Source organism: Kriegella aquimaris (assembly GCF_900103215.1).
Classification (GTDB): domain Bacteria; phylum Bacteroidota; class Bacteroidia; order Flavobacteriales; family Flavobacteriaceae; genus Kriegella; species Kriegella aquimaris.
In genome coordinates this window covers 1-57,671 of sequence record NZ_FNGV01000010.1, presented here as the reverse complement: position 1 = coordinate 57,671, position 57,671 = coordinate 1, and the positions used below count along the sequence as shown (strand labels likewise).

Genomic DNA, 57,671 nt, shown 5'->3' with positions numbered 1-57,671 from the left:
GAAATGAGCGACCTGCTTCTGTTCTTGTGTAAATCTGCTGACGGGTAGGAAACCCTTGCAAAAACTCATTTTCATTTGAAGAGAGACTGGTTACCTCATTTTTATAAGCCGTAAATGTGGTTGACATATCAAGCGTAAACCAATCATCTAAAGCAGAAGTACGGTACGAAAGTGATATATCTACCCCTTTGTTAGACATCGATCCTATATTCACTGAAGGCTCCTCTACGTCACCCACAACTTGAGGGATAGCTACGGGAAACAACATGTCTTCAGTATCCTTTTTCCAAAAATCCACAGATAAATCTAACTTTCTAAACAAAGTTGCATCAAAAGCAATATTCGTAGAAGTAGTAGTTTCCCATTTAGCATTTGGGTTACCAAATGCCTTAGATTGATACCCTTGAGTAATAGTATTATCTGATCCACCAATAGCATAATACGACGATCCAGGATCAGACTCATACGTTGTATAACTGTTATAATTCCCAATTTGATCATTACCGGATTGCCCCCAACTTGCTCTAAATTTTAAATAACTAAGCCAATCTTCAGCACCACTTAAGAAATTTTCTTTTGATACTACCCAACCCAAAGATGCAGCTGGAAAAATTCCATATCTATCTTCGGCACCAAAACGAGATGACCCATCGCGTCTTACCGTAAGGTCTAAAATGTATTTCTTTGCATAGTCATAATTGAATCTAGAAAAATAAGAAAACAATGTAGAAGCAAATCCACTACCATTATTTAACTGGTTGCTAGCACCTGCGTCCAATACTAAAAAATTAATATCATTAGAAAGGTAATCCTGTCTGGAAGCAGAAATAGTTCTATATGCTATTCTTGAAGATTCCATACCAAAAAGAAAATCCACGCTATGGTCTGCTCCAAATGTATTTTTATAGTTAAATGTATTTGTCCAGTTCCAACGTGTTTGATTGGCACTACTTTCATTAAGAGTAGTGGATTTAGCGCCGGTTGCTTGTTCCCAAGCAGCAAAAGAAGGTGAGAAATTATTGAACAAATCAACATCATAACCTAGCAAAGTTTTGATTGTTATATTTTTAACGGGTTCAATCGCGGCATAAATATTTCCCGTAATATTGTATTTTTTATTACTATTCTTTTTGAGTCTATCCAAAAAACCTACAGGATTAGGGCCATCATTAATATTACCACCACCAACAACACTTCCTGCCCAGTTTCCAGCAACATCCCTAACAGGAATCAAGGGGCTAGCCAAATAGAGTTGATTAAATAAATTGTTATGTGAATTATTTCCACCCCAACCTTTAGTTTCTCCGTATGTGACTCCCAAACGCTGACCAATGTTCAACCATTCAAAAGGATTGGAATCAACGTTAGACCGGAAAGAAATTCTATTAAATGACGTATTCTTAAGTATACCATTTTCTTCCAGAAAGCCCGCCTGAAATGAATAGGAGGTTTTATCAGAGCCCCCCGTCAACGACAAGTCATAATTCTGGATTAAACCGTGCTGATATATTTCATCCAACCAATCGGTCCCTTGGGGGTTTGATCTGGTAATCGGATAATTTTGTTGATCGTAGCGAGAGGGATTAACATTGGCATTGCCAGAAACTCCACCATTGGGGAACAAATATTCACTGAGTACGGGTGTTGCACCGTTTCCAAAATGTGTATTGGTCTGTGGCAGCCCATCATTATCCAATTCCAACCATAACAACTCCCCTATCAATTGTGGATCTGTCATTATATCATATTTGGCATTGGAAAAACTCATACCCGATTTCATGTTTACATCTAATTGTACCGCCTGATTCTTTCTTCCTGTTTTAGTTGTAACCAGAATAACCCCATTAGCTCCCCTAGCCCCATAAATTGCCGTAGAAGATGCATCTTTTAAGATTTGTATGGATTCAATTTGCCCCGGCGGAGGCGCTTGCGCTCCTTGAACACCATCAACTACCCAAAGGGGACCGTTATTATTAATAGTGCCCATACCCCGTATGCGCACTTCGGCATCGCCACCAGGAGTAGACGCACTAATGGTAGTAACCCCGGAAGCACTCCCCTGAAGGGCCTTACTTACGTTAGATACCGGCTGTTGTTCGAGATAGTTCTCATCAACTGTGGCCACTGCACTGGTCAAAGTACCTTTACTTCGCGTACCATAACCGATTACCACAACTTCATCTAGTTGCTGCTGGTCGGTCAGTAGACTGACATTAACCGTAGTTCGGTTTCCTACTTTGATGTTTTGGGTGGCATACCCGAGATAAGAAATTATAAGTATATCCGTTGGGTATGCTTCGATACTGAAGTTTCCATCAAAATCGGTAGTTACACCGTTAGTCGTTCCCTGAACTACAATATTCGCCCCAGGAATAGGGCCTTGTTCGTCAGAAACGGTTCCTGTAATTACGGCTTGTGACCGGGCATAGCTCGAAAACAAGATAAAAATGGCAAGAAAAACTCCCATTTTTAAGAATTTTAAAAATTTCATTTTCATTGGTTATAAGTTAAGTGAGTTGTTATAGCTACTCTTATTTCGAAAAAACATAGAATCATTTTGAATGTATTTTAAAACGTACGGTAAGAGGCTACTTAAATCTCAATTAACCTACATCGTAAAACAAAAGAACTGGCATTATCAATAAATGGTTCAAATATGAAACTAGTTTCATATTTGAACCAAATGTAAAAAAAATATTTACATATCGGCATTATGTACCTATATTTTTTATAAAATTCTTTGAATCAATACCTTGAATTAAACAATATGGTATTTAGGTGGTCCCTGCATTTATTAAGAAGAACGCCGCAAATAAAGGGGGAAATGAAGATATAGCTACATTTTTAGATACCTACATCAATTGCCGTCTCGCTGCACGAGAAACCACATATATCGTAAAGGATGATATATAATCTTTGCGGATTTTGTTCCAGAAGTGAAACAAAGCCAGCGGAAGAGTGGCATTAAAAAACGAATTGCCATGACCTAGCTTTTAATATTGGTCACCGCAAAAAGATTTATTTTTGTGTGATATGATTTAAAGGGAAGAAGAAGTTTTCTATTGTGTCAAAAATCCCAATTTGGCCGAGATTTCCCTCGCATATTTGGCCACAATCTTTCCTTTGCGATCAAATTCGGAAGTTGGTAGCCTACCGTAGGGTGCCGTAATCCAAAGTGCCGCAACAGGATAACCGTATTCATTAAAAATAGGCGCCCCAACGCAATTTATCCCTTCTATATCTTCGCTATTATCAACCGCATACCCCTTTTTCTTAACTTCTCCCAGCACGTTCTTAAACTCCTTCTTTGAAACGATGGTATTCTCGGTAAACCGCGCCAATGTCTTTCCTTTCAATATTTCATAGGTTTCCTCTTCAGGAAGATTTGCCAAAATACATTTACCCCCGACCGAACTGTGCAAGAAAAACTGTGTGCCGGGTTCGACAAACAATTTTACCGGATAAGAAGACGGTACCTGTTCAAGAATAGTGCCCATTGACCCTAGAATCACCCCCAACATAACCGATTCCTTCAATTCATCACGAAGCGCACGCATTACATCGATGGACATTTCGACCAAACTCTGTTCATTCATAGATGAAATGCCCAAAGTCAACATTTTTCTGGAAAGTGTTATTTTCTTAGTGGTCTCATTTTTCTGTAAATAATTTTTGAATATCAAAGTACTTACAATGCGAAACGCACTAGATTTTGTAATCGATAGACTTTCTGTTATCTCGGCCAAGGTCAAACCCTTTGTTTTTGTAGCTAACAACTCAATAATGGACAACCCCCTTTCCAAATTGGGGACATTATATGTCGATTTTAAATCTTCCTTAGCTTTTTTCATACTTTTCAGTCTATCGGAAGCTAAAATAACACTATTTATGAAACCTAAATAGCCACAATGGCGCTACACTATATTTTAAACAATAAAATACGTGTATACATTTAGTTATGATTTTTACGCAATGCGACCTTCATGGGCAGGCCGATGACATGGGATATCAAAAATTAGACGCGAAAAAAAGCATCAAACAGATCAGTTTGTAGGGACTAAGTTCTTGTTTTATATTTTTTCTCGGTCAACTAAGTTCGATGTAGTAACTTTAGCCGCTAATCAAACCTTTAATTTATTATATGAAACGCTTCTCTTCGAACCACAGTTTACCAACATTGATGGCAGTCGCGCTATTGGGCCTATTTTTTAGTCAATGCAAGCCCGAGGCCAAAAAAACCGAACCGGAAAAAGCAATAGTCAAAACAAACGAAACCAACATACAAGTTCCTGATGGTTTTTCAGTTGAAATACTCGCCCAAGACTTGGGTAACTTGAGACATATGACGGTTTCAAGTAAAGGTGATATTTATGTGAATCGATCAAAACTAAAAGATGGAAAGGGAATTATCGCCCTAAAAGATATTGACAAAGATGGAAAAATTGGTGAAACCCAAGTTTTTGGCGATTTACCAGGTACTGGCATATTATTCCACAAAGGATATCTATACGCTTCTTCCAATTCTGGAATCTTTCGTTATAAATTAAATGATGAGGGACAAATTATCGATACCGAGAAGCCCGAAAAAATAGTAGACGGACTTGCAGATCATGGCCGGGATAATGCAAAATCTTTCGTAATGGACAACGATTCCAATATTTATGTCACCGTTGGTTCTTGGAATGACTCAGGCCGCGAAGATGGAACAGGAAAGGCCATAGTACCTTCTACTATTTTAGACTCTGCCGGAGGCATTTGGAAATACGACGCCGACAAGCTAAACCAAACCTTTTCTGACGGAGCCCGTTACGCTACAGGTATAAAGAATGCTGTTGCCACAGCCTGGAATTTTAAAACCAATTCGTTGTTTGCCGCGGTTCATGGCCGAGGAGGGTTCCACGATTTGTTTCCACAATATTACACGGCAAAGAATAGTGCAGAATTACCAGCCGAAACTTTGTACGAAGTACACGAGAACGATGATGCCGGCTGGCCACATGTCTATTATGACCACTTCAAGAAAGCAAAGATGCTTGCTCCTGAATTTGGCGGTGACGGTCAAAAAACCGGACGGGAAGATGCAATCGACCCCGTAATGGCATTTCCTGCGCATTTAGCCCCCAACGACCTATTATTCTATACGGGCAATATGTTTCCTGAAAAATATAAGAACGGTGCCTTTGTTGCTTTTCATGGCCAATCGCCAGAACTTAAAAAAGGGTATTTTGTAGCTTTTGTTCCTTTTAAAGGCGGAAAGCCTAGCGGCGATTGGGAAATTTTTGCCGACAATTTTGCCGGTATAGACCTAGCCAATCCGACCGGCCCCGTGCAACATCGTCCTTGTGGCTTGGCCCAAGGACCTGATGGAGCGCTCTATGTAAGTGATGATTTGGGCGGTTCTGTCTTTAAAATCACCCATTAAAGCAAAGCTGCGTTTTTAGGGCAGTCACAGAAACTATAAGAAATTAATGAGCCGAATAATTACACTATTCGGCTCATTAATTATAATGGGCAAAAAAGTACGGATTATGATTCATCAAGATTATGAGTTATATTAGAGATTCCCAACCTCTTTGGCCGGGGTAATTTCCAGCTAGTACATTTAAATATCCCTTTAATAAAAAAGTCGGACTTTTTTAATAAAACTGATTCACATGAATTACATAAGAAAACCACTATTGAAATCCTTTGTTTTGGTACTTTTTTGTTCCTCGTTTCTATGGGGTCAAAAAGCACAGACCTCTTTTCAATGGCCAGAAGGCAATACCATGGCCGTAAGTCTTACTTGGGACGATGGCCGGAGTAGTCAAGTAACTGTGGGAACCCCTATTTTAGATGCTTATGGTGTTAAAGCTACCTTTTATATAGTTCCCTCTCTGATAAAGGAAGAAATACCAGGTTGGAAAGCCGCAGTCGCTAACGGTCATGAAATTGGTAACCACTCGTTGATGCACCCCTGTTCGGGCAACTTTCTATGGGCGCGCGATACTGCACTTGAAGACTATACCTTGGAACAAATGCAATTGGAATTGGCCAAAGCCAACGATAGCATAAAAAAGATATTGGGCGTTACCCCTACCGAATTTGCCTACCCCTGTGGACAGACGTTTGTTGGCCGCGGGCCGAATACAGCGAGCTATGTACCCATTGTTCACAACCAATTTTCTTCGGGAAGAACCTGGCTAGACGAAGTACCCAATGACCCCGCCTTTTGTGATATGGCACAATTGACCGGTGTAGAGATGGACGGCAAGAACATCGACGAAATTTTAGAGCTTATTGAAAATGCGAGAGGTGATAATTTATGGCTTGTATTGGCCGGTCATGATATTGGGGATAAAAACCGACAGACTACGGAGGTAACTATGCTCAAAAAATTGTTGCCCTATCTTACCGATCCCGCCAATAAAATATGGACCGCGCCCGTTGGGGAAATTTCGGCCTATATAAAAACCCAACGGGGGCTGTGATATCCTAATCGGAATAATTGCAACAACTGGAATATTTCAGAGATAGTCTGGTCTTTCTTGAGACTAGCGATAAAATTAAAACTTAACGGCTGTAAAAACCAGCGAACCACTAATAATTCATACAAAATCAATATGCCATAACTGCATTTGGTGGTAGCGGCACTTTATTTTGTTTTCGCCAATTGACCAATTCTTCCAATAATTGTTTTGCGACTTCCGGCCTTTTAATTGCTAAATTGTGTGCCTCTATTGGATCGGACGCCAAATCGTATAATTCTAATTTTCCGTCCGCTAGAAACTGAATTAATTTATAATTGTTCTTCCGGATAACGGAACAAGTGCCATGGCTTATTTGACTTGCCAAATGCCAAAAAAGCGGTCTATTTTCTAAGAAACCATTATCTTTTTGATAGATGTCGCTCAGCGAATTTCCATCCAGCTCATCACTATAATCTTCTATACCGGCCAAATCAAGAAAGGTGGGAAAAAAATCGAGTCCGGATATGGCAACTTTACTTCTTCTGGGGTATATCTGACCCGGCCAATTCATCAAAGTAGGCACCCGAATACCGCCTTCATAGATATCACGTTTACTTCCGCGCAATAGGTTGTTGCTGCTTTGCCCGCCATTATACCCATTGTCAGAGGTGAAAATAATAACCGTATTTTCCCGAAGTCCGTTTACATTAAGAAAATCGAGCAGACGCTGTATGTTGTCGTCCAAAGATTCAATCATTGTAGCATAGCTGGCCATTGTTTCCCGGTTTTTCCCCAGACCTTGACCTGTTATGGCATCACCGGGTTTCTTTCTATATTTTTCCAATAGTGTTTTACTGCGGTCCTTAATGGGTTTATGTACCGTATAATAGTGTAGGTTGACAAAAAAAGGAGTCGTTTTGTGCCCATTCATAAATTCGATAGCCTCATCGGTTAATCTGTCGGTCAACCATTCATCATTGGGTTTTGCTTCTATAAAAGGATTGCTAAACGGAGCACGGTAGCCTCCGTTTTCACTTTTATAGCCACCATCTTCAAAGGCTGGATCCCCACGAAAAGTACCGCCTACATTTTTAACGAATCCTCTCCCCTCAGGATAAAAAGGCGTTACTTCATTTGACTTATGATTGGCCACCCAACTGAAATCGCCTGGGCTTGGCTGTGTTAATTTTGTCTTTAGGGGAAAATGCATTTTTAGTTCTTCTTGAGGATAAGGCCCGACGATATGCCATTTGCCCAGATGGATAGCAGAATAACCCACTTTTGCCAAGGGTTCGGCATATACGGCATGTTTTTTTTCTACCGTCCAACGGGAAAAAATATTCTCTTTATCGTCACCTTTCTCGAGTACTGGAACACCATATACTCCAGTACGGAAGGATTGCTTACCAGTCAGTAAGGCCGCCCGTGACGGTGAACATGTGGGATACATATATGAATTCTCAAAAACGAGACTTTCTTCTGCCAAAGCATCAAGTGCCGGGGTCTCGTAGTAGGTAGAACCATTAAAGCCTACATCGGCATACCCAAGGTCATCGGCCATAATAAAGATGATGTTCGGCTTTTTCGCTGCAATTCCATCGGTTTGACCATTTATGTTTTTGCAAGAAATCAAGGCAAGGAAAATTATGGTCAAAGCAGACCAATAACTAGTATCCATATTTTTCATTAAAATGTTCATCATATTAAAAAGGATATTTAAAATTAAGACAGGTCAAGTCAAATGAAATCCAATCAAAAATGAACTATCTAAACTTCAAACCTTTTAAGCTGTCATCGGTTTCCATCATTTTAGTTGCCCTTCCTGTATAGGAATTCTTCCTAAAATCTATGTTTTTTGATGCCTGAATGGTGACCACCGGACTGTCTGGGTGCAACTGGGGGAAAGTACCCGAATTGGTAATCGAATTGCCTTGAAACAGTAATCCATCAGTATTGGCAATTTCTAGAATATAGTTGTCGAACTGATTGAATTTGTTATTGGTGATTTCTATGGACTTGAACGCGATTTTATCGTTGCCCTCATCGGTATGAAAGCGAATAACACCACGATTCAACCCACCGTGGTTACAATCTTGAAAGACATTATTTCTAATCGTAAGATTGGAGCCGCTACCCGATTCAAACCAACTACTGCTTTCGACTGGCACCAAAATAGCTTCCATCTGCGTGTGGAAAAAGTTGTTTTCAACTAGCGTTTTTCTTGGAGTAGAAATGAGCAAACCCCTCGCCCTATTTCCGCTTATCGTACAATTTTGGACAGTTACCTCAGGATAAGCATCTAAGTTCTCGATCAGATCCCCAGATTGAATGTTGGGAGGTAAATTCTCGTTAAACGTGATTTTCTGGTATCGTCCGTTAATGAGCTGAATCAATTTTATAGAAAGATGGGCATACGGCTCAAAAGAATCGCTTAAGCGTACTACCCCGACCTTATCGTTAGGTCTTCCGATAACAAACATCTGCTGTTCAAAATGTCCAACATGAATACCAATGGTTTTGTTCCCTAAAATGTCCATCACCTTTTGATACGTACCATGCACATTCATGGCATCGTCCATTTGATTGGTAAGTGTGCAATTTTTCAGAACAACCTGTCCGCGACAACCGACAAAGTGAGTGGCATCGGCAGTAGTCGAAAGCATGCGCTTTCCCGAAGGTTTGACGTTAAAGCCATCAAGAATTAGGTTTTCACTGTTTTCTGCAATAATCGCCATACCATTGGCATGGTGAACGGTCACATTATTCGCATTAAAACCTATAACGCCCGTTACCCGAATCGCTGGAGAAACTCTGTTCAGACCCTTTTCTCCTTTACTCACCAAGATTGTGCCTACGGGCGGTACATTTTTTCCTTGGTTTTGAATTCGCACCACACCTGGTTCAATTTCCCTAGCATTCATTTTACCCTCACGCCCGGGTTGTATTTGACCTATCGTCTGATGATCGCCCTCATACTTATATTTAATTTTATCAATATTATGCTGAACTTTTACCCTTGCAGTCGTAGACACTCCGTAGTCATGCGCACGATAAGCTATTGCCCTCCTTTCAGGGTCGAATAGAATATTCTGTCCGATGGTATGCTCATAATACTCTTTTACAAAATAGAGTTCGCCGTTTCGAATTTCGTATGAGTCGACATCGCCATATTTCAAATCGATAGTTTTGTTTTTTGGATTGTTACCCACTACAAGTCCCTCACTGTGAAAAGGGATTTCCCAATCAATGGAAAAATTCTGCAAGGTAATGTTAGCCCCCCCTTCAATAATAAAAGGAATCATTCGTCCATGGAAAATAAAGGTAGATCCCTGCCCATCAATAACTATATTTTCAAAATCGAACAAAGGGAAAGCGGTTCTAGCCAAAACATCTTCATGGTTGGATATGTAACATAAATGCTCAAATCCCTTATCGGGATAAAAGTGATAGGTTCCTTTTTCAAATTTAATTTCCGACACGGGTTGTTCATCGGCCTTCAAAATACGTTCTAAAACTGCGGGAGTAGCATCGTCCGCTATATCAGTTTTAAAAATGACGCTCTCGCCTTCACATGCATAAGTACAAAGGCCTGAAAGGAAAAAAAAGAGAACCAATGCTATACCTAAATTCCGATGTATATATGACTTCATTATATCGATGTTAAAAGATCTTTCTGAATGATCTTATTTTTCAAAAACGAAATAAGTCTTTTGTGGCTATTAAAATGTATTCCATCGTTAAGTTTATGTATTTCTGCGTATATGGAGGTGTTTTTTCAATGATACTTCATCTTGAAGAATAACTTAGAGATAAAGTCTTCCTAGTGGCGATGATGAACCTAGTTGTTGTGTCAACAATGACACAAAATATGTAGTCTATTATATTGTAACCGACCTATTCATGGGGTCTTAAAAGAAAAACAATTGGTTGGCGCGAATTGTATTGTCCTTCTTCGGCTGCCCTACGATTTTATAATATTTATAAGATGTTTCCGGAAACTTCAAGGAGACTTCACGAAGTTTGTCCATATTTTTCTCATTCCCCAAGTTCGTCTTTTTCAATAATTTCCAATTTTCTTTATCGTCGGAGCCCCACACCGCTATATAATCAACAGGTGATTTTTTTTGATTTCCCCGAATGCCGCAACTCAAAACAATCTCCCGAACTTTTGGATTTGAGGTACTAAAGTCGGCAATGGCTATAAGTGGCTTAATGTTAAAGGATGCCCAAAATTTAGAATAATAATAGGTGTTGGCATTAATCTTAACATCATCATTCAATATTTTTGCAGCCTCGCCCGTATAGGAGCTTAAAATTCCAGGATGAACTACTTCCAGCGCATCAGGAACAATTCCTTTATCGTAAAAAACAAAGGATGAAACCTCACTCGGCAACCACCCTTCTTTATATACCATCGCTTTAACTGTTTTAGACCTTTTTCCTTCTAAATCCAAGGCAATGCCCGACTCATAAATTGCTGATTCTTCGTTAGGCTCGGTTTCGTCCAAGGTATATCGAATGCTCACTCCGTTCATTTTATGACCCAACGAAATACGGTCTCCTGAACTAATAATATTTTTTTCACCAATCAAAACGGGTGGTGTCAAGCTCAGTTTTTCTTCAGGATTTGGTATATATCCTTCATTTATCATCACGCTAGGCAATTCTTTAGCGAGCGTCGCAATATCGTCGTCGGTCATTTGGGTGTTCCACACAAACAACTCCTTTAAATTTTTAAAATCCTTTACGTAATTCAAAATGGAAATATCGACTGTCGTACCCGCCAAAGAAAGTGTTTGTAATTTGGCATTGCCGATAAGAGGAGCCAGGGCATCATTGGTTATTTCAGTAAAGTTCAACACTAAATGCTCTAAGTTTTTAAAATCACTTACCAATTGCAGGGCATTGTCATCAATAGGTAAATTAGCCAGATTTAAATACACCACCTGTTCCTTGATTTTAGTCAAATCGGTCAAAAACTCCGTTTTATAGGCACTTCTACCATAAATCGCAACCTCAATGGCCGGTGAACTCGGCGATTTTTGAACTACACTCCTATAGGGGCTATTCAGTTCTTCAATTAGTTTGCTCCCTGCAAAATCAAATGTATAAGCTTCTTTTTCAATATTGCTTTTGAGCCACTTTTTAAGCACCAATTGTTTTAAGCTATCCTCCTTTTTTAATAGGGCATACGATATTTCAGTATCGGCACCATGACCTATCCAACTTTCTATCAACTCAATTTCCTGTTCGGTCAGTTGGGTCTTACCATCTGGCGGCATGTGCTCTTCATCTTCCAAAGGCAGCGCAACGCGTTGCAGCAACAAACTTTCTTTAGGATCGTGAGCCAACCACACTTCGCCATTCTCACCTCCTTTTGCTATCGCTTCAATGCTTGTCAAGTCTAAATCTCCTTTGTGTTTTTGCGGATTGTGGCAACCGGTACACTTTGCCTCTAAAACAGGCTGAACGTAGGCGGTATAAATAGGCGTATTTTCGTCTATTTGCTTTTTGGTGGCGGCAGTTATCGGCTCCATTAAAAAATGGCTCCCGTGCGTCAATCCGGCACCAAAATGACCGCCGAAAATAACACCAACAAAACCGGTGTACAGTAAAATCTGGTACACCTTCTTAGATTGATACATCAAAACCAAAGCATACACAATAAAACTAATCGCTATACCAATCCATTTATGTAAGAACATAAGCTCTGACTCATACCCTTCCAGTGAGAGCAATAGCCCCATAATCGTTGTGAGTACTGTTGTAAGCGAGGTCAATAGCAACAAAAAGTAGTTTATTTTCTCAAAGGAGGCAGGGTCAATTTGTTTTCTGAACAGATTTAGCAATACCAGAAGCACAATAAAGGCTACCGGAAAATGTAACAGCAAAGGATGCATTCTTCCTAAGGGCTGTAACCAAAAAGGAATTTCCAAATAGGTTTCAAAAACCACTAAAAAGGCCAGGAAAATATGTAAAAAGAACAGTACGTTCAAAAAAATGGGAATCGGTCTTTTCATATTTTTATGCCAGAAGATCTTTTACTACATGGCCATGAACATCGGTCAATCGAAATCTTCGGCCCAAATGTTTATAGGTCAGCTTTTCATGATCCAGACCCATAAGGTGCATAATGGTCGCATGTAAATCGTGGATATGCACCGGGCTTTCAATAATATTATATCCTAATTCGTCGGTCTTACCATAGGAAACCCCCGCTTTTACACCTCCCCCAGCCACAAAAATACTGAAGCATCTCGGATGATGGTCTCTACCATAATTCTCTTTGGTCAACTTTCCTTGACAGTAATTTGTTCTGCCGAATTCCCCACTCCAAATAACCAAGGTTTCATCTAATAATCCCCTTTGTTTTAAATCGGTGATCAATGCGGCCGAAGCCATATCTACATCTTTTGCTTGACCCTTCATTTCGCCTACCAAATTTGAATGCTGATCCCAACCTTGATGGTATAATTGCACAAAACGAACGCCTGATTCCGACATTTTTCTAGCCAGTAGGCAATTGGCGGCATAAGTGCCTGGGACCATGCAATCTGGACCGTACATTTTTTTAATGTGGTCGGGTTCTTTAGAAACGTCAGTGATTTCAGGAACGGCAGTTTGCATACGAAATGCCATTTCATATTGCTTTATTTTCGCAGGAATCTCAGGGTCCCCGAACTCATCGTATCCCATTTGATTCAGGGAAGCCAAATGATCGAGCATGTTTCTGCGTGTTTTCCTATCCATGCCGTCAGGGTTGTTCAAATACAAAATCGGATCTTCACTGGCACTTAATTGTACCCCTTGGTGCGAACTATCTAAAAAGCCGTTCGACCATAGTTTCGAATATACGCCTTGCCCGTTACCTTTTCCCTTCGATAATAATACGCAATAGGCCGGAAGGTTTTTATTCTCACTACCCAGTCCATAACTGAACCAAGAACCTATACTGGGGCGGTTTCCTACCTGTGCCCCCGTTTGCATAAACGTTAATGCGGGATCGTGGTTGATGGCATCGGTATGCATACTTTTTATGACGCAAATATCATCGGTAATCTTGGCGATATTCGGAAATAGCTCACTTACCCAAGTTCCTGATTTACCATGTTGTTTAAATCCGAATTTTGAACCTACCAAGGGAAATGATTTTTGCCCGGCCGTCATACCCGTCAACTTTTGATCACCTCTTACCGAAGGGGGCAGGTCTTGCCCGAACATATCATTTAATTTGGGTTTATAGTCAAAACTTTCCAATTGGGAAGGAGCACCATTCTGAACCAATAAAATTATTCGCTTCGCTTTAGCTGCAAAATGCTTTAAACCTAAGGGCAACTGATCTTCGGCGACTTTTTTTCCAGATAATAAATCCGGCATCAATAATGACCCCAAGGCCACACCACCAACACCCAACGCCATTTTACCCAAAAAATGCCTGCGATTAGCGTTCAAATGATGTTCAAAAACTTCCTTCTCCATAAGTTTTGCGATTTAAGAACCTAGTTAACTTTTAACTATAGTTTCTTCCATGTTATATATCGTGTGAATAATTTGCATTAATGCGGCTACTTTTACGACATCTCTATCTTGAGCGGCCGGATACTCCCCGACATTGATAAATGCTGCTGCCTTTTCCGTTTCTAGCGAAAATGCGGATTCTTGTTCATCATAATAGCTCAGTAACATTTCCTTTTCTTCGGGCTTGATCGTTCTACATACTATGGTACCAAATGCTTTTTCAATTTTATCGGCAACCGTACTTTCTTCTTGTATTAACTTTTCTGAAAACACGCGTGCAGACTCCAAAATAGTCGGATCGTTGAGCGTTATCAGCGCTTGCAATGGGGTCATTGTAGACTGCCGTTGTACCTCGCACTGGTCGCGTGTAGCAGCATCAAAAGTCAGCTGTACCGGCGGCAAGGTTGTGCGTTTAATAAAAATATAGATGCCCCTTCGGTACAAATCTTTGCCATGATCTTGAACATAATTGGCCAAAACCCCTCTTCCTGAGCTGGCAGCTTCCCACAATCCGTCTGGTTGGTAGACTTTCACACTGCGTCCGCCAATTTCAGGATTTAACAATCCACTGGTAGCCAAGGCATGGTCACGTATCATTTCTGCATTAAAACGCAAACGCGACATTCTTGATAAATATTTGTTGTCTGGGTCCAAGGCCAGTTTATCTTCACTTACGACCGACGATTGCTTATACGTGGCCGACATGACAATTTTCTTGATCAATCGTTTCATGTCCCAGCCGTTCTCCATAAAATCTGCCGATAGCCAATTTAATAACCCTACATGAGTGGGCAAATCACCCTGCATTCCAAAATCGCCAGAAGATCTTACAACACCTGCCCCAAAAATCTCTTGCCACATTCGGTTGACAAACACCCGACTGGTCAAAGGGTTTTTCGCATCGAACAGCCACTTTGATAACCCTAAACGGTTGCGCTCATACGTATTGTCATCAAAAGCTAAAACCGATTCTGGTGTCTGGGCCATTACTTCTTCACCAACATCATCGTATACGCCCCGATTTAATAAGTGTGTGGTTCTAACATCAGGTTTTTCTTCGATTACCATGACATCTACATCCTCCAATTCCTTTTTATTAATGAAAGGAAGCTCGTTCTCGACAACCTCATCAGTAATTGTAATTAAGGGTGCCTCTGCCAATACTTCGCCCTTATTTTGCCTCGGTGGCATTCTATCAAAAAATGCAAAGGTGCTGAAATAGTCTTTTTGGGAAATGGGGTCATATTTATGATCATGGCATTTGGCACATTCCAAAGTCAATCCTAAAAAAGCTTTTCCGAAGGTATTGGTTCTATCGGTTACATTTTCGATTCTGAATTCCTCTTCAATAATACCCGCTTCTTGGTTTATTTTATGGTTTCTATTAAAACCTGTAGCCAAAATTGTCTCCAAGTTTTTCTGAGGTACCAAATCGCCTGCCAATTGATAGGTTACAAATTTTTCATAGCTGTAATTTTCATTGAACGCATGAATTACCCAATCACGCCAAGGCCACATCGTACGCAATTGATCATTTTGAAACCCGTGGGAATCGGCGTATCTCGCGACATCCAACCAATGGCTTGCCATCTTTTCACCATACTGCTCGCTGGCCAATAGTTCATCAACAATTTTCTCATAGGCATCGGCGGCGTCATCTCCTATAAATCTTTTTTGCATCTCAGGTGTTGGGGGCAAGCCTGTAATATCTAGAGAAACTCTTTTCAGCAGCCGTTCTTTATCTGCCGTCTGATTAGGGGCCAACCCTATATCTTCTAATTTTTGCAGTATAAAATGGTCGATTTCATTTTCAGCCCAATCGTTATTTTTCAACTCGGGCAGCTCCGGTTTATCAATGGCGGTAAAGGCCCAATGTGGTTTATAGGCTGCCCCTTGTTCAATCCACTTTTTTAAAATTTGGATTTCGTAGGAAGATAATTTCAAATTGGAATCTAAAGGAGGCATCAAATCGGCACTGTCCTTCGCCGTTATTTTTTGATAGAGAACCGACTTTTCGAGGTTTTTAGGAACAATAGCAAATTCGTTTTCTGTATCCTTTAATGCTTTATATGCACCCTCGGGGGTATCTAACCGTAAATCTTCAGCTCTTTTATTGACATCTGGCCCATGACAGGTAAAACATTTATCGGATAGTATGGGACGGACATCAAAATTATAATCGACTACATCCGGAATTTTTTTCGCTGGAATCGAAGCGTATTCACCATTTTGCTTACAAGAGATTAAGATAGCGCTCAGCAAGACGAACTGCAGTACTTTTTTTTTCATACGGATTATGCGCTTATCAATTCAACAGCATAGATACAAGATGTTCAAATATACTTTCTGCGTACCTTTTGCATGTAGACTAATTATGCAAAAAGGTGCATTTTTTGAGTGATGGGGTGCCTATTTACGACTTTTAGACTGATAAGAGGATGGTGGATGCCCAAACTCTTTTTTAAATATACGACTGAAATAACGATTATCGTTATATCCCACTTTAAAGGCTATTTCTTTAATACTCAATTCTCCGTCTTTTAACAATTGCATCGCCTTTGATAATTTATAGGTATTGATATACTCAATAATGGTTTTACCGGTAAGTGCTTGAATTTTTCTATAAAGTTGCGAACGCCCAATGAACAATTCTTCACATAGAAAGTCTATTGAAAACTCGGGGTTATCAATTTGCTGGTCTATAATACCATTAATCTTAACTAAATATTTATCTATTGAAGCTGTTTCTGTACCTAGTGCCTCTTTCTGATACTTCTTAACCAAGTGCCTTCTACTTTCCAAACGGTTTTGAATTTTTAGTTTTATTTCGGAGATATTAAAAGGTTTCTGAATATAGTCTTCAGCACCGGTCTCCAAGCCCTTTAACTTATTTTCTAATCCTGTTTTTGCGGTCAGAAATATTAAAGGAATGTGTGCCGTCAATTCATTTGCCTTTAGTTGATTGGAGACTTGAATTCCATCAGATTGAGGCATCATGATATCACTGATTACGATGTCAGGAATATTTTCAAGGGCCATTCTAAAGCCCTCTTTTCCATTATTCGCCTGCAGAACCGTGTAATCGTCTTCGAGCTCTGAACATAAATAACTTCGAATGTCTTCGTTATCCTCTATAATAAGCACGACCGTATTTCCATTTTCATTGTTTTCGCACAGCTTCCCGGAATGGATTACACTAGTCTCATAATCTTCATACCCTATTGGAATACATACCGTAAAATGCGAGCCTTTTTCTTCTTCACTTTTTAGCTGGATATTTCCTTTGTGAAGTTTTACCAATTCAGATATCAATGACAAACCTATACCACTACTATATCCTTTATTAGGTGTTTCATCTAGCTGATAGAACCTTTCAAAAACCTTTTCCTGATATTTTTTCGGAATGCCCGACCCACTGTCGACCACCTCAATCTTCAAGTCACCTCTTGACACCTTACCTTGCGCATCGACAACAATATTTAAATAACTTGCCTTTAATTCTATTCTACCATTTTTGGGAGTAAACTTAAATGCGTTGGAAATTAAATTTGTCACTATTTTCTCAAGGATATCAGCATCAAAATAAACCGTATGATTAACACTTGGCAGCGCACAATTGAATTTGATTCCTTTTTCTTTGGACCAATACGCATATGCCGTTTGAATATCTGTGCAAACCGATAAATCGTTCTGCTGTTTCACCTTTAATTCTTGATTATTTTCCAGTTTTCTGAAATCTAAAATTTGATTCACCAATTCTAACAAACGATTGCTATTTCTATGCATCATTCGCAACACTTTAGAATCGGGCATAGCGCCTTGTCTAGCGTATTTATCGAGGGGTGAGGTAATCAAGGTCAATGGCGTTCGAAGTTCATGTGAAATATTGGTGAAAAAACGTAATTTCATTTGTGCCAATTCTTCAAACTGGTAGACCCGCTGTTTTTCCAATTCAAACTTATTTTTAGTTCGTTCCCGTTTTATTATGCTCCGAATAATGGTCCACAGGAATAAAATCAAAACGCATGCGAAGAGCAATTGAACCCAAAACAACTCCCAAAACGGAGGTTTTACAACTACTTTCAACTGTGTAATCTCATCGTTCCAAACACCGTCTTCGTTACTAGCCTTTAATAGAAAGGTGTAATCTCCCGAAGGCAAGTTGGTATAGGTAGCTTTGGTACTATTCGCAATGGTCCACGATGTATCAAAGCCCTCCAATTTATAGGCATATTGGCATCTCTGGGTATTTACATATTGAATGGCCTGAAACTCAAGTTCAATTTTTCTATCGGTATATTTTAAATTAAGTTGGTCTTCAACCTCGATGCTTCGTTGAATATAGGTGCTATTAGGTTGCACTATTTCGTTATTAACCCACAGTTTAGAAATATACACGGTAGGTGTCTTCTCATTGGGTTCTACCTTACGAGGATCAAAAGCCATTAATCCGCTATCAGTTGAAAAAACCAAATGGCCATTATCAAGCACAATACTCGATAGTCCCATTTTATGGGATAACAAGCCGTCTTGTTCATTTAAGATTCTGACCTCATCGTTGAGGTAGTCAAATTTTATCAGCCCATTGGGGGTGCCTATCCACAAATTACCATCATCGTCTTGTTGAATGGCATTTATAATCTTATCCTTTAAAATATCATGGTCGTATTGCGTAAAGGCATTGGTAGTTTCATTAAAACTACACAAACCCGAATTGGTTCCTACCCAAAGGGTATGCCCTTTGTCTTCAAAAATCACATTTATAAAATTGTTGTTTACGGTTTTGGTATTCCCAATTTCATGTCGGTAGTGTAAAAATTCTTGTGTTTCAGGCAGGTACCTCTTAAGTCCATCTCCATCGGTGCCGATCCATATTCGATTTTTTGAATCTTCAAAAACAATATTACCCCTATGAAAATAACCTATTCCATGGGGAACATTGGGGTCACAATCAAAATAGGTAGTTTCCTTTGTTTTTGGATTATAAATTCTGGCCCCCAATACTTCTCCTGTCCAAATCTGGCCGTCAGAGGTTTCCAAAGCATCAAATATCTGTCCTGATTTACGAGGTGATTTTTGTAATTGCGTACCCGATGGCGAGAATTGATAGATGTAGTCCTCATCCAAAACCCAAACATGCTGGCTGTTGGCAGCTGTCATATGGGTGCGACCCACAAAGCCGCCGAGCGTTTTTGTCAACTCTTTATTTTTCTTATTGTAAATCTCAATAACACCCTGATCAAAAACCCAATATTCTGAGTCGGTCTTAAAAATTTGTGCATCATTATCTGGCCCAAGATAACTTTTGAAAATGATGGGAGATTCTTTCAAATGAAAAAAATTCCCCGTCCTATCTAAAACCCAAGAATCTTTAGTGCCCTTATTATGGAATATGCTATTTAAATTTAAACCGTTATCGGTAAATTTTTGATTTAAAGTGATTCGATGTATTACTTTCGAATCTGAATCAATTATTACTATTTGGTCTCCTCCTACCAGCCAGCAATTGCCCTCATAATCCTTTTTTATATGGTTTGCCCTCTGCAATTCGAAATCAATTTCATGAAACTCATTCGAACTATCTAAGTAATAAAGTTCTGTATTGGATATAAATAAATTATTATAATACTCCAGATTCGGATAGTAATGTGCAGCACCGCTCGAAGTTTGAGAGAGTCTTTTGAATTTTTCGGTCTTCGGATTAAAAACGTTGAGTCCGATCCAAGTTCCAACATAAAGATTACCGGTCGGCCCCTCTTCCAAAGCAAGAACATTATTATGACTGATGCTCAAAGAATCGGTGGCGACATGTTCGAAAGTTTCAAAAGTGCCTTTCGTTCTATCCATCCGGTTTAAACCGCCTCCATCTGTACCGATATAAAACTGTTTATCCGTGGTTTCGAAAATAACCCTGATTTCATTAAAACTTAAACTGGAAGAATCGGCATCATCATGAATAAATCTTTGAAAACGATCGTACTCACGGTCATATTTTAACAAACCACCTCCGTAGGTGCCAATCCATAGTACACCTGCCTTATCTTCATACAAACACGAAATATTGTTATCGGTAATACTTGTTTCCTCGTTTTCATTTTTAATATAGTTTTTAAAATTACCGCCATCATATCTCCACAGCCCATTGGTAGAGGCAATCCATACAAAGCCGTAATTATCTTCTAAAATATCAGAAGTTGTAGTTTCTACCGGCAATTTAAAAGCTGTTATCTCAAAATCGGTTGTGGACTCTTGGGCCACGCCCATAATCGAACGGCAAAAAATCAAGAAAAGAAAACAAAAAGAACAAAAAGGCTGTCGAATACACATATTATAAAGATAAAGTCATCTTACCGCAATGGTTTGAAAACTATGGTAGCCTTCAAAGCCCCATTGTTTTGTTGTGAGGTATAAATATAACACCTAAATTAAATTAGATCTTTACTGTTTACAAAGACAGGTTTTATACATTATAGGAATTACAGGGATTTAAATAGATGATAAGGTCAAAATCAGTCGCTTGAAAGGTCGATTTTAAAAACCCAAACAGTACAGTACAGGATACGATTTCTACAAAATCCTATTATAATTGTAGTATCGGTTGCCATAGCCAAAGGAGTTTCTTTGAAACGAAAAAAAGTATCATGACAATTGTCTGACCGATGGGTTTAGCTTTCAATAGAATTCATCAAGTTCATATACAAAGGCACCAATCAAAAGCTAAATGAAAAACAACTACTATTTTCTTCTGATTCTACTTATTCTCATTGCCTGTGGAGAGAAAAGGAAAACGGTCGCAACAGAACAACAACAGCCACCCAATGTATTGTTCATTGCGGTCGATGACCTGAACAACTGGTTAGGATGTTTAAACGGGTATTCCGCCACCAAAACTCCGAACCTTGATAAGCTAGCGGCACAGGGCGTTCTGTTTTCCAACGCTCATTGTCAAGCACCGTTATGTGGCCCTTCACGTGCTTCGGTAATGACGGGCTTACGACCATCTACCACGGGCATCTATGGTATGGTCCCTGATCACCAAGTCCGCTCCGAAAACCCTGCGACCAAGAATATAACTTTCCTTCCCGAGTATTTTAAGAATAATGGATATCATACCATGGGTATTGGAAAACTGTTCCATATACACGCGCCCGAAGGCGTATTCGATGAATCGGGAGGGCGAGTCAAGGGCTTTGGTCCACTTCCTGAAAAACGCTTTGTGTGGGACGGTTTTGGAACATCCGACCGCGAAAACTATGGTCGTACGAGTACAGATTGGGGAGCGTATCCCGAAGTAGATTCTTTAATGCCCGACCATCAATCGGTAGATTGGGTTATTGAACGACTTAACAGAAAATACGACAAACCCTTTTTTATGGGTTTGGGCTTCCTGCGGCCGCATGTACCTCTTTATGTTCCTCAAAAGTGGTTCGATATGCATCCTCTTGACGGTATCGAAATGGCCCCTTACAGGTCGGATGATTTAGATGATGTTCCGCCCGTTGCCCTTCAAATAAATGACTTGCCCATGATGCCTTCTACCGAATGGGCCATCAAAAGTGGTGAATGGAAGAAAATCATCCAAGCCTATCTGGCATGTGTCAGCTTTGTCGATTACGAAATAGGAAGGGTAATGGAAGCCTTCAAAAACAGCAAATATTCCGATAACACTGTAATCGTGTTATGGTCCGATCACGGGTATCGTTTGGGTGAAAAGGGCACTTTCGCGAAACATGCATTATGGGAACCGGCTACCAAAGCGCCCTTGATGTTCGTTGCACCCAACCTTCCCAATGGAAAAATTATAGACAAGCCAGCGGAAATGCTCTCCATTTATCCCACGCTGCTAGAATTATGCAGACTTCCGGCTTATGAGAAAAATGAGGGCAAAAGTCTTGTACCTATGATGTTGGGCGAGGATGAACCAAATACTGCAATAGCCCTAACGACATTTGGCATGAACAACCATGCAATCAAATCAGAACGATTCAGATACATTAGATATGAAGATGGTGGTGAAGAGTTATATGACCATGCCAACGACCCCAACGAATTTACGAACCAAGCAAACAATCCCACATACAGGGATGAAATAGAGGCATTGAAAAAGTATCTGCCAAAAAACAATGCTCTTTGGGACCCCAACTCCTCATATACCTTTCAACCCTATTTTGTATCGCAGAAAACAAGAACCAACGGCTCGAACGGAAAACCAGTAGAAGTTATCGGTGCACCACAATAAAATAGGCCAGATACCCAAGTTGTAATCTTTAATCTTATGATAAAGATATAACCGGAGTTGTATTCCGCTAACCGACGTTTTCACGCCTTGCGTTAGAAATTTAATTCAAAAAAAATGAAGCCTTATTCTACAATTTTTTATACCTGTTTTTTCTTGATGTCACTCACGGTACTTACGCAAAAAACACCGACAGTCATTCATATGGATCAGCCTCATAATGAAAATATGAACAGGTCAAGACTTAAAAATAATTTCATTTATCTAAATGAAGACCATTTAGTTAAAGTAAAGAACTTGATTGAAAACAAAAATCCATTTTTTACAGAAGCCTATAAAAGTCTAATTGACCAGGCCAATAAAGAACTGGTTAAAAGTCCAAACCCGGTGACCAACAAAAATCAAATACCCCCAAGTGGCGATAAGCATGATTATATGAGTATTGCACCCTATAGATGGCCGAATCCGAACACCCCAGATGGTTCCCCATGGATTGTTAAGGATGGCGAAATCAACCCCATGACTAGAGGAAACGATACCGATAAGGTACGCTTAAGTGAAATGTTCGGTGCATTGGACAATTTATCAATGGCTTACTTTTTTTCAGAAGACATTACGTATGCGAACAAAGCCAAAGCCATAATAAAAACTTGGTTTATTGATGATGAAACGAAGGTGAACCCTAATATAAATTATGGACCAGGAATACCGGGAGAGGTTGAAGGTAGACGTGCCGGAATGATCGAATGGAGCAATATTTCCACAGTTGTAACCACCATACAGCTTTTAGAATCAAACAAGGTATTTAACACTACTGAAATGAAAGTATTGAACACCTGGTTAATGGATTACTATACTTGGGTAAAAACAAATAAAATGGGAATTGAAAACGACAATGGGACACAAAACCATTCAACCAATTTCGATTATCAATTGGTGGGGCCCGCCCGTTATTTGGGTCTGGACTCGGAAGCAATAACCCGGCTGGAGGATGCTAAGACCAAACGTATTGCAGTACAAATAACACCCGATGGCAAACAGCCCAATGAACTTGGGCGTACCAAATCAGTGCATTATTGTTCAATGAACCTTCGAATAATGGCTTTTGTGGCTGAAATGGGAATACCTCTAGGAGTGGATCTTTGGAATTATTCAACCAGCGATGGGCGGAGTATGAAAAAGGCTTTCGAATATCTTAAACCATTTGTTGAGGGAAAGGAAAAATGGCAGTATAAACAAATTACAGAAGGAGGGGCTGAAAAGGCCATTGAAGTACAAATGAAACCTTTGTTCAGCATCGCCAGTACTATTTTCAATGAAGAACTTATTAATGAAAGTGTTCTTGACTACCAAAATATGACTTACTTGGAAAAGCTTCAATATCCGCCATTGTCCAAAATAAATTAACTGGATATTTTATAATGACGAGAGAAGATGTTTTCCAAAAAATAATTAATGGGATAGCCAAACGCTCATTTCACCATCGCCCCGATTGCCCCATGCATAATAGGGAATCATTCTAAGTCGAACATTTTCACCCTTTGTATTAATGGGACGGTACAGCTTCTTGTCCCAGCCACCTTTCTTTCCTAAAGCACTGGTATTTAGCGAAAGGATTTGCCTTTGGCCGATTTGAATCATTTCTGCATCAAAAAGTGCATCGGTATCTAAGACGAGTTCGTTGATAGCCATATCATGAGGAAGGTCTCCCGACTCTACACAATACACCAATGGGCCTCTTTTTACCGCAATTTGATTTTTGGCTTCCTCAACCAAAGGGTTGGCCTCCATCAACTGTACCGGCATTGGCAAATTGAGCAATACCTCATCACCGGAAGCCCATGTTCTTTTAATTTCAAAATAGTTGCCCGGTTCGGGATTGCCCTCCCAAATTTTGCCGTTAACCATTACGGCAGCTTCGGTGGCCCATCCGGGAATGCGAAGGAAAAATGAATACTCCTTTTTTGGCACTTGTTTTACTTTAAGATGAATCGTTCCATCCCATGGATATTTCGTCTTTTGCTCGATTTCCAATTGTGAACCCTTCCCCAGTTGGGTCTTCAGGTGATTGCTTCCATAAAGGTTAAAATATAATCCTTGTTCACCTAGGCTATAGGCATAGTTGCCTACCTCGGCCATAATACGCGCAACGTTAGGGGGGCAACAGTTTGACTTAGATATATAGCCTTCCCTAGTATTGCCCCACCTTTGTTGGAAAGGCAAATCTTTGGATACACTAAGCGGGTTTGTATAGAGAAATTCTTTTCCATTAAGACTGATTCCCGAAAGAATGCTATTGTACAACGCAAGCTCTACAATATCAACATATTTCGCCTCTCCCGTAATTTGTAACATCCGCCAGTTCCACAGCACATTACCAATGTTGGCACATGTTTCATTATGAGCCGTTGCATTCGGCAATTGGTAAGGTCTACCATAGGCTTGATGTATTTTCTGTACTTCGGAAGGTTTATATGAAGTGCCATCAGGGGAAACCCCATCATACAAGGCTCCACAAGCGCCGGTTATATACATTCTACGATAAACCACATCTTCCCAAATGGCATTTAAGTTTTTCATAAGTTGCTCTTCACCAGTTTCAGCGTATAGATCGGCAACTCCCGCATACAAATAATTGGCCCGAACGGCATGCCCCATAGCGGTCATTTGATCTCTAAAAGGTACCCGGTCTTGATTATCATCGGTACCATCATCGGTAGTACCCCGAATATTGATGAGATTATTCGCAAGTTCTAAGTATCGCGGGTCTTTCAAGGTGCGGTACATTTCTACAACGCCCATGTAGTGTGATGGGCAAATGGCGTTACGTGCCAATTCAGGGGAAGCTTTTTTATAAAAATCATATAAAAAGTCTGCAACTCCCTTGGCCACTTGAAGAAAATTGTCTTTTCCCGTAGCCCTATAATGTACGCAGGCCGCTGTCATTAAATGGCCCATATTGTACTTTTCAAAGCCCAACTGCTTTTGTAATTGTTCAGGCCCTATCGTACCCCAGCGTTCTTCGATTAAAACAGGGGTATGCAAATACCCGTCTTTTCTTTGTGCCTTGGCAATTAGTGCAATGGCCTCGTTCATTTGGACATCAAGCTCCGGATCTTTAGTAACTGCATACGTAGCGGCCACACCTTCGAAAAGTTTATAAAAATCCCCATCATGAAAAGAAGGACCACGGTGTCTCCCTTTCATCAACCCGGCCGCTATCTCAAAATTACGGTATGCATTGGTTTTCTCAGAATGATATAGTTCCCACATGAAAGGCAACGTGTGGTTTTTTTCAACCTCGAACTGTTCTTTCCAGAAGCCGTCAGTCCAGTGCACGGCATCGAGATCGACGCTCTGCAACTTCGCGTACGGACTTTCAACATTGTTGACAAGACCATTGGTCTGCGAATAGGTCAGGGCACCTGCCCAAAACAGGCATAAAGATAGAATTGTTCGGTATTCTTTCATTTTAGTGTTTTTTCATTCAAATGGTCTAGTAGTAAAATAACTGCCGAACCACTTTATAAAATTCTTCAAAATAACCATCACCCACTATTTTGGGCTAACGATGTACTCTATTTGCGAATCACATCTTCTTGTCCCCAATCAGTCTTTGCCAAGTTGCATACGCATCGAGCAAATCTTTTGAAGTTTCCTTAGGAAGATAGGTAGTCAAATTTTTATAGTACGGTTTGGGCAACTCTTCAAGGTTTTGCCAAAACCTTATTCCTATTCCCGAGATTAGCGCCGCACCCCTAGCAGAAACATCGGAAATTCCGATATTGGTAACCGGGGTTTGTAAAAGGTCTGCCAAGAACTGCATTAAAAAGCGGTTTGAGGTAATGCCCCCGTCCACTTTTAATTCCTTTAGTTTCTCATTCGTTTCACTCTGGATGGCGTCGATAACATCCCTTATTTGGTATGCAATGGATTCAAGGGCCGCCCTCACCAAGTGTTCCTTGGTAGTGCGGAACGTTAGACCATGGATCGAAGCCTTCCATTCTTTCTTCCAATGCGGAGCTCCCATACCACTAAATGCAGGGATAAGATAAACACCTTCATTACTTGAAACCGATGTGGCCATGGATTCTATTTCTCCATTGTCCGTGAATAGGTCAAGTTGATTTTTAAGCCATTCCAAGGTCGCACCACAACTTACGATTACACCTTCAAGAGCGTAATGCACTTCTCCCCCCACACTCCAACCAATGGTCGTCAATATTCCATTTTTATCCTGCTTCGCAATATGCCCTGTATTCCATAAAATAGAGGACCCCGTGCCGAGGGTAGCCTTGGCCATTCCCGAAGTAAAACATTCCTCTCCAAAGAAAGCGGCATGAGAATCACCTATCATTCCCGTAATCGGAATTTTAACTGGTAGGATTCCACCAAAATCAGATTCGCCAAAATCAGCTGACGAGTTTAGTACCTCGGGAAGTTTAAGCCCCTCTAATCCGAATTTTTCAATTAGGTCTTCGTCCCATTTTAGCTCATAACTATTGAACAACAAGGTCCGTGACGCGTTGGTATGGTCAGATCGGTACTGTTCATGACCAGTCAGTTTGTAGAGCAACCAGGAATCAATGGTTCCGAAATAGGCATTGCCCTTTTCAATAGCTTCAGCAACGGCCGCATTATTTTGCTGGAGCCACATCATTTTGGTAGCTGAAAAATAGGGATCTATAGTCAATCCTGTTTTAGAATTGACCAATTTCTCTAGATTATGTTCTTTTAGTTTTTCACAAATGGACACAGACCGTTTGCATTGCCATACTACCGCATTGTATAAAGGTTGCCCGTAACTATCCCATACAATAAAGGTTTCTCTTTGATTAGAGATTCCACAGGATATAAGGCTATCCTTCTCCAAGCTGTGGGAGGTCATAAATTTTTGATAGCATTTTTCGACCGCGGTAAGAACGTTCTGATAAATTTCAATGGGGTCCTGTTCCACAAAGCCAGGCAGCGGATAATAAGATTTCAGGGGTTCTGAAGCTTTTGCGACCAAGTTACCCAGCGTATCAAAAATAATCGCCTTTGTACCACTAGTGCCTTGGTCGATAGCTAATATATAGGATTTGGTCATTTTTACGAAAATCGATTATTGTTTTGACAGCTTATCACAACCTAGTCTTCATTGGGATGGTTTACCCTATCCAATATTACGGCAATTAGAATCACAAAACCTTTTATAATCTGTTGCCAGAAAGGAGAAACGTTCAGCAATACCAGTCCGCTATTGAGTACCCCAATAATGAGTGCTCCTTGAACCGTACCCATAATTGAACCTCTTCCACCCGAAAGGGAAGTTCCTCCGATAACTACGGCTGCGATAGAGTCGAGCTCATAACTAAACCCTGCATTGGGCTGGGCCGAATCTAAGCGCGAAGTCAGGATTATTCCTCCAACCGCTGCCAAAATACCGGCAAGGGCATAAACCCAGATTTTAATTTTATTGATATTCAGGCCCGATAATCGCGCCGCACTCTCATTGCCTCCAATGGCATATACATAGCGGCCGAACTTTGTACTTCTTGTTACGATTACCGCAATGGCCACCACGATTATGGTTATCCACACAGGCATGGGCATTCCTAAAAACCAACCTGTACCTATAAATGCGAAGTGCTCCCCCAAACCGGTTATGGGAAAACCGCCTGTCCATAACATGGTAGCCCCTCGTGCAATGGTCAACATGGCCAAGGTAGCCACAAATGGCGGAACTTTAAATCGGGTAATCATCCAACCATTGAAAAGCCCCAGTCCTCCCCCCACGAGGATTCCTCCTAAAATAGCACCAAATACCGTAAAACCGATATAAAGATTCAATGAAGGTATGTCTATGCCATATTTAAGCAGCCCGGCGGCTACAGCACCGCTAAAAGCCAATATCGACCCTACCGAAAGATCGATGCCCCTGGTCAATATTACAAGAGTCATCCCCACGGAAATGCATACATTAATCGAAATCTGCCGCATAATGTTCCACCCGTTTTCCGGGGTAAGAAATTTATCGGACAATAACGCTAGGACAACGCACAGGATAAATAGGGCAATAATAGACTGAAACTTTATGACGGTAGTCTTTATATTCATCTTTAGATTATAAAATTGCAGCATTCATTATCTTATCTTCGGTAGCTTCTTTTTGGCTAAACTCACCCGTTATACGTGATTCACCCATTACAATAATTCTATCACAAATCGCCATAATTTCAGGAAGCTCGGAGGAAACCACCAAAACTCCTAGCCCCTCTTTGGCGAGGTTACTAATCAAATGATAGATTTCATTTTTGGCATTCACATCGATACCTCGAGTCGGTTCATCCAAGAATAATATTTTGGGAGTTGTCGCCAACCATTTTGACAATACCACCTTTTGTTGGTTGCCCCCGCTTAAATTTTTCACTTTTTGTCTTGGGGAGGGAGTCTTTATGTTGAGGTCTGTAATATATTTTTTGGCCAGGCCTATTTCCAACCCTAAATTCAAAAACCCGTTTTTCAATGTTTGTTCAACACTCGCCATACTGATATTCTTGAAAACGGGCATCTCGAGCACCAATCCATCCTCTTTACGGTTTTCCGGCACCAATCCCATTCCCTTGGCAACCGCATCCATTACCGATTTTATTATAACCTTCTGCCCGTCGATATAGATATTCCCGACCATCAACTTGGAATGTAGACCAAAAACGGTCTCCAATAATTCGGTTCTCCCTGCTCCCATAAGTCCAAAAATTCCAAGCACCTCCCCCTTGCGCACACTGAAACTGACATCATTTACCAAAAATTCCGATTTCCCGGTGGGCTTAGGCAAATAAATACCTTCGGCCCTAAATACCTCTTCACCCAAAGGCGATTTTTCTTTAACATAATGATTGTCAATATCCCTTCCGACCATAAGTCGGATGAGGTCATCTTTATTCGCTTCGACAATATTTTCAATTGTTCCCACCATTTTACCGTCGCGCAACCCTATAAAACGATCGGCTATTTCAAATAGCTCATCCAGTTTATGAGAAATATAAAGAATGGAGACCTTTTGCTTTTTGAGTGACTCGATAATTCGAAAAAGGACTTCTACCTCAGCATCGGTAATCGCCGAAGTCGGCTCGTCCATAATAAGAACCTTAGCATCTTCTAAGAGAGCTTTTGCTATTTCCACCTGTTGCTGTTGCCCCACTCGCAACTCAGAGACCAACGTAGTAGGAGGCACATCACAATCCAAACGTGCCAATAGTTCTTTGGTCACTTGGTTCATTTTTTTAAAATCGAGCATTCCAAAGGAATCTACGATTTCACGCCCCAAGTAAATATTCGCGGTTATACTGAGATAGGGAATTAGATTTAGTTCTTGATGGATAATGGCAATTCCGCTTTTCATGGCTTCTTTGGGGTTGGAAAATTTTACCTCCTCACCATGTAACAACAACTCACCTTCATAGTCTGGGTATACACCGGATAAAATCTTCATCAAAGTAGATTTACCTGCTCCGTTTTCACCTACAATCACATTGACCTTCCCCGCATACACGTCAATAGAAACATCATCAAGTGCGGTTACCCCAGCAAATCTCTTGGTGATGTTCTCGGCCCTTAGTATGATATTTTCTTTTTCCACTACTTACTTTATCTCCAGAATTAATGGAACGATTCTTAAATTTTCAAGATTAGGTTTTTTTGTATTTACCTTTACCGCACCCTTAAAATAAATATCATCACCTTCTTTCACCTCTGACAAAAAAGGTGGAATAATGTCTGAACGTACCCTTTCGTTAACAGCTACCGAAATATTATTGAAATCCATGGTATTTTGAAAATCGCCAATATTCGCCATTCCCGAAGCTTCGCGAATGGTATTGCCAAATATAAATTCTGTGGCTAAGCGTAATTCGGCTGCATTTTCTACATCAAGACTGATGCGTACATTTTCCTCTTCGATCCCCAGTACCCTGGCATTACCTTCAACAATGAAATAGTAATCGTTGCTTATTCCTAATTTGCGGCCTTTTTCCGCAGTAAATTGGCCCAGGTCTTGTTTCAGCGATTCTAAAAATTGGTCGGCCTTTATAGCCGGAAGTTCTTTCAATTTGGTCTCGATAAAAGCCCCTGCAAAAGCATCGGGATCAAAAACGCTCTTTTTTTTAGCAGCATTCCTATCGTCCAACGGTTGAAAGTAAACAGCGTTGTACAAAGCCACACCGACAAGTAGGGCAATTAGAAAATATTTAATTGGTCTTTTCATGTTAGTTTTCACTTCCGTAGGCATCAAACTCGCTAATATTATCTTGAGTGACTACTTCAACGGTAATAGGCATCTTTCTATCCATATTACGTTCGCCCTTCAAGTATTTATCGGCCAATTCGGCCGCTGTCTGTGCCATAAATTTGGGTGATTGCATGGCGGTAGCCATAATCTTTTTATTTTTAATGGCATTCATGACATCTTCAGTGCCATCGAACCCGAATACCATTACACTATCAGCTTTCCCCGCCGAAACCAAAGCTTGATAGGCACCCATAGCCATAGCATCGTTGCCGCAAAAAACAGCGTCGATATCAGGATTTGACTGCAGTACCGACTCTAGAACCTCCATCGCTTTGTTTCGGTCGAAATCGGCACTTTGTTGGGCTACCATCTTCAAATCTGGAAAATGGTCAACCACACTATGAAAGCCCTTGGAACGATTCCAAGTATTATTATCTCCCACAAGCCCTAACAACTCGACATACTTTCCTTTTTTATTCATTTGCCTTACAAAATACTGCCCTAAATCAACACAACCTGAAAAGCTATCCGAAATAATCTGGGTAACCGGACCTTCCAAGGAATTTACTTCCCTATCCATACAAAAAGTAGGAATGCCCGCTTGTTTGGCCCTATTCACATTGCTTACCGACCCTTCGGCGTCGGTCGGGTTAAATAAAACGGCGCTGTACCCTGCTGCAATTAAATTTTCAAAATGTTCGGCTTCCTTGGCGGTATTGTTCTGAGAATCAAAGATGGTGGTCTCATACCCCAAATCCCTAGCCTTTTGTGCCGCCGATTCTCCCAAAACCACAAACCAAGGATTATTGAGGGTCGAAATGACCACCGCTATTTTTTTAGGTGCATTGCCATCTTTTCGGACGCACCCCAATAGTATCATAGCCAAAATTATAGGCGTGATAAATTTAACTACATCAGAAAAAAATCGCCTACCCATATTATTCAGGAGTTTTTAAAACCATTTCCATGCCGAGATTATATAAACCTTCTTCAGAAATTCCGTAATGACCGAATATTTCTATTTGTGAGCCCGTAACGGTATATTCATCGGGAATACCTACAATACGAAATCTATTTTTGTATCCTCTTTGAAACAGGTATGCCGCACAGGCCTCACCTAGACCCCCGTTGACCATGTGTTCCTCTACCGTAATAATCGGTTGCCCATTGGCGGCTAGCCTTTCCAACAAATCGGTATCCAATGGCTTGATGGTGTGCATACTTACCACCGTAGTTTTTACACCCTTTGTCTCTTCCAACTTCTTAGCGGCCAACCAGGCGGGGTAAACGGTTTCCCCAGAGGCAATAATCGTTAAATTTTCCCCTTCCCTTATGATTCGTCCTTTTCCAAATTCAAAAGTTTGGTCGGCTTCATTCAAGAACGGCATAGCCTTTTTCCCCAACCGCATATAAACAGGCTTATTGGATGCCGCGGCCTGACGAACCGCCTGTGCGGTCTCAAAGTTATCCGCAGGAGCCACAATGATAATATTGTTAATTGCCCTGAGCGCAGCAAAATCATGCAAACTATGGTGAGTGGTACCCAGCGCACCATAACTTACACCAGCACTAATACCTACCAACGTGACTGGATTGTCAGAATAAGTAACATCATTTTTTATCTGTTCCAGGGCCCGGGCGCTAAGAAAACAGGCAGGTGAAACCGCAAATGCCTTTTTGCCGGCCGAGGTCAGACCTGCCGCAACACCTACGAGATTTTGTTCGGCGATACCCACTTCAACTATTTGATTGGGATATTTTTCCCCGAATGAAACCAATTTACCTGAGCCACGTGAATCACTCGTCACGGCAATAATTGTACTATCGATTGCTGCCAATTCTTCCAAGGTTTCTGAAAAAACCACTTGGTTAGCATCGCCCATTTTCAAGTTTTTTCCTTCTCTTTTATCCAATTCCATATCCTAGTGGATTAGTGCCTCCGCTGTATTCAATTCAGATTGGGCCAAAGCATACTGTTCTTCTGTTGGCACGCCATGGTGCCATTTTAATGAACCTTCCATAAAACTTACGCCTTTACCCTTGATGGTATGCGCAATGATGAAATTGGGTTTGCCTTCTTCAAACGGACCATTTTTTAATGCTTCTTCCAACTGCTCAAGATTATGACCATCAACCTCTTTTACGGCCCAGCCAAAGCTTTGCAGTTTATCACGAACCGAATCGGTATTCATTACCTCTTTATTGTTACCGGTAATTTGTTGTTTGTTGTTATCTAGTATGGCGTACAAGTTGTCCAATTTATAGTGCGAGGCCGACAAAAATGCCTCCCAATTAGAGCCTTCGGGCAATTCTCCATCCCCGAGTAAGGTAAACACCCTGTGCCTTTTATCATCCAGCTTTGCCGCAATTGCCTCACCTACGCAAATAGACAGGCCATGGCCCAATGCCCCCGTATTCTGTTCAACACCATGAACTTTCTTGGTAGGATGTCCTATATAATGAGATTGATAAGCACATAGGGTCTCCAAGTCGGATTCCGGAAAAAAACCACGATCTGCCAAGGTTACAAAAAGTGCTTCGACACAATGTCCTTTACTTTGGATGTATCTATCGCGATTCGGGTTCTTAAAATCCTTTGGGTCTACATTCAACACTTTATTGTACAAGACGTTTAAAATATCAATACAGGATAGGCTTCCGCCAGTATGCCCAGCTTTTGCGATATAGATGTATTTAAGAATATTCTTTCTTAAAACTACCGATTTTAATCTTAACTCCTGATTTGTCATATTCTTCGATTGACTCCAATTACTTGCCGGTTCTATCCATCGTTCTGCGACCGGTTATTCCTATTTCTTAATTTAAACCTTATGGTTGTATACCTCCCAACCCATATAATTGCCCAAAGCTTCTTCCAATATAGATCCTGTTTGTGATGCATTCATTACGACATGATGTTCAAATCCGTTTCTACATACGAACTGCATCAATCCCTGCAAATCCGGAATTTCGGCCACCGCCCTGTTTCCAAAAGTTTTTAAGGGATCATCGGTCAAAGCCCCTTCCCCAAGATAGGCCTTGATAACACCTTTTGGATCGTCAGTACTTATTCTACCGTAGGTAAGCGGATTTGCCGGTGTTCTGCCGTCAAGGGCGCCATAGGTGTTTTCAACCCCCACGGTCGTACCAAGAATTGGGGCCGTATCCATCTTCATATCAGGTAAAAAGGATTTTGCCCAGTTGCCACAATGGAACAACACACATTTATTAGGATTATCGGCGTAGTTATTGTTCCAATCGACCAAGGCACTGGGTGATCCAGAGGCCAACTGCATGGCATACATGGTCAATGTTCCCGTCACGTCGACCTCACAGGCTGACGGCAACATGTTTTCAGACATAATGCTCATACTAGTACACACATTGCAGCCATAATTCTGCTGTAGTGAGGTCCAGCATTGAATTGCGGTAGCATCTAACGCATATTCTTCCATAAAATCTTTGAGTACTACATCTAATTTAGCAATCTGTAGCATGGCCTCATTAGGGGTCTTGCCCTGAGGAACATAGGCGTTGATCGCTTCAAGATGTCGCTTGACCGAGGCATCATCTTTTGTAAGCTTATTGGCTTTACCTAGAATCTCAGACAAATCGACCGTAGTTACCGTAATACCGTTTCGCTGCAGAATCTTTTCGGAATAGCGAACCGTATTAAAAGCCCCTGGCCGTGCACCGACAGCTCCGATCCTAACGTTTTTTAACCCCTTGACCACCCTACATACAGCAACGAAATCAATTAAATCTTGTTGAAACAATGCGTCGGTGGGAAAGGAAACATGTTGGCTTGTCAAGGAATACTTGATGCCGTATTGATACAGGTTGTTACAAACAGAAATTTTTCCACACCAAGAATCCCTACGATTGACGACATTCATCTTTGTCAATTCATCGGGATAGGCCTGTACCAAAATGGGAACGTTAAGATTGGCCAACTTTAATGTATCGGCCACTCCCTTCTCATCACCGAAATTAGGCAAGAGCACCAATACCCCTGAAATTTCCTCACTATGTTTCTTAAAAAGTTCGGCACATTTTTGGGCCTCCTTAAAAGTTTCTACCCCGCCAAGTTTAGTGTCGGTACTTTCTAATAAAACTGGCGTCAATTTTAATTTAGCAAATACATCAATAATCTCCGACCTTGCCTTTTCCACTAAACTATCAGGGAAAAAATCACGGTTCCCTATTATAACCCCTATACTAATATTCGATTTCGACCTGTTCATCCTTTCTTTATTTTTTCAATTAAAACGCTTAGGCCAAAATCACCTCTATTTCATTATCCTTAAAAACTTCCTGATCTTTTTCTTCCATTCCCGAATCTGTTATAATATAATCTATCATTGAAAGGGCGCCTAGACTTGCCAAAGCGCTCTTACCTATTTTAGTACTATCAGCTACCAAATACGTAATATCAGCAGCATCGATCATTGCCCTCTTAACCACCAAATCACTGATACTTGGGTAGGTCAGACCAGATTTCAAGGAAATACCCGCCGTTGCCAAAAACAACTTTTGAACATTCAGACCCTTAAAAAAATCAGCTGCTTTTTGCCCGGTCAACGACAGTGTAGGAGGCTTGAATTCACCTCCTGTCATAATAACTTCAATACCTGATTCAGTACCTAACATTAAGGCTATATTAAGGGCATTGGTAATAACCGTTAGGTTTTTATACCCAATCAATTTTTTGGCGATTTCGGTAGTTGTGCTCCCGGAATCCAGAATGACCGTATCGCCACTCTCAATAAATTCAAGGCATTTAATGGCAATAGCTTCTTTTAACTCTAAATTATCTTGCTGGACCAAAGAGAAGTTGCGTACTTGGTCCTCCATATTTTTAAGGTATGCGCCACCATGCTCCCTGACAATTAAACCCTTTTTTTCTAGTTTTTCTAAATCTTGACGAATGGTAACCTCAGTTATCTTGAAGAGTTTTGCCAAATCGGCAACCTTGGCCGAACCATCTTCTTTTAAGAGTTCGAGTATCTTTTCCTTACGTTGGTTTGCGAGCATATTTTTAAAAATGGGATTAATAGAAATCAAAGGTAAAACATTTCGTTTATTTATCTTTTTTTTCTTTTACTTTCTTTTATTTTCTTTTACATATATTTGTGTTTCATAAATCATAAATGCATGATTTCATCAATCCTTAAGGTTATCGATAAAAAACTGTGTCCATGACTTATACAAAGGTTTTATTGGTTCTGGGTATTATCGGAATGCTGGGAATCGGTGCTTTCTTTCTCCCTAAGGGTGCAGACCAAAAAATATCCAAGCCCCGGGTATTAATCAGTTCGGACATCGGAGGAACTGATCCCGATGATTTTCAATCTATGATACATTTATTGATGTATGCCGATCTTTTTCAAATCGAAGGACTGGTTTCTTCCCCTTTTGGGAACGGTCGTAAAAAGGACTTTCTGGATATGATCGACTTATATGAAAAAGATTTACCAGAATTAATAAAACATGCCCCAAGTTTACCTGATCCCGATTCCTTGAGGGCCGTTTGCAAACAGGGAACGATTCTCGAGGCACCTTACCAGGGCTTCTCTACCGCCACCGAAGGTTCGGACTGGATTATCAAATGTGCTACTAAACAAACCGACGAGCCCCTTTGGGTTTTAGTTTGGGGCGGTTTGGAAGATGTTGCGCAAGCTCTGCACGACGCACCGAAAATCAAAGAAAAAATCAAAGTCTATTGGATTGGAGGTCCCAATAAAAAATGGAGCATCAATGCCTATGCCTACATCGCCGAAAACCACCCTGACCTGTGGATGATCGAGGCAAACGCTACATACCGGGGTTGGTTTATGGACCCGGAATCCCCAAAAAACTTAAAAGGTAAAACCTATTACGATAACTTCATTCAAGGACGCGGAGCTATGGGGAAGAATTTTAAAAATCACTATGGGGGCGAAATAAAAATGGGAGACACCCCATCACTCGCCTATATAATGAATGGCGACCCTAACGAACCCACAGGAGAGAGCTGGGGTGGAAGTTTTACAGCTATCGACCGCAGTTCACGAGTAATTTTTGACGGCAATAGCACGTCAAACGATACAGTAGCGGCTTATGCGGAATTGAACTGGAAATTCAAAGGGCCCGATTTACGCATTGCTAAAGATTCGGTTTGTTTTACGCTGGAAATTTCGAATCAAATCTGGCCAGGATATTACCTTGGCAATGGAACCTATGGGGTGCGCTATTCCTCTAAGAAACCGGAAAAGGGCACTTATATTACAAAGAGTGCAATTCCTGAACTAGATGCTCAAACAGGACAATATATAAGTACTACCCCTTGGCCAGGGAAACCCACACCAGATGATTATCGGCTTGGCCCCAATTGGTATAGTGACAAAAAGGAGCCTGAGCTATACATCGGAGATCAACAAGGCGCAAAAACAGTTTCAAAACATCGGGAAGTCTTTTTATTGGATTGGGCGAAAAGGTGGCAATGGATTAGTAAATAAAAGAAGATGAAAATGAAAAACCTTATAGCCATAGTTGGCATACTTGCACTGACAATGACCACCGTTGCCCAAGAAAAGCCGAGAGTTTTTGTGCTAACCGACATAGAAAATGAGCCCGATGATGCCATGTCAATGGTGCGGTTTTTAGTGTATGCGAATCATTATGATATTGAAGGATTGGCCGCTACAACCTCCATCCATCAACAAAATAAGGTGGCAACATACCGCATTAAAGAAATTGTTGAAGCCTATGCCAAAGTTAGAGACAACTTGGAAAAACATGAATCAGGTTTTCCGACCGGTGCAAAAGTAAAGTCTTTAATTACCGAAGGATTACCAGAATATGGAATAGGCGCAGTTGGTGCGGAAAAAGATTCACCTGCTTCTGAACTATTGATAAAATCGGTTGACAAAAACGATTCACGACCCTTATGGGTAACAGCGTGGGGCGGCCCGAATGTATTGGCACAAGCATTATGGAAAGTAAGGGAAACCCGTTCAAAAAAAGAACTTAAAGAATTCGTTGACAAAATCAGGGTTTACACAATTTCAGATCAAGATGATAGCGGTCCATGGATCCGTAAAGAGTTTCCAGAATTGTTTTATATCGTTAGCCCGGGGTTTAATGCAGGAGGCGGTTATCATCACGCAACATGGAGTGGTATCAGTGGTGATTTTTTCCATGCTCGGTGCGATGGTGCCAATTTTAGTGTTGTTTCCAATGAATGGTTAGATCAAAACGTCCGAAGCAAAGGTCCTTTAGGAGCTGAGTACCCTTTATGGGAATATCTTATGGAAGGTGACACGCCTTCTTTTTTATCCTTAATCAACAATGGCTTAAATAATGCAGAACATCCAGAATGGGGCGGTTGGGGCGGTCGATATGAACACTACACCCCAAGAATGCAAAAATGGTTTCTACATCCAGAAAGCAGACCTATCTATTCTGATGCTGAAGACGAAGTTTTAGGTGTTGATGGGCGTTGGCATTCTGGTAACCACGAAACAATATGGCGCTGGAGGGAGGCTTTTCAAAATGATTTTTCCGCAAGAATGGATTGGACCATAAAGCCATATGACAATGCCAACCACCCGCCCAAGGTTAATCTCACTCATAAAAAAAATCTTATTGCAAAAAAAGGGGACAAAATACTTTTAAGTGCCCTAGGTTCTAAAGATCCCGATGCGGATGCGCTCTCATACCATTGGTTTTTTTATGAAGAAGCCGGCACATTTTCAGTCTCTAGCGCACGTAGTGGACAGCCTTTGGCCATTCAAAATTTTGACCAACCCGAAGCCTGGTTTACCGTTCCAAAGAGTAGAATCGGTGGTTCAGGGAAGGGAACCATGCATATTATTCTTGCGGTAACCGACCATGGCTCACCACGATTAACCCGATATGAACGGGTAATAGTTACAATTGAAGAATAACGATTTGTAAGATGACAAAACTTGTATTTATAAGCGTTATCATTCTGTTGTTCACGGCCCAGACAGAGGTAAAAAGTCAAAGCCAGAAACCGCGAATAATTGTGACCTCAGATGGTGAAATAGACGATGAATGCTCCATGGTTCGTTTTTTATTATATACCAATGAGTGGGATGTTGAGGGAATAATTACTTCTAGTTCACAATACCATTGGCACGGTCATAAATGGGCAGGCGACGATTGGATCGATCCATATTTAGATGCTTATGAAAAAGTATACCCTAACTTGTTACGACATGACAAGGGTTATCCCTCACCGGACTATTTGAGGTCAATTAACTACCTGGGAAATGTTGAAGCTGAAGGCGAAATGGATTCCATCACACCAGGATCTCAACATATCGTTAAAGTTCTTTTGGATGAATCGGATAACGATCCCATCTGGATTCAAGCGTGGGGTGGCACAAATACCATTGCGCGGGCATTGAAGTCAATCGAAGAAAAGCATCCCGAAAAGATGGAGAAAGTTGCTAAAAAACTTCGCTTTTTCTTTATATGGGAACAAGATAACACCTATCAATCTTATATCAAACCGCATTGGGGCAAATACAATATCCCAACAATAATCTGCGACCAGTTTTGGGCAGTTGCCTATCAATGGGACAAAGTGATGCCGAAAGACAAACTGCCCTATTTTAAAAGTGAGTGGATGAAATCGAATATTCTGGAAAACCATGGTCCGCTCTGCTCATTATACGAAGCCTATAAAGGCGGAGGGGATAACGAGGGGTTTCGAGCTGGTGATGCCAAAACCAAAGGTGATTTTAGGTCTGAAGGTGATTCTCCCGCATTCTTCCATATGATCGATACGGGATTGCGAAATTTGGAATCTCCCGGTTACGGGGGTTGGGGAGGTCGCTATAACAATGTTCGTGACAATACGTGGTTAGACCCTGTACCAGAAAAAGGTTACACCTACCCGGAAGGAAGGTGGTATACGGCAACCGCATGGGGTCGAAACTATATGCGCGACAGATATCCTAAAAATCAAGATTTAATGGAGGTATATTTCAAACCCATCACCCGATGGGCAGATGCCTTACAGAACGATTTTGCCGCCCGAGCCGATTGGTGCATTACATCCTTTGAGGAGGCGAACCACCCCCCCATTGTCAAACTGGATAATAATCTGGATATTACCGCAAAATCTGGAACTAAAATCAAGCTAAGTGCGAAAGGAACTTTTGATCCAGATGGTGATGAACTGAATTATTCCTGGTGGGAATATCAAGAAGCGGGTACCTATAGGGGTATTGTAGAAATTTTTGATTCAGATAAACCAAAGACCAACTTCATCATCCCTAAAGATGCCAAAACAGGCGATACCATCCATATGATTTGTGAAGTGACGGATAATGGCAAGCCAAAGCTTACCCGATACCAACGTACGATTATCACAATTAAATAATTACAGATGATAGGACACAATGGGATATCAAGCGGTAATATTGAAGTTAGGGAAATAAAGATGTTTCTCTTAGGTATAGCATTTCTCTTCGTTAGTACAGCTATGCAGGCTGGTTCGTACACTGATTCGCTCGCTACACACACCAATATGCCTTACGGTCGCGCTGCTGGAGAAGAGTTACTTCTAGATATATACGAACCTCAAGGAGAGGGACCGTTTCCTGTTGCTATTTACGTTCATGGTGGTGGCTGGACGGGAGGCGACAAAGCCAACCCTGATGATGCACCAGTACTCGAAATGCTGACCAAAGCAGGGTTCGCATGGTTCTCCATCAATTACCGCCTGGCTCCCGAACATCGGTGGCCCTCTTGTCTTGATGATGTTCAAACCGCTATCCGCTGGGTTAAGGCCAATGCTGCGAACTTTAAAGGAGACCCTTCCCGAATTGCACTCGTTGGCTATTCTGCAGGTGGACATTTAGCCAGTTTTGCGGCCACAGTTGTCGATGAAACTGTTCGCATTCAGGCCGTTGTTGGTTATGCGCCACTGACAGATTTTGTTCAAGAACTTCCCAAACGGGGAAATATTCTTGGAAGGGCACAACGTGGCCTCCTAAATCGCCCACAGGAATTGACCCTTGAATCCCTTGGCATGCTAAAAGCGTTATCGCCTATCAATTATATCCGGCCCGGACTTCCCCCATTTTTACTGATACATGGTGATACAGACCAATCCGTGCCCTATGAACAATCTCTTTTATTTCAAACAAAACTAAGAACTAACGGCGTTCGCTGTGACTTGATTACACTCCCCGGAGCGCCACACCGGCTAACCGAATGGAACAAGCACCTTCCCAACTATAGCGACCAAGTGATGGCCTGGCTGAAAGAAACCATTAATAGCCCACCCCGTTAAAACCAGAAAGAAAGTAACAGCAAAAGAAGATAGCACCATTATGAAAAAGATATTAGTTCTAGTATTAGTTAGTATGACTTTTTTTGTAACCGCTCAAACACCATGGCAAAAGGGAGCGTTGGAGGTCTCTTCAAATGGTCATTATATTCAACATACTGATGGCAGCCCTTTTCTGTGGATAGCGGATACCGGATGGGGTATGATTCAGCAACTCACCCGGGAGGAAATTGACATGTACCTTGATAATCGACAAAAACTTGGTTTTACGGTCATCCAAACCGTAGCATTCTGGTACCCACACGGAGGAGGAATGAAAATGGGACCACATAATGCTGCCAACACCTACGGATTTCGGCCATTTACCGGTAGCGAAAATATGCCAAATACCTCGGAACCCCTTGTAGTTTCAGGTGGAGGGCCAAATGCCCCGAACGATTATTGGGACCACCTAGACTATGTCGTTCAGGCCATTAAAAAAAGAGGGCTATATCTAGCCCTGCTGCCCTGCTGGGGACGTGCCTATATTACGCCACAGATGGGCGGGCCGCAACAAGAATTTTCCGAAGAAGAAGCCAAGGCCTACGGTGCCTTTTTAGGCAAACGATACCAAGACGAACCCAATATTATTTGGGTTCTCGGGGGCGATGCAAAAGCTCAAATTGATGGGTATGATAAGAACTCCCATTTTCAGAAATGGGATAAACGCAGCATATTTCGGGCCATGGCAGAAGGCATAGCACACGGCGTTACCGGTCAGCGACCAAAATGGAACGAAAAGCACCCTGCATGGGACAAGGTGTTAATAACCTTTCATCCCGATGGCGACGTGCCCGATAATTCGTCCAATTGGTTTCATTCAGATGAGTGGCTTTCTTCCAATGGCGTTGAAGTGTGGCGCGAACTTGATCAAATCTATCCAACAATGCTAGGTGATTACCAGTTGAAAGAACCTGTTAAACCAAGTCTTTTTTTAGAAGGCTCTTATGAATACGGTTCTTATCGCCATGTGTGTGGTTGGGTCACGCCCGTGAGGATTCGTCGGCAGTTTTATCAAACCTTCTTTGCCGGTGGCGCAGGTCATACCTATGGTGCCGGACCAATCTGGTCAATGCGGGGAAATGAGGGAGATTACAATTGTGGGTATACGTGGCAACAAGCTTTAGATTTTATTGGCGCAGCACAAATAACGAATGTGGGCAAAAAATTTCTAATAGACCACAAATGGCACGAATGGATACCTAACGGGAACATAATTTCAGCGATAGGAGAAGGCGAAAATTTAAAAACGGCAGTAATTACGGAATCGAACAATATCATAGTGGTCTACTTCTCCGATAATTCGACTAGTCGCGTAACGAATATGCTTACCATGGATGCCGAAGCCTATTGGCTTGACCCAAGAGACGGGGGAAAAGAGAAAATTCCCTCCTTTAAGAAAAGTGAATCAAGAGAAATGACACCGCCATCAAGTTGGGAAGATGCCCTATTAGTAATTCGAATCGACCAATAGAAGAGGCTAAGGCTTTTGAAGGATTCTACAAAATACAGTTAATTATGAAGCAAACGATTTTAACAATTGCATTGGTGTTAATGGGATTTAATATTTATGCCCAACAACTGGCGTTCCCTACAGCTGAAGGCTATGGGAAATATTCAAAAGGGGGACGTGGTGGTGTAGTCTATGAGGTAACAAATTTAAATGATAGCGGAGAGGGCAGTTTAAGAGCTGCGGTGGAAGCCTCCGAACCACGAACGGTCATCTTTAGATTGTCAGGAACAATTGAACTTGAAAGCCCTCTGAGAATAAAACATCCGTACATAACGATTGCTGGGCAAACCGCCCCGGGGGATGGAATCTGCATTAAAAAAAATCCACTGGTTATCGAAACCGACCATGTAATCATCCGGTTTTTAAGAATACGGTTAGGAAATGAATCGGGTGATGATTCAGACGCGGTTTCAAGCAGATATACCAAACATATTATTTTGGATCATCTTTCGGCGAGTTGGAGTGTTGATGAGACCATGTCAATCTACCATTGTGATAGTATCACTGTTCAATGGAGTATTATTTCAGAAAGCATGTTCAATTCAAACCACGTCAAAGGATCTCATGGATTTGGAGGAATCTGGGGGTCAAACCATAGCACTTATCACCATAATCTTCTCGCGCATCATAGTAGCCGCAACCCTCGAATGGCTTCTGGTTCGGGGTACACCGATTATAGAAATAACGTATTGTACAATTGGGGTTATAACAGTTGCTATGGAGGTGAAAATCATCAAGGAGACAATCCTAAATTTTCCTTTTCGAAATTTAATATAGTTGCCAATTACTACAAACCAGGCCCTGCAACGGAACCTGGTAAAATATCGTATCGCATTGCAAACCCTTCCTTTAGAAAAAAAACGTCAGACTTCGGGAAATGGTTTATTGCCCGTAATGTTGTAGAAGGAAATGAGGCGGTATCAGCCAATAACTGGAATGGAGGAGTGCAGCCGCAAGGTGGAGATACCAACATTCAATACGTTAAGTTAGAAAAATCATGGGCATCCATGCCCATTAACCAAGAAACAGCTGAAGAAGCCTTTAAATCCGTTCTCGAAAAAGCGGGTGCCATATTACCAAAGCGAGATCTCGTAGACACGCGTATTATTAAGGAAACCAGGGAAGGATCCGCAACCTTTGAAGGCAGCTCATACAAGCAACGAAAATCAGTAGCTGACAAAGCCAAAAAGACAGGAATAATAGACACCCCAATGGATGTTGGCGGATGGCCAATACTAAAAAGTACGCGAGCTCCAGTCGATACTGATCATGATGGTATGCCCGACAATTGGGAGAAGGAAAATAACCTTGACTCTAATAATGCGGCTGATAGAAACATAGTTGGCACTGATGGTTATACCATGTTGGAAAAATATTTGAATGCCATTAATTAAAACTGAGCCAATTGAACTTAGACCACGGTCATTGGTGTCTGTTGCATTACCACCATCGCTACTTACCTAAAGACAGACAGCTTCACACTCAATCTTTCTAAGCGCTCAAAAGTTGTAGTAATGTACACTGGCAACACAACTATTTCTGAATACGACAACCTAAAAAACGCACAAAAAATAACACCGGCAAAATAGAAGAAAATACGGTAAATATGTTGTTCTCCTATAGGCATAAACTGAATAGTTGATTGTGTTTCAACAACATTCGTTAATAAGTATTTTCTTACATTTTTATACTTTTTTTAGAATTATTCTGTTTAGTAAGAATTAGGTATCGATTTTTATAGTATCGATTTGAGAAAAATAATATAAGGCAACGAGCATGTCGAATATTTAAACAAAAAAAGTATGGCCCCAAAACTTAATTCAATCCTACTGGTTGATGATGACCCAGCCACGAATTTCGTACATCGATTCGTAATTAAAAAAACAAAACTGACGGAAAAAGTCACGGTTGTAGAAAATGGTAAAGAAGCATTGGATTATCTCCAATCTAACGATAATGAACCCAAGCCCAATATCATTTTTTTGGATATCAACATGCCAATTATGAACGGTTGGCAGTTTTTAGAAGAATATGAAAGATTGAACGCCAACACACAAGGTGACATTGTCTTGATAATGTTGACAACTTCATTAAACCCAGACGATTTAAGTAAAGCCAATACCTTTACAACAATTAATGGGTATCGTAATAAGCCATTGACTACTAAAATGATTGAAGAAATTGTTGAAGAATACTTTGTGCCAACTAAATAAAATTCTTGTTTTTACTTGCACATAAGATGCCCTTTTTTAGTAAGTATGTTGGTACAGTAGTACTATTATCCTACGGCTATTAAGAATCCTCACATAAAAATTTCAGATTTTTTTCTTGCCCTTGGTCGTTTTAGCTAATCACAACTTCTTTTTGATCTTTACTAAAAGTAAGGGTAGGCCAAAATTTATTTTTAAAATTATATGACCATCGAATTAAAGGCTATAAAGTCTAGAAATATTAAGTATATGAGCTTATCCGTATTGGCGATAAGTATAATCGTTATTGGTTTATGGCTGTTTAATATTCGAGCGATTTTGTCTATTATCCCTGGTGCGACACCCATGGAATATATTACTGCTCTTTCTTTCTTTCTGTTAAGTGTGGGGGTATTGGCCTCACAAAGAAAATCTACCCTTTTTTTAATCATTAATAGGGCCACTATTACTTGTGTTCTAATCCTTGCCCTGGTAACGATTGGCGAATATTTATTTGGTAATAACTTTGGTCTTAATATCTCATTTGTAAATGACACCTATGCTTTAAAATTTCCGGGGAGAATGTCTCTTGCGACGGCAATTTCGTTCTTTTTGGTAGGGATTTCAACTTGGGGAATGGATTCAAAATCCGAAAAAATAAAAAGATTTACCAATTTCATTTATTTCGCAGTTATATTACTAAATTTTGTTGCCATAATTCTCTATATACTAAATATCCCAGGGAATTATACCGGTTTTATGATCCCCATACCAATTCATACCTCCTTTATTCTATTTTGGTTTACAGGCTTTTTATCCTATAAAAATGCCACTGAAGATTTTAATACATTACTGTTTGGCAAATATGCGGGAAGCAAGCTAATAAGAACGGTGGTCCCCTATAATTTTACAGCGGTCATAGTTATGGGCTTAGGGTTTATATACCTAATTAATAACCATATAATAGTTTTCAATAGTGGCTTTGTTGTTTATACCATCATTGCAGTTTCGGTTTCAGTTATTCACGTTTTTGTGATAGCCATTCAATTGAACAATGCTGAGCATGAAAGAAACATGTATGAAAAAGCATTTCATGCTTCAACTAAAGAAATTGAGCAGTACAAAGTGGCTTTAGATAGTAGTTCTCTTGTTGATATTACAGATGCCAATGGTAAAATCATATCTGTTAATGATAAATTTTGCGAGGTATCTAATTATGACCGACATGAACTTATCGGAAAAACCCATAAAATCATTAATTCGGACCATCATTCAAAGGAGTTCTTTGCAGACTTATGGGGCCAAATTAAAAAAGGTGAAATATGGGCAGGAGGTATCAAAAATAGAACCAAGGAAGGTATATTTTATTGGGTACATACGGCAATCATACCCTTTAAGAATGAACTTGGAGAAATTTACCAGTTCTTGACCATTAGACAAGACATAACCAAACATACAACGTTAGCTGTTCAATATGAGAACCTTAAAGCAAAGAACAAAGAAATTGAACAATTTACCTATATAGCCTCCCACGATTTGCAAGAACCCTTGAGAACGGTAAGAAGCATGATCGACATTTTACAGGAACAGTATTCCGCTGAATTAGATGATGATGCCCGAATGTCCCTAAATTTCATGACAGAGGCGACCGATAGAATGAGCTCATTGATAAAAGGGCTTCTGGACTATTCTAGAATTGGTCGCGAAAAAGAACTGATCACTATTGATAGCAATGAGACGATTCGTGAAATAACCGATGACCTGACGGCTATAATAAAAAGAAAAAACACCGTAATTACAACGGATAAACTGCCGATTTTAAAAGCTTACGGCATAGAGATTCGCCTGCTGTTCCAGAATTTGATTAGCAATGCCATAAAATTTCAAAAAGAAGGGGCCACACCAAGAATTCACATATCGGCAAAAGAAGATACTAACTATTTCAAATTCTCAGTAAAAGACAATGGTATCGGTATTTCAGAAGAAGACAGCCGTAATGTTTTTGCCATTTTTAACCAACTCAATAAGCGAGATGCTTATGAGGGAACCGGTATTGGTCTCGCTCATTGTGAGAAGATAGTCCATTTGCACGGAGGCCAGATATGGGTGGACTCTAAAGAAAATGAAGGAAGCACATTTTACTTTACGATACTGAGAAATTTTATTTAATGCTTCAAAAAAATCGAATTATTAGAATGATTTATTTCGTTAATAAAAAATGAAACGCATTACAAAAAGCCTATAAAATATTGATAATTAAAGTATTAATAAATATACCCGTAATGCATTTAAGCTAAGTTTACTTTTAAGTTGTTTATGGTTAAGGTAAAGGCATATCCTCTACAAAGTCAGCGTCACATTAATAATGTTTTTACTTATAGTATGAAGAAGGCAGTCTTTAAAATTTATGTTGTTCCTATAGTTGTTAGTGATAAAAGCTGTTGAACAGTCATTAAATGAAATTTTCAAGTTTTTTTGTGTATCTGGTTGGCCTAGTAAATCACAACTTCTGTTTCATTTTCATTAAAAATAAGCGAAGGCCAAAATTTATTTTTTAAAAAAGTTATATGTCCATAGATATAAAGGCTACTAAGTCTAGAAATATTAAATATATGAGCTTATCCGCCTTGGCGATGAGTATCATCGTTATTGGTTTATGGCTGTTTAATATTCGAGCGATTCTCTATATTATCCCTGGTGTGACACCGATGGAATTTATTACTGCACTTTCTTTCTTTCTGTTAAGTGTGGGGGTATTGGCCGCACAAAGAAAATCCACTATTTTTTTAATCATAAATAGAGCCACTATTACTTGTGTTCTAATCATTGCCCTAGTAACGATTGGTCAAGATTTATTTGGTAATAACTTTGGTTTTAATACCTCATTTGTAAATGACACCTATGCTTTAAAATTTCCGGGGAGAATGTCTCTCGCGACGGCAATTTGTTTCTTTTTGGCAGGAATTTCAACTTGGGGAATGGATTCAAAATCCGAAAAAATAAAACGATTTACCAATTTCATTTATTTAGCAGTTATATTACTAAATTTCGTTACCGTAATTATCTTCATATTAAATATTCCAGGAAATGATGCCGGTTTTCTGATACCCATACCCATTCACACCTCTTTAGTTTTATTCTTGTATTCTGGCTATTTATTCCACAAAAATGCCACCGTAGGTCTGAACAGATTGGTATTGGGTAAATATGCGGGAAGCAGGGTAGTAAGAACGGTGGTTCCCTATAATTTTGCTGCCATTATGATTATGGGGCTTATATACTTATACCTAATTAATAATAATATAACTGATGCAAATACAGGTTTTATTATTTATTCCATCTTCGGGGTTTTTGCTGCCTGTGTTTACCCTTTTGTGATAGCCATTCAATTGAACCATTCACAATTTGACAAAAACACGTTTGAAAAAGCATTTCGTGCATCAATGCAAGAAACAAAGCAGTACAAAGAAGCGTTGGATGCTAGTTCTCTTGTTGATATCACTGATGCCAATGGCACTATTATTTCTGTTAATGATAAATTTTGTGAAACATCAAATTATGAACGAAACGAACTTATCGGAAATACCCATAAGTTCATTAATTCCGGCCACCATTCAAAAGAGTTCTTTGCTGAACTCTGGACAACAATTAAAAGTGGCGAGGTTTGGAGCGGAGGAATTAGAAATAAGACCAAGGACGGTGTATTTTATTGGGTACATACGGCAATCATACCCTTTATAAATGAGTTTGGAGAAATTTACCAGTTCTTGACCATTAGACAAGACATAACCAAACATACATTGTTGTCTACTCAATATGAGAGCCTTAAAGCAAAGAATAAGGAAATTGAACAATTTACATTTATTGCCTCCCATGATTTGCAAGAACCCTTGAGAACGGTAAGAAGCATGATCGACATTTTACAAGAAGAATACTCCCTTGAATTAGATGAAGATGCCCTAATGTCCCTAAATTTCATGACAGAGGCGACAGATAGAATGAGTTCATTGATAAAAGGGCTTCTAGACTACTCTAGAATTGGTCGCGAAAAAGAACTGATCACTATTGATAGCAATGAAACGGTTCGTGAAATAACCGATGACCTGGCGGCTATAATTAAAAGGAAAAACACCGTAATTACAACGGATAAACTGCCGATTTTAAAAGCTTACGGTATAGAGATTCGCCTGCTGTTCCAGAATTTGATTAGCAATGCCATAAAATTTCAAAAGGAAGGGGCCACTCCTAGAATTCACATATCGGCAAAAGAGGATACTAATTATTTCAAATTCTCAGTGAAAGACAATGGTATCGGTATTCCAGAAGAAGACAGTCGTAATGTTTTTGCCATTTTTCAACGTCTTAATAAGCGAGATGCTTATGAGGGTACCGGTATTGGTCTCGCTCATTGTGAAAAGATAGTCCATTTGCACGGAGGCGAGATATGGGTGGATTCTAAAGAAAATGAAGGAAGCACATTTAACTTTACGATACTGAAAAATTTTATTTAATGATCAAAATTTATTTTTTCTTCGAATTATAATTAAAGTGATGCTCTGCGTTAAGTAAAAATGGAACGTATTATAAAAAGCCAACAACATAAGGTTTAGGGAATCACAACTTCCTTTTAATCTTTATTAAAAATAGCGAAAGCCCAAAGTTTATTTTTAAAAATAAATAGTATGTCGATAGAATTAAAGGCAAAGAAGTCAAAAAACATTAAGAATATCAGCTTATCTGTATTGGCCATAAGTATAATTGTCATTAGCGGATGGTTATTTAATATACGCCCCATTTTAACTGTCATCCCTGGTGTTCCACCAATGGAATTTAGTACTGCGCTTTCTTTCTTTTTATCAAGTTTGGGAGTATTGGCCGCACAAAGAAAATCAACTCTTTTTTTAATTTTAAATAGGGCCACTATTAGTGGTGTTCTGATCATTGCCTTGGTAACGATTGGTCAATATTTTTTTGATTTTAATTTTAGTATTGACACCCTATTCATAAATAATACCTATGCTACAGCGTTTCCGGGAAAAATGTCTCTTGCTGCAGCAATTTGTTTCTTTTTATTAGGAATTTCAATATGGGGAATGTATTCAAAATCGGAAAAAATAAATGCAATTATCGAACTTGTTTTTCTTGCTATAATTTTAGTAAATGCGGCTGCCGTAATTATCTTCATTTTAAATATTATTGGAAATGATGCCGGTTTTCTGTTGCTCATACCAATTCACTCCTCTCTAATTTTATTCTGGTTTTCTAGTATTTTATCTCACAAAAATGCTGATAAAGCGTTTAATGATTTGCTTTTTAGCAACTATATAGGCAGCAAGTTAATGAGAACGTCCGGCCATTTTGTTTTTACATTGATTATGGTACAGGGCCTTGTACTATTATACCTCATTAATTACGATATAGTAGATGTGAATGCCGGAATTATTGTTTATTCCATCGTTGCAATTTTTCTTTCAATGAGCAACATTTTTACAGTGGCAATACGATTAAACAATGCAGAACAGGAAAAAGTAAAGTATGAGAATGCATTACATGCATCGATACAAGAAACAAAGCAGTACAAAGAAGCGTTGGATGCTAGTTCTCTTGTTGATATCACAGATGCCAATGGCACTATTATTTCTGTTAATGATAAATTTTGTGAAACATCAAATTATGAACGAAACGAACTTATCGGAAAAACACACCAAATCATAAATTCGGGCCACCATTCAAAGGAGTTCTTTACAGACTTATGGGGCCAAATTAAAAAAGGTGAAATATGGGCATAAAAATGAAGTAACATGACCCTATTTCACGAATATGCCTTTTTTGATGGATTAGCCGCCAACTGATCATCCGAACTTGGCTTGGTTTCAGAATTTTCCATTTCCAAAATCAGATTGGCAATCAGGGCGGTCCACCCCGTTTGATGTGAAGCTCCGAGCCCATTACCATTATCGCCATCAAAAAATTCATAAAAGAGATGATGGTCTTTAAAATCTTCGTTTTTTGAATACTTTTTTTGCGGACTATCGGCGTGATATTGGAATTTGCCTTCTGAATTTCGCTCAAACAAACGAATCAGTCTTTTAGTCAGCTCATTGGCGATTTCATTTAGGTTGATTTTATTTCCCGAACCGGTAGGGAATTCATACAGATAAGTATCCCCATAAAAGGAATAGTACTTGCGTAGTGATTGAATAATCAAATAGTTCAATGGCATCCAAATGGGCCCACGCCAGTTGGAATTACCCCCGAACATATTGGAGCGGCTCTCGCCTGGTTCATATTCAATTCTATGTTGCCCGTGATGTTCAAAGACAAACGGATTTTCTTTATGGTATTTACTAAGGGAACGAATTCCATAATCAGATAGAAACTCATCTTCGTCCAAAAGTCTTTTAAGCAAGTGCTCCAACCTAAAACCGCGCATGATTGAAAACAGATAATTCCCGTCTTCATTTTCTTCTTCGATACGTGAAATCAGTGATGCCAAGTCTGGGCGCGTTCTTACTATCGCGGCAGCCCTGTTTTTAAATTCCTTAAGGTTTTCAAAGAAGTCTTTATTGATAACTTCTACGGCAAACATCGGAATGATTCCCACCAACGACCGCACTTTCATCCGACTCATCACCCCACTTGACATTTCAACCACGTCATAATAAAAATTGTCGGTATCGTCCCAGAGCGAGATTTCTTTTTGTCCGATGTGATGCATGGCCCATGCAATATTCAGGAAGTGCCTGAAAAATTTTGAAGCAGCCTCTTCGTAGTTAGGATTGGTCTTTGCCAGTTCCAACGACATCTGAAACATGTTCAAGGTGAACATGGCCATCCAACTAGTGGCATCGGCCTGTTGCATTCTTGTGATACCCGGTGGCATATGATTTCGGTCAAAAACCCCTATGTTGTCCAATCCTAAAAAACCTCCTTCAAAAAGATCAGTGCCATGCTTGTCTTTCTGGTTGACCCACCAGGTAAAGTTAATAAGCAGCTTACGGAACGTTTTCTCCAAAAAATCGGTATCACCTTGCCCCTTTCGCTCTTTATCTTTCGTATACACATTCCAGACGGCCCAAGAATGCACCGGCGGATTAACATCGCTGAAATTCCACTCATAGGCCGGTATCTGCCCATTGGGGTGCATATAATTCTCTTTTAATACCAAAAGCAGCTGTTCTTTGGCAAATACGGGGTCTATTTCAACAAATGAAACCATATGGAAAGCCAAGTCCCAAGCGGCATACCATGGATACTCCCATTTATCGGGCATTGAGATGATATCTCTATTGGTAAGGTGCTGCCAACCAAAATTTCTCGCGTTTGCACGGTATGGCTTTTCCTCTCCCGGTCCTCCAAAAAGCCATTTGAACACATCGTTATAATAGAATTGCTTGGTCCATAAAAGTCCCGAAAATGCACTCTTGGCGATTTGCTGATGAGCTTCCGGTAAATCCTTTTTTATCACAGCACCATAAAATTCTTCGCATTCCTTGATTCTTCGGTCGAACACATTGTCAAATTCGGTCCATGGATTCTTCAACTTGTTTTTGCTGAGTCGCACTTTTATAATCTTCTCCTCCCCTTTCTTTAGTCTGAATTTGTGCCATGAGGCCATTTTGGATCCACTCTTTTTTGGGTTAACACTGCTCTTACCCGACACCACATGGTCATTGATGCCGTCTTTTACATACTCAACTTTATTGGGCACCCCATAAATACGATTGTTATTCGTCTCATTCTCGCAAAAAAGCTGCGCTCCATTTTCATGGTAAAGAAAATGAGTGCCGTTACGAACACTTTTTGCTTTTACACAACTCTCTGAAACCGATTGCACTTTTGGTCGGGAAAACCGCTTGTTATGTTTCCAGAAATTTCGAAACCAGAGATGGGGAAGAATGTGAATATCTGCTGCTTTGCTACCACGGTTCACAACGGTGACCTTCATTAGAATATCGTCTATATCGGCCTTCGCATATTCAATATAACAATCAAAATAGGCGTTGTTCTTAAAACAATCGGTATCAAGCAGCTCATACTCGGGTAGCTCACGGCCACGCTGGTTCATTTCTACCAATTTGTCATACGGAAATGCCGCATGCGGGTATTTATACAGGTACTTGCAATAGGAATGTGTAGGGGTAGAAACCTGATGAAAATAGAGCTCCTTTACATCTTCTCCGTGGTTCCCCTGATTGTTGGTCAGACCAAAGAGTCGTTCTTTTAGCATGGAATCCTTTCCATTCCAAAAGGCCGGTGCCAGACACAATATCTCTTTGGAGTCACAGAAACCTGCTATACCCTCTTCACCCCATCTATAGGCATTACTCCTGGCTTTTTCATGGTCTACAAACTCCCATGCATGGCCATATTCGCTATAATCTTCACGCACCGTTCCCCATTGCCTCTCTGCTAGGTAAGGACCCCATTTTTTCCAGTTGGTATTATTACCTGAAATTGACAGCCTGTCGCTTTCCTTATTCTTTGTAGCCATTTTGTAACGGTTTGATAGATTGCTATTTGTAAAAGTCTAAGCTCTGACAAACAAATTCGAAATTCAGAGTGTTGGTCTGACTCCCAGTAAAAGTTTCTTAAATTTTTCTTAAATACCACTAAAATAAGGGCTTATAGACAAAATTGGATCAATAACCAATTAGAATTGTTTCATCGGCAGTATTGATTAAATCTTTTTATGACATCCCAAAAAAACATTCTATAAATTGAGGAACCCTTATCTTGTTAAAAAGGAAAAAGGCCATAAAATCCGGGTGCCACAGTTGAATATCGATTTGTTTTATTCCATGAGCCCTTGAGAAATTCAATTCATGACTGTTGTCGGCACAGCGGTAGTAAATCGGTTTTTAAGTTACTGCCGACCATCGATTTGCCATAAAATACTTGGGCGCTTCTGGTCATGGGGGTTGGAAGCTTTTACCGACCATTTTTTACTCAGCTTCAAAACGGTAGAATTTTTACTGTTCAGATTAGTTACAATCTTCGCATAAACACAGCAATTGATTTTGATTCCTGATTCGGATTAACGGAGAAGTAATGTGTTGTACCTATTTTGTACCCACTAAAAAGAAAAAGCCTCTCGATTTCTCGAAAGGCCTGTCTTTGTTGGCGGTCCGGACGGGACTCAAATTTTTCAGAAAAACGTCCTGTTTCAAGGGCCTACCAAAGCCTCGCTTTTTGGGGGCACCGGCAGAATCGCTTTTTAATACATATTTAACACTTTGCGGAATGTACAGATCCTATTATAGGTAAGGAAATGGAAAAATCTTGTGTTCCATAAAAGGTATATTATCGAGAGTACTATAATAAGACCAAGAATAGGACTTATAATGGAAAGGCTTCCTTCCTATTTTAGAACAGTCTCATTAAGTGCCGGTTCTATGCACCATTCAAGTGTTTGTAGGCTATCTAAAAATTTTGGTGCTAGGGATTAATTCTGAGCTTTTGTGAAACCACCCCTTTCTAAAAATAGGCTACCAGAGCCAAAATCCCATTATATGAAATCACACAGGCAAATAAAAGCGCTGTTGCCAATCCAATATTAATCCAAATACTGGTTTTGTGATTTTTCATTATTTTCTTGTTGTTGATAAGCAAAAGTATTCCCACAATCACAATGGGGAGAACAAATACATTGAAGACCTGGGATACGATTTGCATCTCTATCGGATTAGCCCCAAAAATTGGAACTATCAAAGCGAATAAGCAGGCAAAAAACGTTATTATCCGGAACTGTTTTGAACTTGTATCCAACTCCCCCGATTGATAGTCAGCAACAAGAATCGGAGCAATCAACAAGCATGGGAAAATTGAGGATAAACCTGCGCTCAATGTTCCAAAGAAGAAAAGTGTCAAGGCAAATTTGCCAGCTACAGGTTCAAGGGTGTTTACCATATCCAAAACTTTTGTAACGGGTTGCCCCTGATGGAACAAAGCCCCACTAGCTACTGCCATTACAGAAGCACTTATAACGAATACGAGAATGGCGGCTATAATTGCATCTTTCTTTTGTTGCTTTAGGTTTTTAATTGTCCATCCTTTTCCTTTTACGAAAAGCGGTCTCGACAAAAAGGTGGCCGCGGCCATCGTGGTACCTACAAAGGCAGCGACCATCATCTGACCTCCTTCTACTTTAGGAACAGATGGAACCAAGCCTTGCAAAACTTCTAGCGGTAAGGGATAGACCATAAACAGGGATATTATGAAGGAAAGTCCCATTATGGTTACGAATATCACCAATATTTTTTCGAAGAAGGTGTACTTTCCGACCAGCAACAAGGCATACATAATGGCGATTACCACGATGGCAACGATGAGAACTGTTTCGTATCGAAAACCTTCAAGTTGCGGAAAATAAATGAGGAAAATTTCATAAATGATATTTGCTGAAATGCCCAATATGCCCATCAGCGAATTCCATTGTCCGAATGAAATACCAATAATAATCAAAATAGCAATGATTTTTCCTCCTTTAATGTGTCTCTTAAAACTATATAATGCTGTTTCTCCAGAAATTAGGGCATAGTTGCCATAGGCATACATCAACAGTCCGGAAAAAATACAACTCAGTAAAAGCACCCATAACAATTGCATTCCGTAAGTGCTCCCAGCTACGATCATCGATGTTACGCTTCCCGTACCAATAGTATAGCCGATAGCAAATATTCCAGGGCCAAATGCAAGCACGGCAGCAAGTACCATGTTTAAAATCGAACGATTTGCTTTTTGTGCTTCCATACGATTAGTTTCTCAATTTTGAGATTTTTTCTAGCGTCTCCCGAACCGTATTTTCTAATCCTTTAAAATCTTTATTGGCCAAGATTTCCTTACTAATGAGTTTTGAGCCCATGCCTACACAGGTAACCCCGGCATCGAACCACCCTCTGAGGTTAGCTTCATCGGTACTTACTCCACCCGTTGGCATTATGCTTGTCCAAGGTTGCGGACCTTTGATTCCTTTTACGAACCCAGGTCCGTAAAGATCACCGGGAAACAACTTTACGATTTCGCATCCGAGTTCTTCGGCTTTATTGATTTCGGTCAGGGAACCACAGCCTGGAGACCATAATACTTTTCTGCGGTTACAGACGATTGCAATATCTTCCCTCAATGAAGGGGTTACGATAAAATTGGCACCCATCTGCATAAAAAGTGATGCAGCAGCCGCATCGGTAATCGAGCCTACGCCCATGATCATACCGGGAAGTTCTTTAATGGCATATTTGTTCAATTCGGAAAACACTTCGAAAGCAAAATCGCCCCGAGCGGTAAATTCCATGAGCCTTGCCCCACCGTCATAACATGCTTTGAGTACTTTTTTTCCCAATGTGATATCGGGATGGTAAAATAAAGGAACCATTCCGTTTTCCTTCATTACCGAAGCTACTTCTATGCGTGAAAATTGTGCCATTATAATATTATTATTCTGTTAGTATTTTATTGAAATCATATTCCGAAGGATTTTTCAAATAACGCTTTGCAGCATCATAATCTGCTTCACTCAAATAATATAGATTTTGAAAGCATAGTTTTACAAATTCGGAATTAATATTTACCAAACGTGGGGCTATTTTTCCATCTTTATCTTGAATATCAGATAAAAAGAGGGGCGTCACCTCTCCTCTCGAATTGGCGGTTACCATGCAACCACTTTTTCCTTCGTCGAAAAGTTTTTTTACTCCAAGACCCAAAAGCGTACACAGGGTCAAGTCAAAGCCGATAGGTCGACAACATCTCAATTCGTAGCCCAGTTCAACAGGCCTGCTTTTGATATCGATGCCCAGCTCCTTAAGTTTTTGTTGAACGAGCATGTTAAATATGTGAGCCTTACTGACATTCCCCAGTTCAGGGTGCCCATGGTCGTCGTATGTAAAATTAATTCCACATTTATCCAACTCCGAATCGGACATATTATGAAATACCCCTTCGCTAATCAAAGCTACGCCATAATTAATGTTCTCGATTTTTCTTTTGATCATGGAGGAAATGACCATGCGAACCACCTTATCAAAAGTGATATTCGTGCTTTCGAACATTTCTGGAATGACCATCATCGGAAAATGACAGCTTGCAGCAATGCCAAATGCCAAATGACCCGCTGATCGCCCCATGGTCGACATCACAAACCAATTTTGACTGGTGCGGGCATCTTCATACGTAGTATTTCCGATGCGCACCCCTTCGTCTTTGGCCGAATGGAACCCGAAAGTCGGATTTCTATCGGGTAAGGGAAGGTCATTATCAATGGTTTTAGGAACATGGATGTTGGAGATGGAAATTCCTTCTTTTTTCAGGTATCCAGTAATTCTGTTGGCCGTAGAAGCGGTATCATCACCGCCAATACTGACCAACAGTTTTACATTATTTTCTAGAAAAAGGGAAGTGTTCAACTTTTCATCTTTCGGTTTGAACCGGCTCATGATCAAGGTCGAACCGCCTCTGCTGAATATGCGGTCGGCATGAAAAAAATCGAACTCCTTGATTTCCGGAGTTTCACTAAAAATCCCCTTAAAACCTTCATGTAGGCCCAGCACCCGATAACCGTCTTTTAAAAATGCTTTGGCGACGGTACTGATAACGGAATTTATACCCGGCGCGGGACCGCCGCCACAAAGAATCAATATGGATTTCTGATTTGACATTATTTCAAATTTCACATTAGTTATCTACTTTGTACTCAGTACTACATACTAAAAACTATCGTGCCACCCTACCGGAAGCATCGCCCCCCATGAGTTTCGCCACCTCGTCGACGGTCACCAGGTTGGCATCGCCCTTGATGGTGTGCTTCAGACAAGAGGCCGCCACGGCAAAGTCGAGCGCGTTCTGGTCGTCGTCGGGGTATTGCAGCAGGCCGTAGATCAGGCCGCCCATAAAGGAATCGCCCCCGCCTACGCGGTCGACGATATCGGTGATCTGGTACTGCCGGGTCTCGTACATCTTCTCGCCGTCGTAAAGTACGCCGGCCCAGGTATTGTGCGATGCTGAAATGGACCCCCTCAAGGTGGTGATCACCTTTTTCGCCTTCGGGAACTTTTTCATCATCTGCTTGCAGACCGATAGAAAGGCCTCGGCCTTTACCTCGCTGCCGTGCTTGTGCACGTCAAGGCCCTCGGGATGGATCCCGAAATGTTT

Annotated in this window: 37 protein-coding genes (1 of these 37 running past the window's edge); 14 read left to right on the top strand and 23 right to left on the bottom strand. The window is 40.4% G+C overall.

Annotated features, from left to right (window positions below; all coding sequences use genetic code 11):
* On the bottom strand, positions 1 to 2,467 hold the 5' portion of the coding sequence (locus BLS33_RS17280; protein WP_089892777.1) for a SusC/RagA family TonB-linked outer membrane protein. Its footprint begins 692 nt before the window's first position; only the first 2,467 of its 3,159 coding nucleotides appear in the window; its start codon is at positions 2,465 to 2,467; the stop codon falls past the left edge of the window.
* Between the two features lie 592 nt (positions 2,468 to 3,059).
* Complete coding sequence (locus BLS33_RS17275) at positions 3,060 to 3,851, bottom strand: IclR family transcriptional regulator (RefSeq protein ID WP_089892442.1); 792 nt, start codon at positions 3,849 to 3,851, stop codon at positions 3,060 to 3,062.
* Positions 3,852 to 4,141: 290 nt separating this feature from the next.
* Here BLS33_RS17275 and BLS33_RS17270 point away from each other — a divergent pair, with 290 nt between their 5' ends.
* Complete coding sequence (locus BLS33_RS17270; protein ID WP_218129586.1) at positions 4,142 to 5,422, top strand: PQQ-dependent sugar dehydrogenase; 1,281 nt, start codon at positions 4,142 to 4,144, stop codon at positions 5,420 to 5,422.
* A 232-nt stretch (positions 5,423 to 5,654) separates the two neighbouring features.
* Complete coding sequence (locus BLS33_RS17265; protein WP_089892439.1) at positions 5,655 to 6,470, top strand: polysaccharide deacetylase family protein; 816 nt, start codon at positions 5,655 to 5,657, stop codon at positions 6,468 to 6,470.
* Between the two features lie 127 nt (positions 6,471 to 6,597).
* Here BLS33_RS17265 and BLS33_RS17260 read toward each other — a convergent pair whose 3' ends face one another.
* The 6 genes from BLS33_RS17260 to BLS33_RS17235 form a co-directional block, all read right to left on the bottom strand.
* A complete protein-coding gene (locus BLS33_RS17260; RefSeq protein WP_245731518.1) occupies positions 6,598 to 8,151 on the bottom strand; it encodes a sulfatase in 1,554 nt (517 codons plus the stop codon).
* A 61-nt stretch (positions 8,152 to 8,212) separates the two neighbouring features.
* The gene (locus tag BLS33_RS17255; protein WP_089892436.1) at positions 8,213 to 10,099 is read right to left on the bottom strand and encodes a right-handed parallel beta-helix repeat-containing protein; all 1,887 of its coding nucleotides are present in this window, start codon (positions 10,097 to 10,099) and stop codon (positions 8,213 to 8,215) included.
* A 258-nt stretch (positions 10,100 to 10,357) separates the two neighbouring features.
* Positions 10,358 to 12,469 (bottom strand): c-type cytochrome domain-containing protein, encoded by a 2,112-nt coding sequence (locus BLS33_RS17250; protein ID WP_089892433.1) that lies wholly within the window; start codon positions 12,467 to 12,469, stop codon positions 10,358 to 10,360.
* A 4-nt stretch (positions 12,470 to 12,473) separates the two neighbouring features.
* A complete protein-coding gene (locus BLS33_RS17245) occupies positions 12,474 to 13,928 on the bottom strand; it encodes a DUF1501 domain-containing protein (protein WP_089892430.1) in 1,455 nt (484 codons plus the stop codon).
* A 24-nt stretch (positions 13,929 to 13,952) separates the two neighbouring features.
* A complete protein-coding gene (locus BLS33_RS17240) occupies positions 13,953 to 16,256 on the bottom strand; it encodes a PSD1 and planctomycete cytochrome C domain-containing protein (protein WP_089892427.1) in 2,304 nt (767 codons plus the stop codon).
* Positions 16,257 to 16,376: 120 nt separating this feature from the next.
* Positions 16,377 to 20,231, bottom strand: a complete 3,855-nt coding sequence (locus BLS33_RS17235; RefSeq protein WP_176801426.1) for a hybrid sensor histidine kinase/response regulator transcription factor — start codon at positions 20,229 to 20,231, stop codon at positions 16,377 to 16,379.
* 457 nt (positions 20,232 to 20,688) lie between these two features.
* Here BLS33_RS17235 and BLS33_RS17230 point away from each other — a divergent pair, with 457 nt between their 5' ends.
* Together BLS33_RS17230 and BLS33_RS17225 are read left to right on the top strand one after the other, a co-directional pair.
* Positions 20,689 to 22,206: a sulfatase gene (locus tag BLS33_RS17230; protein ID WP_089892421.1), complete on the top strand. Its 1,518-nt coding sequence runs from the start codon at positions 20,689 to 20,691 to the stop codon at positions 22,204 to 22,206.
* Between the two features lie 156 nt (positions 22,207 to 22,362).
* A complete protein-coding gene (locus BLS33_RS17225; RefSeq protein WP_176801425.1) occupies positions 22,363 to 23,610 on the top strand; it encodes an alginate lyase family protein in 1,248 nt (415 codons plus the stop codon).
* A 45-nt stretch (positions 23,611 to 23,655) separates the two neighbouring features.
* On the opposite strand, the gene BLS33_RS17220 is transcribed toward BLS33_RS17225, so the two are convergent.
* The 10 genes from BLS33_RS17220 to BLS33_RS17175 form a co-directional block, all read right to left on the bottom strand.
* Positions 23,656 to 25,674, bottom strand: a complete 2,019-nt coding sequence (locus BLS33_RS17220) for an aceric acid hydrolase (protein WP_089892417.1) — start codon at positions 25,672 to 25,674, stop codon at positions 23,656 to 23,658.
* A gap of 118 nt (positions 25,675 to 25,792) precedes the next feature.
* Complete coding sequence (locus BLS33_RS17215) at positions 25,793 to 27,292, bottom strand: FGGY family carbohydrate kinase (protein WP_089892414.1); 1,500 nt, start codon at positions 27,290 to 27,292, stop codon at positions 25,793 to 25,795.
* 41 nt (positions 27,293 to 27,333) lie between these two features.
* The gene (locus BLS33_RS17210; RefSeq protein ID WP_089892769.1) at positions 27,334 to 28,302 is read right to left on the bottom strand and encodes an ABC transporter permease; all 969 of its coding nucleotides are present in this window, start codon (positions 28,300 to 28,302) and stop codon (positions 27,334 to 27,336) included.
* A 7-nt stretch (positions 28,303 to 28,309) separates the two neighbouring features.
* Complete coding sequence (locus BLS33_RS17205) at positions 28,310 to 29,827, bottom strand: sugar ABC transporter ATP-binding protein (protein WP_218129585.1); 1,518 nt, start codon at positions 29,825 to 29,827, stop codon at positions 28,310 to 28,312.
* 3 nt (positions 29,828 to 29,830) lie between these two features.
* Entirely contained in the window at positions 29,831 to 30,451 is a 621-nt protein-coding gene (locus tag BLS33_RS17200; RefSeq protein WP_176801424.1) for a DUF2291 family protein, read from the bottom strand.
* 1 nt (position 30,452) lies between these two features.
* Positions 30,453 to 31,412, bottom strand: coding sequence for a D-ribose ABC transporter substrate-binding protein (locus tag BLS33_RS17195; protein ID WP_218129584.1), 960 nt, complete (start codon positions 31,410 to 31,412; stop codon positions 30,453 to 30,455).
* Position 31,413: 1 nt separating this feature from the next.
* The gene (locus tag BLS33_RS17190; protein WP_089892408.1) at positions 31,414 to 32,394 is read right to left on the bottom strand and encodes a transketolase family protein; all 981 of its coding nucleotides are present in this window, start codon (positions 32,392 to 32,394) and stop codon (positions 31,414 to 31,416) included.
* Positions 32,395 to 32,397: 3 nt separating this feature from the next.
* Positions 32,398 to 33,225 carry a transketolase gene (locus tag BLS33_RS17185; RefSeq protein WP_089892405.1) on the bottom strand — a complete coding sequence of 276 codons (828 nt, stop codon included), beginning with the start codon at positions 33,223 to 33,225 and terminating at the stop codon, positions 32,398 to 32,400.
* A gap of 72 nt (positions 33,226 to 33,297) precedes the next feature.
* Positions 33,298 to 34,719, bottom strand: a complete 1,422-nt coding sequence (locus tag BLS33_RS17180) for an L-fucose/L-arabinose isomerase family protein (RefSeq protein WP_089892402.1) — start codon at positions 34,717 to 34,719, stop codon at positions 33,298 to 33,300.
* Between the two features lie 28 nt (positions 34,720 to 34,747).
* Positions 34,748 to 35,509, bottom strand: coding sequence for a DeoR/GlpR family DNA-binding transcription regulator (locus BLS33_RS17175; RefSeq protein ID WP_089892399.1), 762 nt, complete (start codon positions 35,507 to 35,509; stop codon positions 34,748 to 34,750).
* Positions 35,510 to 35,673: 164 nt separating this feature from the next.
* Here BLS33_RS17175 and BLS33_RS17170 point away from each other — a divergent pair, with 164 nt between their 5' ends.
* The 10 genes from BLS33_RS17170 (at position 35,674) to BLS33_RS17120 (ending at position 50,311) form a co-directional block, all read left to right on the top strand.
* The gene (locus tag BLS33_RS17170; protein ID WP_218129583.1) at positions 35,674 to 36,972 is read left to right on the top strand and encodes a nucleoside hydrolase-like domain-containing protein; all 1,299 of its coding nucleotides are present in this window, start codon (positions 35,674 to 35,676) and stop codon (positions 36,970 to 36,972) included.
* A gap of 12 nt (positions 36,973 to 36,984) precedes the next feature.
* Positions 36,985 to 38,403 carry a DUF1593 domain-containing protein gene (locus tag BLS33_RS17165; protein ID WP_245731516.1) on the top strand — a complete coding sequence of 473 codons (1,419 nt, stop codon included), beginning with the start codon at positions 36,985 to 36,987 and terminating at the stop codon, positions 38,401 to 38,403.
* A gap of 11 nt (positions 38,404 to 38,414) precedes the next feature.
* Positions 38,415 to 39,869 carry a DUF1593 domain-containing protein gene (locus BLS33_RS17160; RefSeq protein ID WP_089892393.1) on the top strand — a complete coding sequence of 485 codons (1,455 nt, stop codon included), beginning with the start codon at positions 38,415 to 38,417 and terminating at the stop codon, positions 39,867 to 39,869.
* A gap of 6 nt (positions 39,870 to 39,875) precedes the next feature.
* Positions 39,876 to 40,784, top strand: a complete 909-nt coding sequence (locus BLS33_RS17155; protein ID WP_089892389.1) for an alpha/beta hydrolase — start codon at positions 39,876 to 39,878, stop codon at positions 40,782 to 40,784.
* Positions 40,785 to 40,824: 40 nt separating this feature from the next.
* Entirely contained in the window at positions 40,825 to 42,294 is a 1,470-nt protein-coding gene (locus tag BLS33_RS17150; protein ID WP_089892386.1) for a glycoside hydrolase family 140 protein, read from the top strand.
* 44 nt (positions 42,295 to 42,338) lie between these two features.
* Complete coding sequence (locus BLS33_RS17145) at positions 42,339 to 43,727, top strand: pectate lyase family protein (protein ID WP_089892382.1); 1,389 nt, start codon at positions 42,339 to 42,341, stop codon at positions 43,725 to 43,727.
* 408 nt (positions 43,728 to 44,135) lie between these two features.
* Positions 44,136 to 44,546: a response regulator gene (locus BLS33_RS17140; RefSeq protein WP_089892379.1), complete on the top strand. Its 411-nt coding sequence runs from the start codon at positions 44,136 to 44,138 to the stop codon at positions 44,544 to 44,546.
* A 246-nt stretch (positions 44,547 to 44,792) separates the two neighbouring features.
* Positions 44,793 to 46,691, top strand: a complete 1,899-nt coding sequence (locus tag BLS33_RS17135; protein ID WP_176801423.1) for a sensor histidine kinase — start codon at positions 44,793 to 44,795, stop codon at positions 46,689 to 46,691.
* A 398-nt stretch (positions 46,692 to 47,089) separates the two neighbouring features.
* Positions 47,090 to 49,033 carry a sensor histidine kinase gene (locus BLS33_RS17130; protein ID WP_089892374.1) on the top strand — a complete coding sequence of 648 codons (1,944 nt, stop codon included), beginning with the start codon at positions 47,090 to 47,092 and terminating at the stop codon, positions 49,031 to 49,033.
* Between the two features lie 171 nt (positions 49,034 to 49,204).
* Positions 49,205 to 50,311: a PAS domain S-box protein gene (locus BLS33_RS17120; RefSeq protein WP_218129582.1), complete on the top strand. Its 1,107-nt coding sequence runs from the start codon at positions 49,205 to 49,207 to the stop codon at positions 50,309 to 50,311.
* A 23-nt stretch (positions 50,312 to 50,334) separates the two neighbouring features.
* Here BLS33_RS17120 and BLS33_RS17115 read toward each other — a convergent pair whose 3' ends face one another.
* From BLS33_RS17115 to BLS33_RS17095, 5 genes are all read right to left on the bottom strand, one after another.
* On the bottom strand, positions 50,335 to 53,016 hold the full coding sequence (locus BLS33_RS17115; RefSeq protein ID WP_089892363.1) for an MGH1-like glycoside hydrolase domain-containing protein: 2,682 nt from the start codon (positions 53,014 to 53,016) through the stop codon (positions 50,335 to 50,337).
* A 983-nt stretch (positions 53,017 to 53,999) separates the two neighbouring features.
* Positions 54,000 to 55,274 carry an Nramp family divalent metal transporter gene (locus BLS33_RS17110; RefSeq protein ID WP_089892360.1) on the bottom strand — a complete coding sequence of 425 codons (1,275 nt, stop codon included), beginning with the start codon at positions 55,272 to 55,274 and terminating at the stop codon, positions 54,000 to 54,002.
* A gap of 4 nt (positions 55,275 to 55,278) precedes the next feature.
* Positions 55,279 to 55,947 carry a bifunctional 4-hydroxy-2-oxoglutarate aldolase/2-dehydro-3-deoxy-phosphogluconate aldolase gene (locus BLS33_RS17105; protein WP_089892357.1) on the bottom strand — a complete coding sequence of 223 codons (669 nt, stop codon included), beginning with the start codon at positions 55,945 to 55,947 and terminating at the stop codon, positions 55,279 to 55,281.
* Positions 55,948 to 55,957: 10 nt separating this feature from the next.
* Positions 55,958 to 57,178, bottom strand: a complete 1,221-nt coding sequence (locus BLS33_RS17100; protein ID WP_089892354.1) for a 6-phosphofructokinase — start codon at positions 57,176 to 57,178, stop codon at positions 55,958 to 55,960.
* A 55-nt stretch (positions 57,179 to 57,233) separates the two neighbouring features.
* The coding region (locus BLS33_RS17095; RefSeq protein ID WP_245731514.1) for a PfkB family carbohydrate kinase at positions 57,234 to 57,671 on the bottom strand (438 nt) is incomplete at its 5' end.

Bases quoted from the DNA above. Each gene is read 5' to 3' on its own strand.
- BLS33_RS17275 (WP_089892442.1), bottom strand. From the start codon at position 3,851: ATGAAAAAAGCTAAGGAAGATTTAAAATCGACATATAATGTCCCCAAT.
- BLS33_RS17270 (WP_218129586.1), top strand. From the start codon at position 4,142: ATGAAACGCTTCTCTTCGAACCACAGTTTACCAACATTGATGGCAGTC.
- BLS33_RS17265 (WP_089892439.1), top strand. From the start codon at position 5,655: ATGAATTACATAAGAAAACCACTATTGAAATCCTTTGTTTTGGTACTT.
- BLS33_RS17260 (WP_245731518.1), bottom strand. From the start codon at position 8,151: ATGATGAACATTTTAATGAAAAATATGGATACTAGTTATTGGTCTGCT.
- BLS33_RS17255 (WP_089892436.1), bottom strand. From the start codon at position 10,099: ATGAAGTCATATATACATCGGAATTTAGGTATAGCATTGGTTCTCTTT.
- BLS33_RS17250 (WP_089892433.1), bottom strand. From the start codon at position 12,469: ATGAAAAGACCGATTCCCATTTTTTTGAACGTACTGTTCTTTTTACAT.
- BLS33_RS17245 (WP_089892430.1), bottom strand. From the start codon at position 13,928: ATGGAGAAGGAAGTTTTTGAACATCATTTGAACGCTAATCGCAGGCAT.
- BLS33_RS17240 (WP_089892427.1), bottom strand. From the start codon at position 16,256: ATGAAAAAAAAAGTACTGCAGTTCGTCTTGCTGAGCGCTATCTTAATC.
- BLS33_RS17235 (WP_176801426.1), bottom strand. From the start codon at position 20,231: ATGGGCGTGGCCCAAGAGTCCACAACCGATTTTGAGATAACAGCTTTT.
- BLS33_RS17230 (WP_089892421.1), top strand. From the start codon at position 20,689: ATGAAAAACAACTACTATTTTCTTCTGATTCTACTTATTCTCATTGCC.
- BLS33_RS17225 (WP_176801425.1), top strand. From the start codon at position 22,363: ATGTCACTCACGGTACTTACGCAAAAAACACCGACAGTCATTCATATG.
- BLS33_RS17220 (WP_089892417.1), bottom strand. From the start codon at position 25,674: ATGAAAGAATACCGAACAATTCTATCTTTATGCCTGTTTTGGGCAGGT.
- BLS33_RS17215 (WP_089892414.1), bottom strand. From the start codon at position 27,292: ATGACCAAATCCTATATATTAGCTATCGACCAAGGCACTAGTGGTACA.
- BLS33_RS17210 (WP_089892769.1), bottom strand. From the start codon at position 28,302: ATGAATATAAAGACTACCGTCATAAAGTTTCAGTCTATTATTGCCCTA.
- BLS33_RS17200 (WP_176801424.1), bottom strand. From the start codon at position 30,451: ATGAAAAGACCAATTAAATATTTTCTAATTGCCCTACTTGTCGGTGTG.
- BLS33_RS17195 (WP_218129584.1), bottom strand. From the start codon at position 31,412: ATGGGTAGGCGATTTTTTTCTGATGTAGTTAAATTTATCACGCCTATA.
- BLS33_RS17190 (WP_089892408.1), bottom strand. From the start codon at position 32,394: ATGGAATTGGATAAAAGAGAAGGAAAAAACTTGAAAATGGGCGATGCT.
- BLS33_RS17185 (WP_089892405.1), bottom strand. From the start codon at position 33,225: ATGACAAATCAGGAGTTAAGATTAAAATCGGTAGTTTTAAGAAAGAAT.
- BLS33_RS17180 (WP_089892402.1), bottom strand. From the start codon at position 34,719: ATGAACAGGTCGAAATCGAATATTAGTATAGGGGTTATAATAGGGAAC.
- BLS33_RS17175 (WP_089892399.1), bottom strand. From the start codon at position 35,509: ATGCTCGCAAACCAACGTAAGGAAAAGATACTCGAACTCTTAAAAGAA.
- BLS33_RS17170 (WP_218129583.1), top strand. From the start codon at position 35,674: ATGACTTATACAAAGGTTTTATTGGTTCTGGGTATTATCGGAATGCTG.
- BLS33_RS17165 (WP_245731516.1), top strand. From the start codon at position 36,985: ATGAAAAACCTTATAGCCATAGTTGGCATACTTGCACTGACAATGACC.
- BLS33_RS17160 (WP_089892393.1), top strand. From the start codon at position 38,415: ATGACAAAACTTGTATTTATAAGCGTTATCATTCTGTTGTTCACGGCC.
- BLS33_RS17155 (WP_089892389.1), top strand. From the start codon at position 39,876: ATGATAGGACACAATGGGATATCAAGCGGTAATATTGAAGTTAGGGAA.
- BLS33_RS17150 (WP_089892386.1), top strand. From the start codon at position 40,825: ATGAAAAAGATATTAGTTCTAGTATTAGTTAGTATGACTTTTTTTGTA.
- BLS33_RS17145 (WP_089892382.1), top strand. From the start codon at position 42,339: ATGAAGCAAACGATTTTAACAATTGCATTGGTGTTAATGGGATTTAAT.
- BLS33_RS17140 (WP_089892379.1), top strand. From the start codon at position 44,136: ATGGCCCCAAAACTTAATTCAATCCTACTGGTTGATGATGACCCAGCC.
- BLS33_RS17135 (WP_176801423.1), top strand. From the start codon at position 44,793: ATGAGCTTATCCGTATTGGCGATAAGTATAATCGTTATTGGTTTATGG.
- BLS33_RS17130 (WP_089892374.1), top strand. From the start codon at position 47,090: ATGTCCATAGATATAAAGGCTACTAAGTCTAGAAATATTAAATATATG.
- BLS33_RS17120 (WP_218129582.1), top strand. From the start codon at position 49,205: ATGTCGATAGAATTAAAGGCAAAGAAGTCAAAAAACATTAAGAATATC.
- BLS33_RS17115 (WP_089892363.1), bottom strand. From the start codon at position 53,016: ATGGCTACAAAGAATAAGGAAAGCGACAGGCTGTCAATTTCAGGTAAT.
- BLS33_RS17110 (WP_089892360.1), bottom strand. From the start codon at position 55,274: ATGGAAGCACAAAAAGCAAATCGTTCGATTTTAAACATGGTACTTGCT.
- BLS33_RS17105 (WP_089892357.1), bottom strand. From the start codon at position 55,947: ATGGCACAATTTTCACGCATAGAAGTAGCTTCGGTAATGAAGGAAAAC.
- BLS33_RS17100 (WP_089892354.1), bottom strand. From the start codon at position 57,178: ATGTCAAATCAGAAATCCATATTGATTCTTTGTGGCGGCGGTCCCGCG.